Source organism: Bifidobacterium saimiriisciurei, from assembly GCF_010667655.1.
GTDB classification, from domain to species: domain Bacteria; phylum Actinomycetota; class Actinomycetes; order Actinomycetales; family Bifidobacteriaceae; genus Galliscardovia; species Galliscardovia saimiriisciurei.
Genome location: NZ_WHZU01000013.1, coordinates 1 through 57,671, shown reverse-complemented (window position 1 = coordinate 57,671; position 57,671 = coordinate 1). Strand labels below are relative to the sequence as shown.

General features: G+C 63.6%; 47 protein-coding genes and 1 tRNA gene (1 of these 48 running past the window's edge). 38 read left to right on the top strand and 10 right to left on the bottom strand.

What is annotated here, in order from left to right:
* Window positions 1-769, bottom strand: partial view of a septation protein SepH gene (gene sepH, locus GFD18_RS08330; protein ID WP_163199391.1) — the 5' portion only. It extends 269 nt beyond the left edge of the window; 769 of the gene's 1,038 nt are visible here — the first part of the coding sequence; the start codon lies at window positions 767-769; its stop codon lies beyond the left edge, outside the window.
* Between the two features lie 134 nt (window positions 770-903).
* Here sepH and GFD18_RS08325 point away from each other — a divergent pair, with 134 nt between their 5' ends.
* Genes GFD18_RS08325 through GFD18_RS08315 form a run of 3 tightly spaced genes read left to right on the top strand, consistent with a single transcriptional unit; the run spans window position 904 to window position 4,059 of the window.
* Window positions 904-1,200, top strand: a complete 297-nt coding sequence (locus GFD18_RS08325; RefSeq protein WP_100511352.1) for a DUF4193 domain-containing protein — start codon at window positions 904-906, stop codon at window positions 1,198-1,200.
* A 1-nt stretch (window position 1,201) separates the two neighbouring features.
* Window positions 1,202-1,675, top strand: coding sequence for a dUTP diphosphatase (gene dut, locus GFD18_RS08320; RefSeq protein ID WP_163199393.1), 474 nt, complete (start codon window positions 1,202-1,204; stop codon window positions 1,673-1,675).
* Between the two features lie 53 nt (window positions 1,676-1,728).
* The gene (locus GFD18_RS08315) at window positions 1,729-4,059 is read left to right on the top strand and encodes a RelA/SpoT family protein (protein ID WP_163199395.1); all 2,331 of its coding nucleotides are present in this window, start codon (window positions 1,729-1,731) and stop codon (window positions 4,057-4,059) included.
* Between the two features lie 208 nt (window positions 4,060-4,267).
* On the opposite strand, the gene GFD18_RS08310 is transcribed toward GFD18_RS08315, so the two are convergent.
* The gene (locus GFD18_RS08310) at window positions 4,268-5,665 is read right to left on the bottom strand and encodes a DUF349 domain-containing protein (RefSeq protein ID WP_163199397.1); all 1,398 of its coding nucleotides are present in this window, start codon (window positions 5,663-5,665) and stop codon (window positions 4,268-4,270) included.
* 88 nt (window positions 5,666-5,753) lie between these two features.
* Here GFD18_RS08310 and hisS point away from each other — a divergent pair, with 88 nt between their 5' ends.
* From hisS to GFD18_RS08295, 3 genes are all read left to right on the top strand, one after another.
* A complete protein-coding gene (gene hisS / locus GFD18_RS08305; protein WP_163199399.1) occupies window positions 5,754-7,139 on the top strand; it encodes a histidine--tRNA ligase in 1,386 nt (461 codons plus the stop codon).
* Window positions 7,140-7,221: 82 nt separating this feature from the next.
* The gene (aspS, locus tag GFD18_RS08300; protein ID WP_163199401.1) at window positions 7,222-9,021 is read left to right on the top strand and encodes an aspartate--tRNA ligase; all 1,800 of its coding nucleotides are present in this window, start codon (window positions 7,222-7,224) and stop codon (window positions 9,019-9,021) included.
* A 270-nt stretch (window positions 9,022-9,291) separates the two neighbouring features.
* On the top strand, window positions 9,292-9,843 hold the full coding sequence (locus GFD18_RS08295; RefSeq protein WP_191997365.1) for a YbaK/EbsC family protein: 552 nt from the start codon (window positions 9,292-9,294) through the stop codon (window positions 9,841-9,843).
* 139 nt (window positions 9,844-9,982) lie between these two features.
* On the opposite strand, the gene GFD18_RS08290 is transcribed toward GFD18_RS08295, so the two are convergent.
* From GFD18_RS08290 to GFD18_RS08280, 3 genes are read right to left on the bottom strand one after another with little or no spacing between them, the layout of a single operon-like run.
* On the bottom strand, window positions 9,983-10,771 hold the full coding sequence (locus tag GFD18_RS08290; protein ID WP_225432998.1) for an ABC transporter ATP-binding protein: 789 nt from the start codon (window positions 10,769-10,771) through the stop codon (window positions 9,983-9,985).
* A complete protein-coding gene (locus GFD18_RS08285; RefSeq protein WP_163199403.1) occupies window positions 10,768-11,574 on the bottom strand; it encodes an ABC transporter permease in 807 nt (268 codons plus the stop codon). The genes GFD18_RS08290 and GFD18_RS08285 overlap by 4 nt, the downstream gene beginning before the upstream one ends.
* A complete protein-coding gene (locus GFD18_RS08280; protein WP_163199405.1) occupies window positions 11,574-12,581 on the bottom strand; it encodes an ABC transporter substrate-binding protein in 1,008 nt (335 codons plus the stop codon). Before GFD18_RS08280 ends, GFD18_RS08285 begins: the two co-directional genes overlap by 1 nt.
* A 213-nt stretch (window positions 12,582-12,794) precedes the next feature.
* On the opposite strand from GFD18_RS08280, the gene GFD18_RS08275 reads away from it, so the two are divergent.
* The 18 genes from GFD18_RS08275 (at window position 12,795) to GFD18_RS08190 (ending at window position 36,705) form a co-directional block, all read left to right on the top strand.
* On the top strand, window positions 12,795-13,565 hold the full coding sequence (locus GFD18_RS08275) for an amino acid ABC transporter ATP-binding protein (protein ID WP_163199407.1): 771 nt from the start codon (window positions 12,795-12,797) through the stop codon (window positions 13,563-13,565).
* A gap of 70 nt (window positions 13,566-13,635) precedes the next feature.
* On the top strand, window positions 13,636-14,475 hold the full coding sequence (locus GFD18_RS08270; RefSeq protein WP_163199408.1) for a glutamate ABC transporter substrate-binding protein: 840 nt from the start codon (window positions 13,636-13,638) through the stop codon (window positions 14,473-14,475).
* 1 nt (window position 14,476) lies between these two features.
* Complete coding sequence (locus GFD18_RS08265) at window positions 14,477-15,154, top strand: amino acid ABC transporter permease (protein WP_163199410.1); 678 nt, start codon at window positions 14,477-14,479, stop codon at window positions 15,152-15,154.
* 7 nt (window positions 15,155-15,161) lie between these two features.
* Window positions 15,162-16,373, top strand: coding sequence for an amino acid ABC transporter permease (locus tag GFD18_RS08260; protein WP_163199412.1), 1,212 nt, complete (start codon window positions 15,162-15,164; stop codon window positions 16,371-16,373).
* 181 nt (window positions 16,374-16,554) lie between these two features.
* The gene (locus tag GFD18_RS08255) at window positions 16,555-17,295 is read left to right on the top strand and encodes a ubiquinone/menaquinone biosynthesis methyltransferase (protein ID WP_163199414.1); all 741 of its coding nucleotides are present in this window, start codon (window positions 16,555-16,557) and stop codon (window positions 17,293-17,295) included.
* A 12-nt stretch (window positions 17,296-17,307) separates the two neighbouring features.
* On the top strand, window positions 17,308-18,933 hold the full coding sequence (ptsP, locus tag GFD18_RS08250) for a phosphoenolpyruvate--protein phosphotransferase (RefSeq protein ID WP_163199416.1): 1,626 nt from the start codon (window positions 17,308-17,310) through the stop codon (window positions 18,931-18,933).
* A gap of 87 nt (window positions 18,934-19,020) precedes the next feature.
* Entirely contained in the window at window positions 19,021-20,646 is a 1,626-nt protein-coding gene (locus tag GFD18_RS08245) for a bifunctional metallophosphatase/5'-nucleotidase (protein WP_163199418.1), read from the top strand.
* A gap of 47 nt (window positions 20,647-20,693) precedes the next feature.
* A complete protein-coding gene (locus GFD18_RS08240; protein ID WP_163199420.1) occupies window positions 20,694-21,674 on the top strand; it encodes a PPK2 family polyphosphate kinase in 981 nt (326 codons plus the stop codon).
* A gap of 68 nt (window positions 21,675-21,742) precedes the next feature.
* Window positions 21,743-24,292, top strand: a complete 2,550-nt coding sequence (locus tag GFD18_RS08235) for a DEAD/DEAH box helicase (protein WP_318644527.1) — start codon at window positions 21,743-21,745, stop codon at window positions 24,290-24,292.
* A 76-nt stretch (window positions 24,293-24,368) separates the two neighbouring features.
* Window positions 24,369-25,736: a replication-associated recombination protein A gene (locus tag GFD18_RS08230; protein WP_163199424.1), complete on the top strand. Its 1,368-nt coding sequence runs from the start codon at window positions 24,369-24,371 to the stop codon at window positions 25,734-25,736.
* 113 nt (window positions 25,737-25,849) lie between these two features.
* Window positions 25,850-26,575: an MtrAB system response regulator MtrA gene (gene mtrA, locus GFD18_RS08225; RefSeq protein ID WP_191997364.1), complete on the top strand. Its 726-nt coding sequence runs from the start codon at window positions 25,850-25,852 to the stop codon at window positions 26,573-26,575.
* A gap of 27 nt (window positions 26,576-26,602) precedes the next feature.
* On the top strand, window positions 26,603-28,279 hold the full coding sequence (mtrB, locus tag GFD18_RS08220; protein ID WP_163199426.1) for an MtrAB system histidine kinase MtrB: 1,677 nt from the start codon (window positions 26,603-26,605) through the stop codon (window positions 28,277-28,279).
* Entirely contained in the window at window positions 28,276-30,030 is a 1,755-nt protein-coding gene (locus GFD18_RS08215) for an LpqB family beta-propeller domain-containing protein (RefSeq protein WP_163199428.1), read from the top strand. The genes mtrB and GFD18_RS08215 overlap by 4 nt, the downstream gene beginning before the upstream one ends.
* A 292-nt stretch (window positions 30,031-30,322) precedes the next feature.
* Entirely contained in the window at window positions 30,323-31,309 is a 987-nt protein-coding gene (locus GFD18_RS08210) for a substrate-binding domain-containing protein (RefSeq protein WP_163199430.1), read from the top strand.
* Between the two features lie 135 nt (window positions 31,310-31,444).
* Entirely contained in the window at window positions 31,445-32,974 is a 1,530-nt protein-coding gene (locus tag GFD18_RS08205; RefSeq protein WP_163199432.1) for a sugar ABC transporter ATP-binding protein, read from the top strand.
* A gap of 1 nt (window position 32,975) precedes the next feature.
* A complete protein-coding gene (locus GFD18_RS08200) occupies window positions 32,976-34,049 on the top strand; it encodes an ABC transporter permease (RefSeq protein WP_163199434.1) in 1,074 nt (357 codons plus the stop codon).
* Window positions 34,046-35,065, top strand: a complete 1,020-nt coding sequence (locus tag GFD18_RS08195; protein ID WP_163199436.1) for an ABC transporter permease — start codon at window positions 34,046-34,048, stop codon at window positions 35,063-35,065. The genes GFD18_RS08200 and GFD18_RS08195 overlap by 4 nt, the downstream gene beginning before the upstream one ends.
* A 326-nt stretch (window positions 35,066-35,391) precedes the next feature.
* Window positions 35,392-36,705, top strand: a complete 1,314-nt coding sequence (locus GFD18_RS08190; protein WP_191997363.1) for an MFS transporter — start codon at window positions 35,392-35,394, stop codon at window positions 36,703-36,705.
* A 145-nt stretch (window positions 36,706-36,850) separates the two neighbouring features.
* Here the strand turns inward: GFD18_RS08190 and GFD18_RS08185 are convergent, their stop codons facing one another.
* The gene (locus GFD18_RS08185) at window positions 36,851-37,876 is read right to left on the bottom strand and encodes a threonine aldolase family protein (RefSeq protein WP_163199438.1); all 1,026 of its coding nucleotides are present in this window, start codon (window positions 37,874-37,876) and stop codon (window positions 36,851-36,853) included.
* Window positions 37,877-38,137: 261 nt separating this feature from the next.
* Here GFD18_RS08185 and GFD18_RS08180 point away from each other — a divergent pair, with 261 nt between their 5' ends.
* The gene (locus GFD18_RS08180) at window positions 38,138-39,310 is read left to right on the top strand and encodes a pyridoxal phosphate-dependent aminotransferase (protein WP_404801621.1); all 1,173 of its coding nucleotides are present in this window, start codon (window positions 38,138-38,140) and stop codon (window positions 39,308-39,310) included.
* A gap of 104 nt (window positions 39,311-39,414) precedes the next feature.
* A complete protein-coding gene (locus GFD18_RS08175; RefSeq protein WP_163199440.1) occupies window positions 39,415-40,401 on the top strand; it encodes a D-2-hydroxyacid dehydrogenase in 987 nt (328 codons plus the stop codon).
* A gap of 86 nt (window positions 40,402-40,487) precedes the next feature.
* Here GFD18_RS08175 and GFD18_RS08170 read toward each other — a convergent pair whose 3' ends face one another.
* From GFD18_RS08170 to GFD18_RS08155, 4 genes are all read right to left on the bottom strand, one after another.
* Window positions 40,488-41,168 carry a methionine ABC transporter permease gene (locus GFD18_RS08170; RefSeq protein ID WP_163199442.1) on the bottom strand — a complete coding sequence of 227 codons (681 nt, stop codon included), beginning with the start codon at window positions 41,166-41,168 and terminating at the stop codon, window positions 40,488-40,490.
* A 1-nt stretch (window position 41,169) separates the two neighbouring features.
* Window positions 41,170-41,970, bottom strand: coding sequence for a methionine ABC transporter ATP-binding protein (locus GFD18_RS08165; protein WP_163199444.1), 801 nt, complete (start codon window positions 41,968-41,970; stop codon window positions 41,170-41,172).
* Between the two features lie 113 nt (window positions 41,971-42,083).
* A complete protein-coding gene (locus GFD18_RS08160; RefSeq protein ID WP_191997362.1) occupies window positions 42,084-42,926 on the bottom strand; it encodes a MetQ/NlpA family ABC transporter substrate-binding protein in 843 nt (280 codons plus the stop codon).
* 192 nt (window positions 42,927-43,118) lie between these two features.
* A complete protein-coding gene (locus GFD18_RS08155) occupies window positions 43,119-43,655 on the bottom strand; it encodes a peptidylprolyl isomerase (protein ID WP_163199446.1) in 537 nt (178 codons plus the stop codon).
* A gap of 136 nt (window positions 43,656-43,791) precedes the next feature.
* On the opposite strand from GFD18_RS08155, the gene GFD18_RS08150 reads away from it, so the two are divergent.
* The 12 genes from GFD18_RS08150 (at window position 43,792) to GFD18_RS08095 (ending at window position 57,209) form a co-directional block, all read left to right on the top strand.
* Window positions 43,792-45,489, top strand: coding sequence for an NAD+ synthase (locus tag GFD18_RS08150; protein WP_163199448.1), 1,698 nt, complete (start codon window positions 43,792-43,794; stop codon window positions 45,487-45,489).
* Window positions 45,490-45,553: 64 nt separating this feature from the next.
* Window positions 45,554-45,736, top strand: a complete 183-nt coding sequence (locus GFD18_RS08145; protein ID WP_100511323.1) for a hypothetical protein — start codon at window positions 45,554-45,556, stop codon at window positions 45,734-45,736.
* A gap of 259 nt (window positions 45,737-45,995) precedes the next feature.
* A complete protein-coding gene (pflB, locus tag GFD18_RS08140; protein ID WP_163199450.1) occupies window positions 45,996-48,371 on the top strand; it encodes a formate C-acetyltransferase in 2,376 nt (791 codons plus the stop codon).
* A 92-nt stretch (window positions 48,372-48,463) separates the two neighbouring features.
* Window positions 48,464-49,345 carry a pyruvate formate-lyase-activating protein gene (gene pflA, locus GFD18_RS08135; RefSeq protein ID WP_163199452.1) on the top strand — a complete coding sequence of 294 codons (882 nt, stop codon included), beginning with the start codon at window positions 48,464-48,466 and terminating at the stop codon, window positions 49,343-49,345.
* Between the two features lie 169 nt (window positions 49,346-49,514).
* Window positions 49,515-50,153, top strand: a complete 639-nt coding sequence (locus tag GFD18_RS08130; RefSeq protein ID WP_163199454.1) for a DUF3000 family protein — start codon at window positions 49,515-49,517, stop codon at window positions 50,151-50,153.
* Entirely contained in the window at window positions 50,125-51,435 is a 1,311-nt protein-coding gene (locus tag GFD18_RS08125) for an HRDC domain-containing protein (RefSeq protein ID WP_163199456.1), read from the top strand. Before GFD18_RS08130 ends, GFD18_RS08125 begins: the two co-directional genes overlap by 29 nt.
* A gap of 51 nt (window positions 51,436-51,486) precedes the next feature.
* Window positions 51,487-52,848, top strand: a complete 1,362-nt coding sequence (gene tig, locus GFD18_RS08120; RefSeq protein WP_163199458.1) for a trigger factor — start codon at window positions 51,487-51,489, stop codon at window positions 52,846-52,848.
* 311 nt (window positions 52,849-53,159) lie between these two features.
* On the top strand, window positions 53,160-53,774 hold the full coding sequence (locus GFD18_RS08115; protein ID WP_275575984.1) for an ATP-dependent Clp protease proteolytic subunit: 615 nt from the start codon (window positions 53,160-53,162) through the stop codon (window positions 53,772-53,774).
* A gap of 2 nt (window positions 53,775-53,776) precedes the next feature.
* On the top strand, window positions 53,777-54,430 hold the full coding sequence (locus GFD18_RS08110) for an ATP-dependent Clp protease proteolytic subunit (RefSeq protein WP_100511317.1): 654 nt from the start codon (window positions 53,777-53,779) through the stop codon (window positions 54,428-54,430).
* A 121-nt stretch (window positions 54,431-54,551) separates the two neighbouring features.
* Window positions 54,552-55,850 carry an ATP-dependent Clp protease ATP-binding subunit ClpX gene (gene clpX, locus GFD18_RS08105; protein WP_163199460.1) on the top strand — a complete coding sequence of 433 codons (1,299 nt, stop codon included), beginning with the start codon at window positions 54,552-54,554 and terminating at the stop codon, window positions 55,848-55,850.
* Between the two features lie 110 nt (window positions 55,851-55,960).
* Window positions 55,961-56,033: transfer RNA gene (locus GFD18_RS08100), tRNA-Asn, on the top strand.
* Between the two features lie 114 nt (window positions 56,034-56,147).
* The gene (locus GFD18_RS08095; protein ID WP_163199463.1) at window positions 56,148-57,209 is read left to right on the top strand and encodes a GmrSD restriction endonuclease domain-containing protein; all 1,062 of its coding nucleotides are present in this window, start codon (window positions 56,148-56,150) and stop codon (window positions 57,207-57,209) included.
* Window positions 57,210-57,671 lie beyond the last annotated feature (462 nt).

The following is a 57,671-nucleotide window of genomic DNA, read 5'->3' as shown; positions in this document are numbered from 1 at the left end:
TCCTGCGGTCATGCGCGGCGGTCTGTTCCTCGGACGGCAGGGGGACCGGAGCGGTCTTCGCGGCGGGGGGAACCGCCGAAGTGTCCACGATGCGGACGCCATCGCCATCAGTGGCGGAACCGGCGGAAACGGGAATCGGCCCGAACCCGTCGTCGAACAGGTCGTGGCTCGCCGCCGCCTCGAACTCCGCGGATTTCAGGAGCTTGCGCGCCGTGGGGTTCATGGGCGTGACGGAATTGTCGCGCATGTCCCACGACCATTCGGCCTTGATGGGCCGGCCGGCCGTCTCGAACGAGGCGTGGATGCGCCACGGCTCCCTGCCGTTGCGGGTGGCCTGCCATTGCACGGAGTCCATGGAGACGTGCGCGCCCCGCAGCGATGACGCGATCATGTCGGAGACGCTGCGGTTCTTCGCGATGCCCGGCACCGGAGCCGAGAAGAACTGGCTGATGGCGTACTTCTTCTCCGTCTCCACCGGCTGCGCGAACCGGCGCACCAGCGCCTCGCCCACCGAATAGTTGCGCGCCACATCCTCCGGGGGGTAGCCGGCGCGGATCATGGACTGGATGGTGGAGATCGGTATGGTGGCGCTGGCCTGCGGGTCGGGGGAGCCCTCCCGCTCCTGTCTGATCTGCTTGCTGGCGAGTATTCCCTGCTCCAGCCGGTCGTCGACACGCACCGCGAATGTGTTGCCGTCCACGGAGAACACCAGGTCGCCGTTTTCGCTGACACGTTCGAAATGCGCCACTTTGAGCGTTTCGTTCGACATAAAAGCACCCGACTTCCAGAAAAGTTTGCTGATTACTTCTATTGTGCCCCACGTGTCGTATTTTGCGGGTATTTGAAATCGTGTATCCTATGGCGCAGAACACGACACAAGTTCTATGGGAAAGGAGTTCACTCATGGCACAGGATTATGATTCCCCGCGCAGCAAGGACGAAGACGAGGAGTCCATCGAGGCATTGGGCAAGAGCTCGCGTCAGAGCCAGGCGAGCGACATCGACGACGACGAGAACGCCATCGCCGAGGACTACGAGCTGCCGGGCGCCGATCTGAGCAATGAGGATTCCTCGGTCACCGTCATTCCCATGCAGGGCGACGAGTTCGTCTGCTCCGAGTGCTTCCTCGTCAAGCACCGCAGCCAGCTCGCCTACACCACCGCCGATGGCGAGCCGGTGTGCGAGGAGTGCGCTGACTGACATGGCATTCGACGAATCGTACGACGGGCCGGAGAACATCGAGGTGCTGGTCCGATCGCTTGACGGCGGACCGGCCGCACTGCATTACGCGCATGCCGGGGACGCCGGCGCCGATCTGACCACCACCGTGGACGTCGAGCTCGCCCCGTTCCAGCGGGCGCTGGTGCCCACCGGAATCGCCATAGCGCTGCCCAGCGGGTACGTGGGGCTCGTGCATCCGCGCTCCGGGCTCGCCGTCAAGCAGGGCGTGACCGTGCTGAACGCGCCGGGAACCATCGATGCGGGGTATCGCGGCGAAATCAAGGTGCCGCTCATCAACCTCGATCCGGAGCACACGGTGACGTTCAAGGCCGGGGACCGCATCGCACAGCTGGTGATCCAGCGTTACGTGGAGGCCAGGTTCATTCCGGCGGAGAAGCTGCCCGGATCGGACCGCGCCGAGCGTGGTTTTGGCTCCACCGGCGTGAAATCGTGAACCGAACGGTTACAATAGTCAGCACCATTGGCGTGTAGGGAGAGGAGCGAAACATGGCTGAGCATGCCGTCGACAAGCCAAAGGACGTCTCCGCGCACGAATTGGGGTGTGAGATCAGCGACGATCCGCTGAACCCCCTGCTGCCCATCTGGCAGATGTGTGAGATGCATCATCCCGGCGAGGACCTTTCCATCCTGCAGCGCGCGTATGACCGCGCGGTGGTGCAGCATGCGCCTCAGCGGCGCAAGTCGGGCGAACCCTACATCATCCACCCCCTGGCCGTTGCGCAGATCCTGGCCGATCTCGGCATGGGGCCGCTGGTGGTGGCCGCGGGACTTCTGCACGACACCGTGGAGGACACCGACTACACGCTCGACGAATGCCGCAAGGAGTTCGGCGACACGGTCACCGGTCTCGTCGACGGCGTCACCAAGCTCTCGAAGATGGACTACGGCGACTCCGCACAGGCGGAGACCATCCGCAAGATGGTCGTGGCCATGAGCCGCGACGTACGCGTACTGGTCGTCAAGCTCGCCGACCGTGTGCACAACGCCCGCACCTGGCGTTACGTGAAGACCTCCAGCGCCCAGCGCAAGGCCCGCGAGACCCTTGACGTCTATGCGCCGCTCGCCAACCGACTGGGCATGAACGCCATCAAGACCGAACTCGAGGAACTGAGCTTCAAGGTGCTTTATCCGAAGATCTACAACGAGATCGTGGTGCTGGTGGCCCGTCGCGCCGGCCAGCGCGAAGTGTATCTCAAGCAGATTCTCGAAGAGGTCAACGCCGACCTGAAGAAGCAGAACGTCAAGGCCTATGTGACCGGACGCCCCAAGGACTACTTCAGCATCTACCAGAAGATGATCGTGCGAGGTCACGATTTCGAGAACATCTACGATCTGGTCGGTGTGCGCATCATCGTCGACTCGATACGTGACTGCTATGCCGCCCTCGGCGCCGTGCACGCACGATGGAACCCCGTCCCCGGACGGTTCAAGGACTACATCGCCATGCCGAAGCTCAACATGTACCAGTCACTGCATACCACGGTCGTGGGGCCCGGCGGCAAGCCCGTCGAAATCCAGATTCGCACCTGGGACATGCACCGACGTGCCGAATTCGGCATCGCCGCCCACTGGAAGTACAAGGAGAACGGTCAGGCCGGCCGTGCGCTGTCTTCCCCCGACAAGGCCGACCTCAAACGCGAGAACGGCGAGGAGTACCGCGAGCTTTCCGAGGCCGACAATCTCAAGTGGATTCAGCAGCTCGCGGACTGGACGAGCGAGACGCCGGATTCCGACGAGTTCCTCGGTTCGCTCAAGCAGGACCTCGGCTCGGCCGAGGTGTATGTGTTCACCCCGAAGGGCAAGATCGTCTCGCTGCCCGCCGAGGCCACGCCGGTCGACTTCGCCTATGCCGTGCACACCGAGGTCGGCCACCGCACCATGGGCGCGCGCGTGAACGGGCGTCTGGTGCCGCTCGACACCAAGCTCGACAACGGCGACACGGTCGAAATCCTCACCTCGAAGTCCGACACCGCCGGTCCATCGCGCGACTGGCTGAGCTTCGTGAAAAGCCCCAAGGCCCGTAACAAGATTCGTCAGTGGTTCAGCAAGGAGCGCCGCAGCGAAGCCATCGAAGAGGGCCGCGAGGAGCTGACGCGCGCCATGCGCAAGCGCAACATGCCCATCTCCACGCTGCTGACACCCGAGGCGCTGATCGGCGTGGCCGAGGAGCTGAACTACCCCGATCCGAACGCCGTCTTCGCCGCCATCGGCGAAGGGCAGGTCTCCACGCAGAACGTCATCTCCCGACTGGTCAAGGACGTCGGTCCCGCCGAGGTCGACGACGAGGTGGAGCAGGAGGCGCTTCCGTTGCAGCGCGTACGCAACGTGGACGCCGCCCCGGGCGTGTCGGTCAAGGGCGTGGACAACATCTGGGTCAAACTCGCCAAATGCTGCATGCCGGTTCCGGGCGACACCATCATCGGCTTCATCACCCGCACGCAGGGCGTGTCGGTGCATCGCGCCGACTGCCAGAACCTGCTCGATCTGAAGAAGCACCAGCCCGACCGCATCGTCGACGTCTCGTGGACCAGCGCCAACGGCACCTTCCTCGTGAAGATCCAGGTGGAGGCGCTTGACCGCCCGCATCTGCTGTCGGACGTCACCCGCATGCTGTCCGACCATGGAGTGAACATCATCTCCGGTTCCATCGCGACCGGCGACGACCGCGTGGCCACGAGCCAGTTCGTCTTCGAAATGGCCGACCCGCAGCATCTCAACACGCTGCTGGCGGCCGTGCGCAAGATAGACGGCGTATTCGACTGCTACCGCATCACCGGTGCCAAGGACAGCGCCGAGCCCAAGCTGCGTCACATGTGACGGCAGCAAAGGTTTTTTGTTTTTCGCGCGACAAAGCAAAAATTTCGAGATTCCGTTGAATGGAAAGGGGTCCGGACGGTTCATTCCGTCCGGACCCCTTTCCATCCACAATCGTTTCCTTTGGCGTTTTATGCGCCACGGTGACATCAAAAAAAAAGGGCAGGCGCGCCAATATGCGCGCCTGCCCTGGCGGAGCTTTCGGTGAAGACTACTTCACCGCGTTGAGCCACTGCTCCTTGGTGGCCTTCTCGGCCTCGAGCGCGGCCTTCTTCTTCGGATCGGTCGCGGCGGCGATCTTCTTGTCGAGCTCGGCGAGCTGGGCGGTGAGCTGCTCCTCGAAGCTGGACTTGCGGGCGTCGGTCTCCGGGTCGGACTGCGTCCACTCGGCGTCCTCGACGGCCTTGATCTGCTTCTCCACGTCGTCCAGACGGCTTTCGATGCGGTGCACGTCGCCACGCGGCACGTAGCCGATCTCATCCCACTCGTCCTGGATCTTGCTCAGCGCCTGACGCGCCTCCTTGGCGGCCTTCACGTCCTTGACGGGCAGCAGGGCCTCGGCCTTCTTGAGCAGCTCCTCCTTCTTGGCGAGATTCTCCTTCTCGCTGGAGCTGATCTGGTCGCGGTCGGCCTGACGGGCGTTGAAGAACGTGTCGGCGGCCTCGCGGAACTTGGCCCACAGGGCGTCATCGTCGTTGCGTCCGGCGCGGCCGGCCTTCTTCCAGCGATCCATCAGGTCGTTGAACTTGCGGGAGGTCTCGCCCCATTCGGTGGAGTCCTTGATGGCCTCGGCCTCCTGGATGATGGCCTCCTTGGCCTTCTTGGCCTGGGCGCGCTCGGCGTCGCGGTTCTGGGCCCACTTGCGGCGCGACTGGTTGAACGTGGTGCGGGCGGTGGAGAACCGCTTCCACAGCGCGTCGGCCTGCGGCTTGTCGATGCGCACGCTGTTGCGCTGATGGGCCTGCCATTCGTCGAACAGGGCACGGAACTTGTCGGCGGTGGAACGCCAGTTCGTCTTGTCGCCCAGCGAGGCGGCCAGAGCCTCGGCCTTCTCCACGATCGCGGTGCGCTCCTCCACGGCCTTCGCGACGGCGGCCTTGCGCGCGGCAGCCAGCTCGTCCTTCTTGGCCTTGCCGGCGGCCTTGAGCTCCTCCAGCTGGGTCTTCAGCGAGGCGATGTCGCCGACCACCGGCGGGTTGTCGACCTCCTGCTCGAGCAGCTTGAGGGATTCGTCGATCTCATGGGCCTTGATGTTCGAGGCGTTCAGGCGCGTGGCCAGGAAATCGAGCTTGGCCTTGAGGTCAAGGAAGCGGGTGGCGTACAGCTTCAGCGCGGCCGTCTTGTCGGCGTCGGCGAACTGGCCGACCTCGCGCTCGGAATCACCGTCCTTGACGAACACGGTGCCGTCGTCGGCGACGCGCCCGAACGCCTCGGCCTTGGCGATGTCCTCGTCGGAATACGTGCTCTTCACCACCGCGACCTTGGGGGCCTTCTTGGCGAATGCCGCCGGCGACGGCGCATGCGGTTTCGGCGCCGCCTTGGGGTGTGCGGCGGGCTTCGCCGCCGCTGCGGATACGTTCTCGGGTGTGGTTGCAGTCTCGTCCGACATGGCCAGCTCCTTGTGTTAATGCGTGAGAGAGATGGGAAGAACCATGAAAGCCACGGTTTTTCCACAACTAGACCTATTATATGGACTCGTGGCAAAAGGTGCATCATTATCAGGTTTCCCGGAGTGGCTCCCCGAAGAACGGGTCGTCGAGCAGCGCGCTATCGACACGCTCCGCAGGATTTTCGAACTCAATGGATTCCTCGGCATCGAGACGAGGGCTGTGGAACAGGGCTCAAGCCTTCTGAAGAAGGGCGAGACCAGCAAGGAGATCTACCTGCTGTCCCGTCTGCAGGAGGTCGGTCAGGAGAACGACACGCCCGTCGAGGACCGGCTCGGTCTTCACTTCGATCTGACGGTTCCGCTGAGCCGCTATGTCGTCGAGCATTCGGGCGACGTCGTGTTCCCGTTCAAGCGGTGGCAGATCCAGAAGGTCTGGCGCGGCGAGCGCCCGCAGGAGGGCCGCTTCCGCGAGTTCATCCAGGCCGACATCGACGTGGTGGGCAACGGCGACCTGCCGTCCCACTATGAGGTCGAGCTGCCGCTCGTCATGGTCTCGGCGCTCGAGGCCCTGCGCGAGTTCGGCCTGCCCAAGGCGACCGTCCACGCCAACAACCGCAAGCTTTCCGAAGGCTTCTACCGCGGCCTCGGCCTCACCGACATCGAAGGCGTCCTGCGTGAGATCGACAAGCTCGACAAGATCGGCGCCGACGAGGTGAGCAAGCTGCTCGTCTCCGAATGCGGCGCCAATGAGGCGCAGGCATCGGCGTGTCTTGAGCTCGCCGGCCTGAGCGCGGCCACCGGCGAGGAACTGGGGGAGCGCTTCCGCGAACTGTGCGCCAGGCACGGCATCGAGGAGTCTTCCGACGCCTACCAGCTGGCGAACGAGGGACTCGCCACGCTCGCGATGATCGTCGACGAGGCCGCCCGTATCCGTCCGGGCGCCGTCGTGGCCGACCTCAAGATCGCCCGCGGACTCGACTACTACACCGGCTCCGTCTACGAGACCTTCCTCGACGGCGCCGCATCTCTCGGCTCCATCTGCTCGGGCGGCCGCTACGACAACCTCGCCACCCAGGGCAAGAAGAAGTACCCCGGCGTCGGCCTGTCCATCGGCCTGTCCCGACTCGTCTCCTACATGCTGCACACCGCAGGGGCCAAGGCAAGCCGCCAGTCGCCGGCCGCCGTGCTCGTGGCCGTGTGGAACGAGGACGAACGCAGCCAGGCCAACCGCATCGCCGAGGCACTGCGCTCCCGCGGTATCGCCACCGACGTGGCCCCCACCGCGGCCAAGCTCGGCAAGCAGATCAAGTACGCCGACAAGCTGGGCATCCCCTACGTGTGGTTCCCCGGTCAGGACGGCGCCCACGACGAGGTGAAGAACATCGTCTCCGGCGACCAGGCCAAGGCCGACGCCGCGACGTGGACGCCGGACGAGCAGGTCGCCCTGCAGACCGTCGAATACAGGGAGAAGTGACGGCTCACAACCCGTTACCGTCCCACAGCGACGATTCGATATAATACGTGAGATTTCAACCCATAAAAGGAATAGAGGCACAATGAGCCAGACGGCTTACAGAACACAGCACGCCACCGAGGTGACCGAGGCCCTCGTCGGCCAGAAGGTCACCCTCGCCGGTTGGGTGGACCGTCGCCGCGACCACGGCGGCGTCGCGTTCATCGATCTGCGCGACAGCACCGGCCTGGTGCAGGTCGTCATCTACGACGAGGAGGTGGCCCGCCCCCTGAGGAGCGAGTTCGTCATCCAGGTCGTAGGCGAGGTCCGCCTGCGTCCGGAAGGCAACGAGAACGACCATCTCGCCACCGGCAAGATCGAGGTCGTCGCCGAGAACATCGAGATCCTCGCCAAGTCCGACGCCCTGCCCTTCCAGGTGTCCACCGCGCTCGAGAACGAGTCCGAGAACAAGCTGCCCGGCGAGGACGTGCGACTCAAGTACCGCTACCTCGACCTGCGCCGCCCCTCCATGCAGCACAACCTCAAGCTGCGCTCCGACATGGCCAAGGCCGCCCGCCACGCCCTCGAGGACATGGACTTCACCGAGGTCGAGACCCCGACCTTCATCAAGTCCACGCCGGAAGGCGCCCGCGACTTCCTCGTGCCCGCCCGCCTCGTGCCCGGCTCCTGGTACGCGCTGCCGCAGTCCCCGCAGCTCCTGAAGCAGCTGCTCATGGTCTCCGGCGTCGAGCGCTACTACCAGCTCGCCCGCTGCTACCGCGACGAGGACTTCCGCGCCGACCGCCAGCCCGAGTTCACCCAGCTCGACATGGAGATGGCCTACGTCGACCAGGAGGACGTCATGGCCATGGCGGAGAAGGTCATCGCCGCCATCTGGAAGTCCGCCGGCTACGAGGTCCAGCTGCCGCTGCCGCGCATCAGCTGGCAGGACGCCATGGACAAGTACGGCTCCGACAAGCCCGACCTGCGCTTCGGCAACCAGATCGTCGAACTGACCGAATACTTCAAGGACACCCCGTTCCGCGTGTTCCAGGCCGCATACGTCGGCGCCGTCGTCTACAAGGGCGCCGCCGACCTGCCGCGCCGCAAGTTCGACGCATGGCAGGACTGGGCCCGCCAGCGCGGCGCCAAGGGCCTCGCCTACGTGCAGTTCACCGCCGACGGCACCCTCAAGGGCCCCGTCGCCAAGAACCTCTCCGACGCCGAGCGTGAAGGCCTGCGCGAGGCCGTCGGCGCCGAGCCCGGCGACGCCGTGTTCTTCGCCGCCGGCTCCCGCGAGTCCTCGCAGCTGCTGCTCGGTGCCGTGCGCGTCGAGATCGCACGCCGCCAGGGCCTGCTCGACCCGAAGAAGTTCGCCTTCACCTGGGTCGTGGACTTCCCGCTGTTCAAGCCCACCGACGATCCCGATGACGACGACGTCGCCGTCGGCCACTCCAAGTGGACCTCCATGCACCACCCCTTCACCATGCCGAGCGCCGACTGGATCGACAAGTTCGACAAGGACCCGGAGCATGCCATGTCCGACTCCTACGACATCGTCTGCAACGGCGAGGAGATGGGCGGCGGCTCCGTGCGTATCCACCGCGACGACATCCAGAACCGTGTGCTCGACGTGCTCGGCATCACCAAGGAGGAGGCCGACGAGAAGTTCGGCTTCCTGCTCGAGGCCTTCAAGTACGGCGCCCCGCCGCACGCCGGCATCGCCCTCGGCTGGGACCGCACCGTGTCGATCCTCGCCGGCGCCGACTCCATCCGCGACGTCATCGCCTTCCCGAAGGCCGGCGGCGGCCGCGACCCGCTCACCGGCGCCCCCGCCCCGATTTCGGACGAGCAGCGCGCGGAGACCGGCGTCGATTACGACCCGGAGGAAGACGAGGACTGATGAAGACTGATTGATGGAGCGTTAGCGGCGTCATTGCGGACTTCGACGTACTGGTGTACGCCTTCGTCCGCATTCCTTGCTACCGCACGCATCAATCAGTCTTCATCGAGCGGCCGTTCTCAAATGAATCAGACGAGCACTCGATGGAACAACTAGGTCGTAATCGATAACGGTTCATAGGCAAAGCGAATAGCGCCACCGGCATGTGCCGGTGGCGCTTTCGTTATCCTCGCCGTAGACGCCGCCTGGCGTCGGAAACGGGGGAGACTCATGACGTTGGAGGTACTGGACTGGCACGACGGACGGCTGCTGGCGAAACCGGTGTTCGACGCATTGAACGCACTGGTTGCGGCCGGCGTGCCGGAGGAGAGGATTCTCGGCGTCACCGAGAACACCGACGAGGAATCCGACACCGACCTGTGGTGCCCGAAATACGGCATCCCCTTCGAGAACACCGGCAACGTCGTGGTCGTGCACACACACAAGACCCGCAAGGCCCCGCCGCAGTTCGCGGCCGCATTCGTCACCGCCGACACCCGCGCCGACCTCAACGGACTCGTCAAGCGCACGCTCGGCGTCAGCAAGGTGTCCTTCGCGCCCATCGCCGCGGCCGTCGAGGCCACGGGCATGGAATCCGGCGGCATGTCGCCGATAGGGCTTCCCTCCGGATGGCCGCTGCTCATCGATCGTCGCATCATCGGCATTCCGCGTCTCTACCTCGGTTCCGGCATCAGACCGTCCAAGCTCGTCGTCGACGGCTCGATCTTCGCCGACATCCCCGGCGCCGAACTCGTCGACGGACTCGGCAAACCACGTTCCTGACATCGCCGTGCCGCACGATGCGGCCATGTAACACGTAATACGATGGCCCCCGCCTCGAATGCTTTCCGAGGCGGGGGCCATCGTGGCCAATCGGCTTCATGACGACGGACGGCCGGCGTTTTCACGCGGCCCGATCCGTCTACCGTTCGTGGATGAGGTCCCATATGCGCTGCACATGGGATTGGAACCGGTCGGTGGCGATCATCTCCTGCGTGCGCGGACGAGGCAGGTCGATGGCGATGTCCTCGCGGATGCGGCCCGGACGAGGCGTGAGCACCACCACACGGTCCGCGGTGAACACGGCCTCCTCGATGTCGTGGGTCACCATCATCACGGTCATGCGGTTGGCCTCCCACACCTGGGTGAGCAGAATCTGCATCTCCTGGCGCGTCAGCGCGTCCAATGCGCCGAACGGCTCATCCATCAGCAATACCTGCGGACGATACGACAGCGACCTCGCCAGGGCGAGACGCTGCTTCATGCCGCCCGACAGTTCGTTCGGATACGCGTTCTCGAATCCGGCGAGCTTCACATCGGCCAGATGACGCCGCGCGATCTCCAGACGCTCGGCCTTCGACAGGCCCTTCTCCCCGCGCAGTGCGAACTCCACATTGCCCAGACAGCTCAGCCACGGCAGCAGTGCCGGCTGCTGGAACACGATGCCGCGGTCGCGCCCCGGTCCGTCCACCGGCCTCCCGCTTGCGGACACCGCACCGGCCGTGGGCTCCAGAAGGCCGCCGATGATCGACAGCAGCGTGCTCTTGCCACAGCCCGAGGCGCCCACGACGGCCACGAACTCGTTCTCATGGAAATCCAGGTCGATGTGCTCCAGCACGTTCAGATCGCCGAATGACATCGACACGTCCTGCACGCTGATGCGCGGCGCTGCCGGCATCGTTGCGTCTCGTGCGGTGTTCTCGTTCATCATCTTCCCTCCCAGCGCCTGAATGCGCGCTTGCCGATGGCCCGCATCACCTGATCGAAGAACAGGCCGAGGATTCCAAGCACCACCACGTATCCGATGATCACGTCCGTGGCGAAATACCGCTGCGACACGGTGATCCGGTATCCCAGACCCGACGTGGCGGCCACCAGCTCGGCCACCACGAGCCATGTCCACGCCCAGCCGAGGCTCACGCGGAGCGCATCCCAGATGCGCGGCAGCGACGCGGGGAACACGATGCGCATGATGATGTCGTGCTTCCGCATGCCCAGCGTCTCGCCGAAGTCGATGAGGTTCTGCGGCACCTGCATCACCGCGTCGCACACCAGCAGCACCAGCTGGAAGAACGTGCCCATCCATATGATGAGGAACTTCTGCAGGTCGTCGGTGCCGGCCCAGATGATCGTCAGCGGCACGAACGCCACCACGGGCATGTACCGGATGAAGTCCATCAGCGGTTCCACGGCGCTGAGCACCCATTCGTTCACGCCCATCATCACGCCCAGCGGAACCGCCATCACCACGGCGATGAGGTAGCCGACGGTGATGCGGTACACGCTGGTGCCGACGTCGGCCAGCAGCACGCCCTGGGCGGCCTGGTCGGCCAGGGCGTGCGCCACCGCGGAGGGGGAGGGGAGGAACAGCGGGTCCACTGCGCCGGTCTCGGTCACCGCGGCCCACAGCGCCAGCAGCACCGCGAAGGTGACCACGGGCGCGGCGATGCGCTGGCCGCGGGTCAGCGGCGTGCGAAGTCGCCTCGCGCGCCTGCGTTTTTCCGGGGCCGCCATCACCTGGCCGCCTTCTGCGCGAACTCGGCGTTCACATAGTCGTCCGGGTTCAGCGTGCCGTTGACGATCTTGGCCTTGATGGAGGCCTTGTTCACCGCCTCGAACGTGGACTTGAAGTCGCCGGTGAGCTTGCCGGCGTTGTCCTTGGCGGTGAAGTACCTCACGCCCGCGAACGCGGTCTTGAGGTCCTCCTTCTTCGAGCCGATCGCGGTCGCGATGATCTCCTGGCCCTCGTCGGTGTTCTTGTCATAGAAGGCGATGGACTGGTCCCAGGCCTTGAGCAGGCTGGTCAGCTGATCGGGGTGGTTCTTGATGAAGTCGTTGCGCACCACCAGCACGTCGGAGATCAGGCCCTCCTTGGCGCTCGGCGTGTACACCACCTTGATGTTCGGGTCCTTCTGCCTCGCCTCGGTGATGTACGGCTCATAGGTCACCGCGGCGGGGACCTTGCCGGCGATCACCGCGGTGCCGGCGGAGCTGGCGCTCATCGGCACCTTCTTGATGTCGTCCACGCCCAGTCCCTGCTCCTCGAGGGCGTAGTTGAGCAGCACGTCGGAGGTGCTGCCCTCCTCGTAGGCGACGGACTTGCCCTTGAGGTCGGCCACGCTTGCCATGCTGCCGTCGGAGATGATGGCGTCGGCGGTCTCGGAGGCGTCGAGCACCATCACCACGGAGACGTCCACCTTGTTCTCCAGCATCTGCAGCGCGCTCTGCGTGCCGACGTTGCCCGCCTGGATCTTGCCCGCGGCGATGGCGGCGTTCATGTCGGAGTCGGTGTCGAAGTTCGTGATCGTGGCGCTGACGTTCTGGTCCTTGAAGTAGCCGTTCTTCTCGGCGATGTACCAGGGGGCGTATCCCAGCCAGGGCTCCACGCCGATCGACACGGCGGCGTCGGCGTCCTTCGAGGACGCGGACGAGCCGCCGCAGCCGGCCAGAGTGGTGGCGGCGATCAGCACGGCGGCGGTGGCCGCCACGACGGAGCGGAACTTGCGGGTTGCTGCGTTCATGGATGTCCTTCTGTTCTCTCGTGGTCATGCGCTTTTGCGCGGACGGGCATCATGATAACGGCGTCCGCGTTAATTTGGTGGGTTTGTCCGCTAGATGGGCACCCAGCCAAAATCACGTCGGGGGCATCGGACGGAGCCGTCCCGGCACGGTCCCGATTCCACGAAGAGAGCGCGTAAAACGTTTGAAACCAAGGCATGGGCTATACTGCACCTATGTCAGAAGAGAAAATTTACCGTACGGACAGCTCACGTCCGCTTGTGGAACTCACCCACGTGGAGAAGCATTTCGGCGATCTGCACGTTCTGAAGGACATCAACCTCAAGGTCGCCAGGGGCGAGGTGCTGGTCGTCGTCGGCCCCTCCGGATCCGGCAAGTCCACGATGTGCCGCACCATCAACCGCCTGGAGACCATCGACTCCGGCGACATCCGCATCGACGGCAAGCCCCTGCCCCAGGAGGGCAAGGAGCTCGCCCGCCTGCGCGCCGAGGTCGGCATGGTGTTCCAGTCGTTCAACCTGTTCGCCAACAAGACCATTCTCGAGAACGTGGCCCTGGCCCCGATCCGCGTGCGCCACATGGCGAAGAAGGAGGCCGAGGACCAGGCCATGGAGCTGCTCGCCCGCGTCGGCGTCGACTCCCAGGCGTCCAAGATGCCGGCCCAGCTCTCCGGCGGCCAGCAGCAGCGCGTCGCCATCGCCCGCGCCCTCGCCATGCACCCCAAGGTCATGCTCTTCGACGAGCCGACCTCCGCGCTCGACCCCGAGATGGTCAACGAGGTGCTCGACGTCATGATCGAACTGGCCCACGAGGGCATGACCATGATCTGCGTAACCCACGAGATGGGCTTCGCGCGCCGAGCCGCCGACCGCATCGTGTTCATGGCCGACGGGCAGATCCTCGAGGAGGCCTCGCCCGACGAGTTCTTCGACCATCCGAAGAGCGAACGCGCCAAGGACTTCCTCTCCAAGATCCTCACGCACTGATTCCGCCGCACGACGGCATCCTGTCAGGACAAGACGAATCAAGAAGAACAGAGGAAACGGAAGATTATCTATGAACAGAGTGAAGACAGCCTTCGCACGGCTGTGGAAGAGACTGCTCGCCGCGGTCTGCGTCGTGGCGTGCATATGCTCGGTCGCCGCATGCGGCTCGGGCGACGAGGCGGGCAAGATCCGCATCGGCATCAAATTCGACCAGCCGGGCCTCGGCTTCAAGAAGTCCGGCACCTACGTCGGTTTCGACGTGGACGTGGCCAAGTACGTGGCCAAGCAGCTGGGGTACTCCGAGGACGAGATCGTCTGGAAGGAGGCGCCGTCCAAGCAGCGTGAGGCCATGCTGCAGAACGGCGACGTCGACATGATCCTCGCCACGTACTCCATCACCGACGCACGCAAGAACGCCGTGTCGTTCGCCGGCCCGTACTTCGTGGCCGGCCAGGACCTGCTCGTCCGACGCGACGACACCAGCATCAAGGGCCCCGAGGACCTCAACGGCAAGCGTCTGTGCTCGGTGACCGGCTCCACCTCCGCCACCACCGTCAAGGAGAAGTTCGCCAACGAGGTGCAGCTCATGGAGCAGCCCGGCTACGCCGAATGCGCCACCGCGCTGTTCTCCGGCATCGTCGACGCCGTGACCACCGACGACATCATCCTCGCCGGCCTCGCATCCGCCTCCCGCGGCAAGCTCAAGGTCGTGGGCAAGCCGTTCACGCAGGAATACTACGGCGTGGGCATCAAGAAAGGCGACAAGGCCTTCGCGAAGAAGATCAACGCCGCCATCGAATCCATGATCAAGGACGGCGCCTGGCAGCGCGCCGTCGAGGACAACACCAAGGGCACCGGATACAAGCCGAACGCGCAGTACAATCCGCCGAAGCCCACGGAGGGGGAGTGACATGGAAAGCTTCATCAGCCTGTTCTCCGAATACGACATCCCCGCCGCGTTCCTCGTCAACATCGAGCTGACCCTGTGGTCGGCGCTGTTCTCGCTCATCCTCGGCGTCATCCTCGTGATGATGCGCATCTCGCCCATCGGCTCCATGCGCGCCGTCGCCGGAGGCTACGTCGAGTTCTTCAAGAACATGCCGCTGACCATCATCATGGTGTTCATGGTGCTCGGCGCCTACGCCCAGCTCAAGCTCACCTTCTCCGACACGTTCGCCACGAACTTCTTCTGGCTCGCCGTCACCGGCCTGAGCCTGTACACGGCCGCGTTCGTGTGCGAGTCGCTGCGAAGCGGCATCAACACGGTGCCGCTCGGCCAGGCCGAGGCGGCGCGCGCCCTCGGACTGGGCTTCATGCAGTCGGCCACCGAGATCATCCTGCCGCAGGCCTTCCGCGGCTCCGTGGCGCCACTGGGCAACACGTTCATCGCATTGCTGAAGAACTCCACCGTCGCGGCCGCCGCATCCGTGGCAACGGAGACCTCGTCGCTGATGAGCCAGATGATCGAATACCACCCCGACGTGATCGTCTCGATCTTCCTGATCTTCGCGTTCGGCTACGTGGTCCTCATCATCCCCATCGGCATGCTGACCACATACCTGTCCAACAAGCTCGCGGTAAGAAGGTGACCCGGCAATGAACAACACATCCTCATCGGTCCTGTTCGACCAGCCCGGTCCCAAGGGCCGCCGCCGCATCGCCGTCATCAACTGGGTCGCGGCCGCATGCTTCATCGTCGTCCTCGCGCTCATCCTCATGCGCCTGCACAACCCGCCGGACGGCGAGAACCAGCTCAGCTGGGAGCTGTGGAAGCCCGCGCTCGAAAAGGAGGCGTGGACCGACTTCTACCTGCCCGGCCTGTGGATGACCATCAAGGCGTCCGTGCTCGCCGTCGTCGGCTCCGTGCTCTTCGGCCTGCTCTTCGGCATCGGACGACTGCTGCCCAGCATCATCGTGCGCGGCGTCTCGTCGGTCGTCGTCGAGTTCTGCCGAGCCGTGCCCGTGCTGCTGCTCATGATCTTCTTCTGGCGCTGGTTCGCCTTCGCCGGCATGGGCGAGCCCTCCTACTGGGCCGTCGTCCTGGCGCTCGTGCTCTACAACGGCTCCGTCGTCGCCGAGCTCGTGCGCTCCGGCGTGGGCAACCTGCCCGGCGGACAGCGCGAGGCCGCACTCGCACTGGGCCTGACCCGCACCGAGTCGCTCATGCAGATCGAGGTGCCGCAGGCCATCAACGCCATGCTGCCCGCCGCCGTCACCCAGCTGGTCGTCGTGCTCAAGGACACCGCCCTCGGATCCATCATCATGTACACCGACCTGCTGCAGGAGTCCCGCCGACTCGGATCGATGTACTTCAACATCCTCCAGACGCTCGTCGTGGCCGGCGTGGTCTACTTCTTCGCCTGCTGGCTGCTGTCCAGGCTCGCCGAATGGCTGCCCGAACACATGCAGCAGCGCACCGCCGCACCCGTCGACACCGAGCCCGTCGCGCCCATCGCCGTGATGGACCCGTCCAACGTCAACCAGATCGCCGTGGCCCAGGAGGTCAAGGAGCTGCCGCTCGGCGGCACCCCACGCAAATACCACGTGCACCACCGCGGCACGAACGCGTCCATCCACAACTGGCGACGCACCCGCTACGAGCAGGGCTACGACGAGACGCATCCCGACAACCGCGACCAGAAGCCCGACGAGAAGAAGGCCGGCAAAACCGAAAGGAAGACGGACGGCCATCCGGAATCCAAGAAGAGCTTCTCCGGCGACCACCACCGCTTCGGCGCCGCCTCCTTCAAGCACGGCAACGACATCGGCAAGGGGCACAACGACATCGGCGGCAAGACGAAGATCTGACCCCCGTCACCATCGATGACGGCCAGACGGTGAAGAACCGACGGCCGTGAAGGCCTCCGCGCGACGAACCGCGCGGAGGCCTTTCCCATATCCGACCGCGGCATCCGACCGAAGAACAGCCCTCCCGCGAGCGAATACGCCGCGCACCGGCCGCATCCGCGACACGCGGTATCGTGGGCACATGGACACGGACACCCGCAAGAGCACACGGCGGCAGAACGCCATGTTCTCCACAATCGCCGAACGCTACGACCTCGTCAACGATCTCGCCTCGATGGGACAGGACCGGCTATGGCGACGCGCCGCGGTCCGTGCGCTGGAAACCACCCGCGGCGGCTCCCTCGCCGGCCTGCACATCCTCGACGTCGCCTGCGGAACCGGAGCATCCTCCCGCGCGCTCGCGAACCGCGGCGCCGACGTCATCGGCTGCGACATCGCCGACGGCATGCTCGCCGTGGCTTGCCGACGTGAAACCGATGGGTCCCGTGTGAACCGGCATGGCATTCGACGCGGGGAAGTGCGTTACGTCGCCGCCGACGCCATGCGGCTGCCGTTCGCCGACGGGGAGTTCGACGCCGTGACCGTCTCCTACGGACTGAGAAACATGCCGTATCCTGAGGTCGCGCTCGCGCAGATGCGACGCGTATGCCGTCCCGGCGGCCGCATCGTCGTCCTTGACTTCGACATGCCGGACGATCTCCTGTGGCGTGCGGTCTACACGCGCTACTCGACCGTGATGCTGCCGCTTCTGGGGGGCCTGATCGGCGGCGGCGCCGACGCCTACCGGTATCTCAACGCATCCATCGCCCAATGGCCGGGCCGACATGGCGTCATGGCGATGCTGCGCGAGACGGGGTGGCATGACGTGGCGGCAAGGCCCCTGTCCGGCGGCATCGCATCGCTGTGCCGGGCCGTGGCATAGGGGAGGGGCATGATGGGAATGATACGAGGCGTCGGCGTGTCCGCCGGCATCGCCATCGGCGTGATTCACGTGCCCGATACCGCCGGCCATGCCGTGGAACGCCGTTCGCCCGACGACCCGCAGTCCGAGGTGGAGCGCTTCCGGTCGGCCCGTGACGCGGCCGTCGCCCAATTGAAGCAATTACGCGACAGAACCGCGGCCGAGTTCGGCGAGGGCAAGGCGGAATTGTTCGACACCCACCGGCTCATGCTCCAGGATCCGGACTACGTGGAGAGCATCGAGGACCTGATCACATCGAGCAAGGTGAACGCCGAGTTCGCGGTCAACAGCACCGCCGAACAGTTCGCCGCCATGTTCGCAGCAATGGACAACTCGTACATGCAGGCGCGCGCCGCCGACGTCAAGGATGTTTCCCGCCGCGTGATCAACGTGCTCGAAGGACGGCGCGGCGGCACCGCGGCAGACACAGGCGGCGATAGCCGCATCATCCTCGCCGAGGACTTGGCCCCCAGCGAGACCGTGCAGCTCGACCGGTCCAAGGTTTTGGGCTTCGTGACCGCCAGGGGTTCCGCGAACTCGCACACCGCGATCCTGGCCCGCACGATGGGCCTGCCCGCCATCATCGGCATCGGCGACGCCTTCGACCCGGCCGACGACGGCCGTACCGCCGTGATCGACGGCACCAGCGGCCTGGTGTTCGTGGACCCGGATGAGAAGACCCTCGCCGAATACCAGGGCAGGAAGGCCCAGTTCGAGGAGCACCTGCGCCTCCTGCAGGAGCTCAAGGGCAAGCCCACCGAGACCAAGAGCGGCCAGCAGGTGCGTCTGTACGCCAACATCGGTCGCCCCTCGGACGTGGCCGCCGTATTGGCCAACGACGCCGAGGGCATCGGCCTGTTCCGCAGCGAGTTCCTGTACCTGGAGAGCGAGGACTGGCCGACCGAGGAATTCCAGTTCGAGGCCTACAGGGAAGTCGCGCAGAAGATGGGCGACCGGCTCGTCGTGATCCGCACGCTCGACATCGGCGCGGACAAGCAGGTCGGCTACTTCAACCTCGAGCATGAGGACAATCCCGCCCTCGGCTACCGTGCCATTCGCATCTGCCTGACCCGGCCGGAGATCTTCAAGGTCCAGCTGCGCGCCCTGCTGCGCGCCTCCGCGTACGGCAACATCGCCATCATGCTGCCCATGATAACCTCCGTCCAGGAGGTGCGCGACGCCAAGAAGATCCTCGACGAGGTCAAGGACGAGCTGCGCGGCGGGCACGTCGACTTCGACGAGCGCATCCAGGTCGGCATCATGATCGAGACGCCCGCCTCGGTGATCATGGCCGACGAACTGGCCGCCGAGGTCGACTTCTTCTCCATCGGCACCAACGACCTGACCCAGTACACGCTGGCCTGCGACCGGCAGAACCCGAACCTCGCTCGCTTCGCCGACCCGCACTCGCCCGCCGTGCTGCGCATGATCCGCATGGCCGTCGAGGCCGCGCACCGCCACAACATCTGGTGCGGCATCTGCGGCGAACTCGGCGCGGACCTGAGCCTGACCGACACGTTCCTGCGCCTCGGTCTCGACGAACTGTCCGTCCCGCCCGCCAGCGTCCTGCCCCTGCGCAACGCCATCCGCAACCACTGAGACTGACTGCAAGAATTCACCATGCCGTAGCCTCGAATCCGATTGCGTAACCAAACTCGTCAACCTTGCCCCGATACCGTGGCAGGCGTGGGATTCGAGAGCAGCACCGAGAAAAGCATCCTGTCGAAAAGCACCCTGTCCTGGCTGGCGAGAGCCGTCACGGTTCTCGCCGCCGTATCCTTCCTCGCCGGTGCCGCGGCCTCACGGACCACGAGCGCGGCGGAGGACGAACGCAAGATCACCATCGCGGCCATCACCGACTTCCACGGCCACATCGAAAACGGACGATGGGTCGGCGAACGGTTCGAAAAGGCCGAGGAATACAACCCCGGCAACACCGTGTTGGTCTCCGCGGGCGACCTCGTGGGCGGATCGCCCTACGAATCCGGCTCGCAGAAGGACGAGCCCACCCTCGCCATGGCGCGGGCATGGGGACTGGGCGTATCCGCCATGGGCAACCATGAGCTCGACCGGGGCGTGAACGACTTCGGCGAGCGGATATCGGCGCCGAAGAACCATCTCGACTGGCTGGCGGCGAACATCCACAAGGCCGGCGAATTCTCCCGCCTGCATGACTACACGATACGCATCGTCAACGGCAAACGCATCGCCTTCGTCGGCGCCGTGACGGACGGCCTCGGCTCTGTGCTCTCGCGAAGCATAATGAACGACGTACGCATGGACGGCAAGGCCCTCGAGCAGGTCAACCGTGTGGCCGACCGGCTCTCCGACGGCGACGAGCGCAACGGCGAGGCCGACGCCGTCGTCGCGCTCATCCACGAGGACGCCGACGTCATCGCCCGCTCCCCGAAGAGCCTCGACGCCAACGTCGACCTGGTCTACGCCGGCCACACCCACGCGGTGAAGACCGGCCGGCACACCCGTTCGGGAGCCCCCATCGTCGAAGCCGGATCCTTCGGACGCCAGGTCGCCGTGCAGGACCTGCTCGTCGCGGGCGGCGGCAGGGACGCCAGGGTCACGGTCAACGACGCCTTCGGCACGCCGGTCGTCGGCATGTCCGCAGGGGATGGGGACCCGGCCCGGGTCATCAACGCCGCACGCACGACCAACACGTCGCTTGAACGCGTGGACGCCATCGTCAGACGGGCGGACGCGGCGGCGCGGCGCGGCGGCGACATCGTGGTCTCCTCCGTCGACGAACCCTACGACAAGACCACGCCCAAAGGACGGGACGGTCTGGAAACGCTGATCGCCGACGCCGCGCTCGACGGCGCGAGACGCACCGTCGCGGGAGCCGGGGCATCGGTGGGGTTCGTCAACCCCGGCAGTCTGCGCACCCGGGCGCTCGACCTCGACGGCGACGGATTCGTCACCGTGCGCGAGGCGAAGGACATGATGGCCCTGCAGTTCGACAACGCGGTGACGACACTCACCGGCAAGCAGATGAGACGCGTCATCGCCCAGCAATGGCATCGCAGGGACGGCGCATGGCGCAACGGGCATCTCGGCATATCCTCGAACGTGCGATACGATGTCCGATTCAACGGCGCCGACGCGCCGACGGTCGAACACCTCGTCGTGAACGGCCGGCCGGTCGCCGACGACGACCGGATCGTCGTGGCCGGCAACACGTTCCTGCTCACCGGGGGCGACGGCTATACGGCGTTCCTCGACGGCACCGGGTACGCCGACACCCACGTGCCATACGCGCAGACGCTCATCGACCACATGAAATCACGCGGCCGGGGCTGAAAGGGGACTACAGTGGTGTCCACCAACTCAACGCGGAGGAGGCAGCCATGGGCGACACCCGATACATCAGCAGCACACTGAAAAGCGCATCCGATTCCAGCCGAGGCCTCGACAAGGCCATCAAACGCCGCAAGTCCCTGCAAAGGCGATTGGAGCTGGCAAGCGAGACATCCGAACGGCTCAGCTCGGTATGGAGCAAGCATCCGTCGTCCAGGCTCCGTTTCGGACAGGGCGTCACCGACCTCGCCGACGTCAAGGGCCCATCCACCCCGGGATTCCACGCCACCCGCGACGAGGGCGAACGGTTCATCGCCCTGAGCGCCATCGAGATCGCACGCTACCAGGAACTGCTCTACGCCAACGGCGCGCACGGCAGCAACCGACGGCTGCTCATCGTGCTGCAGGGCATGGACGCCTCCGGCAAAGGCGGCATTGTACGGCACGTGTTCCGTCAGGTCAACCCCATGGGCATCCACTACCACGGCTTCGGACGGCCCACCGACGAGGAGGCCTCCCACGACTTTCTCTGGCGCATCCGCCGCGAACTGCCCGCCAACGGATGGATGTCCATCTTCGACCGCTCCCATTACGAGGACGTCGTCATGCCGAACGTATACCAGTCCATGGAGGAGGACGCCTGGAGACGCCGCTACGACGTCATCCGACGATTCGAGAAGGAGCTCGTCGCCGACGGATGCGCGGTCGTCAAGATCTTCCTCGTCGTCTCCCGCGAAGCCCAGCGCAAGCAGTTCCTCGAACGACTCGACGACCCGACGAAATACTGGAAGTTCGACGTCTCCGACCTCGAGGCGCGCGACCGATGGGACGACTACATGGCCGCATGGCAGGACGTGTTCGAGAACACGAGCACCGACTACGCCCCCTGGTACATCGTGCCCGCCGACAACCGCTGGTACTCCAGGGCCGTCGTCTCCGAACTCCTGCGCGTCACCCTGAAAAGCATGGAGCTCTCCTGGCCCGGGGCCGACTTCGACTTCGACGAGGCGCGCCGCCGCCTCGAATCCTGAACACGGCATCGGCGAACACCGGCGGGGCCGTCCGGCACGGCCCCCACCACACGCTACACTTGGAGCCCGTGGAACAAGGAACCTTGGAAGCGCTGATTCCGGGCTACGGCGACGACGACCGCAATCTGAGCGCAGATGACATCTACGACCGTTTCTTCGACTGGGTCGCCTCGCGCGGCATCGAACCATGGCCGCATCAGGAGGAGGCCATCCTCTCCCTGCTCGCCGGCGACCACGTGATCCTGTCCACCCCGACGGGCTCCGGAAAGTCGCTGGTCGCACTGGGCATGCACTACGCCGCCCTGTGCACCGGCCGACGCTCCTACTACACCGCCCCCATCAAGGCCCTCGTATCGGAGAAGTTCTTCGACCTCGTCGCCACGCTCGGCCGCGACAACGTCGGCATGATCACCGGCGACACCCACATCAACACCGATGCGCCGGTGATCTGCTGCACCGCCGAGATCCTCGCCAACCAGGCGCTGCGCGAAGGACCCCGCGCCGACATCGGCTGCGTCGCCATGGACGAATTCCACTACTACGGCGACCCCGAACGCGGCTGGGCATGGCAGGTGCCCCTGCTCACCCTGCCGCACACCCAGTTCCTGCTCATGAGCGCCACCCTCGGCGACGTCACCGGCATCGCCGACACGCTCGAAGAACACACCAACGGCGACGTCGCCATCGTAGACGACGCCAAACGCCCCATCCCGCTCAGCTACGAATACGTCGACACCCCGCTGGCCGCCACCGTCGAACGCACCATGAGCAAGGGCGAGTCCCCCGTATACGTCGTGCACTTCTCCCAGGACGCCGCGTTGGAGACCGCCCAGGCCCTCTCCAACGCCGGCGTCACCACCAAGGAACAGCGCGACCGCATCAAGGACGCCATCGCCGGCACCAAATTCACCACCGCCTTCGGCAAGATCCTCCAACGACTGCTGCGCACCGGCATCGGCGTCCACCACGCCGGCATGCTGCCCCGATACCGCCGCCTCGTCGAACAACTCGCCCAGCAGGGCCTCCTGCCCATCATCTGCGGCACCGACACCCTCGGCGTCGGCATCAACGTACCCATCCACACCGTCATCCTCACCCAACTCACCAAATTCGACGGCACCCGCATGCGACGCCTCAAGGCCCGCGAATTCCACCAGATCGCCGGCCGCGCCGGCCGCTCCGGATTCGACACCGAAGGCCTCGTCATCGCCGAAGCCCCCGAATACGAGATCGAAAACGCGCGCGCCCTCGCCAAAGCCGGCAACGACCCGAAGAAACTCAAGAAGATCAAACGCAAGAAACCCCAGGAAGGCTTCGTCACCTGGAACAACGCCACCCTCGACAAACTCATCGACCAGCCGCCCGAAACGCTCACGCCCCACATGCGCATCACCCACTCCATGGTGCTCGCCGAAGTCGAACAGGGAGGCGACGCCAGAACCCGCGTCAACAACCTCATCGACGACTCCGCGCAAAGCCCCAAGCAGAAGGAGAAACTGCACGAACGCGCCGACGAGATCTTCGGCACCCTCATCGACACCCAGGTCATCGAACACGAAACCGCACCCGACGGCACCGACGAATACCTCACCACCGTCGACCTGCCCGACGACTTCGCCCTCGACCAGCCCCTCAGCCCGTTCCTCCTCGCCGCACTCGAACTGCTCGACCCGGAATCCGACACCTACGCCCTCGACGTCATCTCCATGGTCGAATCCACCCTCGAGGACCCACGCCAGGTACTGCGCGCCCAGGAACGACAGGCCCGAGACCAGGCGCTCGCCGACATGAAGGCCGACGGCATCGACTACGACGAGCGCATGGACCGGCTGCAGGACATCACCTACCCCAAGCCGCTCGAAGACATGCTCGACGCCGCGTTCGACGAATACCGCAAGGACGTGCCCTGGGCCAACGACTACTGGCTCAGCCCCAAATCCGTGCTGCGCGACATGATCGAGACGGCATCCGACTTCACCGGATACATCGCCCGATACAACATCGCCCGCTCCGAAGGCACCCTGCTGCGCTACCTGTCCGACGCCTACCGCGTGCTCGAACGCACCGTCCCCGAGGAAAAATGCGACGAACGGCTCGACGACATCATCGCATGGCTGCGCGTCGTCGTACGCGGCATCGACTCCAGCCTCGTGGACGAATGGGAGAACGCCGGCGCCGATTCCACCGACGCCTCGGCCGTGGCCCCGCCTACCCAGGCCGACGAGGTCGTGCACGACAGGAGAGGCCTCACCGTGCTCGTACGCAACGCGCTCTTCCACCGCATCGAGCTCATGGACCGCGAGGACAGCAAGACCCTCGCCGACCTCGACGCCGACTGGGGCATGGGACTGCGCGACTGGGAGGACGCCCTCGACGACTACTACGACGACCACGAATACATCAACGTGGACGCCGAAGCGCGCTCCCTCGACTACTTCATCCTCGACACCGGCGCCGAACGCAGCGAACACCAATGGAAGGTCCGCCAGATCATCGACGACTCCGACGGCGACCACGACTGGGCCATCGCCGGCACCATCGACCTCGACGCTACCCAGGACAGCGCCGAAGTCGTCTTCGACGACTACCACGTCGGCCCCGTCGAAGAACTCGACTGATCCACCGCACGCAATCCCCATCCGAAAGCCCACTGGTTCGAACAGGTGTTCGAACCAGTGGGCTACACTATACGATATGCCAGAAGATCTCTTCAGCTCCGCCGACGCCCCCGAGGAAGTCACCCGCCCGCTCGCCGTCCGCATGCGCCCCGCCACACTCGACGACGTCGTCGGACAACGCCACATCCTCACCGAAGGCTCGCCCCTGCGCCGCCTCGCCTCACCCGCCAGCCGAGGATCGCTCACCGCCCCCAGCTCCATCATCCTCTTCGGACCACCCGGCGTAGGCAAAACCACCATCGCCACCATCGTCGCCCACCAATCAGGCCGCATCTTCGAAGAACTCTCCGCCGTCACATCCGGCGTCAAAGACGTACGCGACGTACTGCGCCGCGCCCACGAGAACCTCATCACCCAAGGCAGGGAAACCGTGCTCTTCATCGACGAGGTCCACCGCTTCTCCAAATCACAGCAGGACGCGCTCCTGCCCAGCGTCGAAAACCGCGACGTCACCTTCATCGGCGCCACCACCGAAAACCCCAGCTTCTCCGTCATCTCACCACTGCTGTCACGCTCCGTCGTCGTCAAACTCGAACCACTCGACCCCGACGACCTGAAAACCCTCATCACCCGAGCCCTGCACGACAAACGAGGACTCGCCGACGAAATCAAAGCCACCGACCCCGCCATCGACGAAATCATCCGCATGGCAGGCGGTGACGCACGCAAGACCCTCACCATCCTCGAAGCCGCAGCCGGCGCACTCACCGGCGACAAACAACGAAAAAAAGGCACACGCCGCCCCATCATCACCCCCGACGTCGTCTCCCAGGTCATGGACACCGCCACCGTCCGCTACGACAAAAACGGCGACGACCACTACGACGTCGCCAGCGCATTCATCAAATCCATGCGCGGATCCGACGTCGACGCCGCCCTCCACTACCTCGCCCGCATGCTCCGCGCCGGCGAAGACCCACGATTCATCGCCCGCCGCATCATGATCGCCTCCGCCGAAGAAGTCGGCATGGCCGCCCCCCAAATCCTGCAGACCACCGTCGCCGCAGCCCAGGCCGTCGCCATGATCGGCATGCCCGAAGCCCGCATCATCCTCTCCGAAGCCGTCATCGCCGTCGCCACCGCCCCCAAATCCAACGCCAGCTACAACGCCATCAACGCCGCGCTCGCCGACGTCGACTCCGGACTCATCGGCCAGGTGCCGCTGCACCTGCGCAACGCACCCACCAAACTCATGAAGCAGTGGGGCAACCACGAGGGATACCAGTACGCACATGACGCCCCCGGCGCCGTCGCGGCCCAGCAGTACATGCCCGACGAGCTGGTCGGCCGTGAATACTATCACCCCAACGACCGCGGATACGAGCATGAGATCGGCCCCCGCCTCGAACGCATCCGCCGCATCCTGCACGGCGACGACGAATAGGATGCGTACGAAGAGGTTCTTCGGCGCGAACGGGCCCGTCGTCCGCATCGAAGGGCCGGTGGTATCATCATTGATGATTTGCGAAGTGGCGGTACGTCCGAAGGAGGTTCGAATTGGAGTCGAAAACGACCATATTGATCGTGGATGACGATCAGGCACTGGGGGAGATGCTCTCCATCGTCCTCGAATCGGAAGGCTTCGCCACCGTGGTCTGCTACGACGGACTGCGCGCCGTCGAGATGTTCCCCACCATCGACCCCGACCTGATCCTGCTCGACGTCATGCTCCCCGGCCTCGACGGCGTGGAGGTGGCCAAGGAGATCCGCACCACCTCACAGGTACCCATCATCATGCTCACCGCGAAATCCGACACCCGCGACGTGGTATCCGGCCTCGAGGCCGGCGCCGACGACTACGTCGCCAAGCCGTTCAAGGTCGCTGAACTCGTGGCGCGCATCAAGGCCAGACTGCGCGTGGCGACGCCGGCGCGCCAGTCGCGCGACGAGACACACGAGCACGCGCAGGTCGTCAGCGAAGGCGGCATCGTCATCAACCGCGCGGAACACACCGCCACCAAGTCCGGCTCCGACCTGAACCTCACCCCCATGGAATTCGAACTGCTGTTCGTGCTCGCGGCCAACAGCGGCGACGTGCTCTCCCGCAGCGACCTGCTCGAAAAGGTCTGGGGATACCAGAACTCCGGCGACGCCCGCCTCGTCAACGTCCACGTCCAGCGACTGCGCCAGAAGGTCGAGGACAACCCGGAAAGCCCGGAGATCATCCAGACCGTCCGCGGCATCGGATACAAGTTCGTCCCTCCGACCCAACAGACGCACTAGCGAACGAGCCCCACGGTCGGAGCCCACATGAGATTCGGCATCAAGACATTGGTCGGGAAAGGCAATCCGTTCCTGTGGCTCTTCCGCAGGATGCGGTCGTCGGTCCGGCGCTCGCTGCAGCGCCGGGTCATCGTATCCACCGTGCTGCTGTCCCTCGTCGTCGCATGCGTGTTCTCCACGGTATCCATATTCTCCGTGCGTTCGTCGCTGCTCAACCAGGCGTCGGAGCAGGCCCAGCGGGATTTCACCGAATCGGTGCAGCGGGCCCAGACGAACCTCGACTCCTCCGACGTCTCCGCGCGCAGTGACTACCAGCATCTGATCACCGACCTGGCATCGACCCTGCAAAGCGAGGGCAGCTCGAATCTGCTGGGGGTGTACCTTGTCGGCGAAGCCGGCAACTCGGACTCCATCATCCCCGTCTCCACCGACCCGCAGTACCTGTCGCTGATCTCCGAATCCATGCGCAACCAGGTCAACCAGTCCAATGAGGGCAGCATCTTCTACCAACCCGTCGGCTATAGCCGTGACGATGACTCGGACCTTCCCGGGGCGATTCTCGGCTCATCGCTCACCATGCCCGACGGCAATCAGATAAGCCTGTTCGCCGCATACTCCTACGAGGCGCAACAGCGGTCGGTCATGAGCATCCAGATCACGCTGCTGAGCTCCGTGCTGGTGCTGAGCGTGGCGATCGGCATACTGATATGGCGCGTGCTGCGAGGCATCATCCGTCCCGTGGAATCGGTGGCGGTTGCCGCCGAATACCTGTCCGAGGGCAATCGCTCCGCCCGAGTCGATGTGAACCGCAACGACGAGATCGGGGTGCTGCAGCGGTCGTTCAACGAGATGGCCGACTCCCTGAACGACACCATCGAGGAGCTGGAGAACATCAGCTCCATGCAGCGTAGATTCGTATCCGACGTCAGCCATGAACTGCGTACGCCGGTCACCACGATTCGCATGGCGGCCGACCTGCTTGAATCACGCAAGGCGGATTTCGACCCGACCACCGCCCGTACGGTCGAGCTGCTCAGCGACCAGACGGGGCGATTCCAGTCCATGCTCGCCGACCTGTTGGAGATTTCGCGCTACGACGCCGGCTCCGCTTCGGCCGACCTGGTGTCGGCCGACCTCCGCATGCCGGTGCGCGAGGCCATCCGAGACGTGGAGGACATCGCCAAGGCCAAGGGCGTGGTCATCGAGGCCTGTATGCCGCAGAAGCCGATATTCGCCGACATCGATGCGCGGCGTATCGAGCGTATCCTACGCAACCTGCTCGGCAACGCCGTCGACTTCGCCGAGGACCTGCCCGTGGAAGTGCATATGGCAGCGAACGACAAGGCCGCGACGGTCAGCGTGCGCGACTTCGGCACCGGCATCGCGGCGATGGATCTCGAACACATCTTCGACAGGTTCTGGCGCGCCGACACCTCACGCTCCCGCATCACCGGCGGCACGGGCCTCGGCCTGTCCATCGCGCTTCAGGACGCCAGACTTCACCATGGCGATCTGTCGGTTCGCTCCATGCCGGGCAAGGGCACGTGGTTCCTGCTCAACATCCCGCTCGATTCCGGAGCGAGGGTGGATTCGGACGACTATCCGGTACGATTCGCCGACGCGGCCTCCCTGAATATCCTGGGACGATTCCTTCCCGGCGAAACCGTCAGGAACGGCGCGGAACGCGAGGAGGGTGAACAATGACGAGGCATGACGGATTCCACAGCCCCAAGGCCCTGTGCCTTGGACGACGTGCCATGGCCGTGGCATGCGCCGCCGGCATGACGCTTTCCCTGTCCGCATGCTCCCTGACGCTGGGCCTTCCCACCAGCGGCCCGGTGCAGCGCATGGCCCAGGTCTCCAAGGGGGAGCACCGTGTGTTCATCGATCCCCAGGGGCCCCAGGCCGACGCCACCGCCGAGGAGATAGTGAGGGGCTTCATATCATCCCTGCCGGCCGGCCCCCAGACCGATGGATTCAAGGTCGCCCGTCAGTTCCTGACCGCCGAGGCGGCGGCGAAGTGGAAGCCGGACGCCAAGGTCGGCATCTATACCGGCGAACCGAGTATCCAGACCGCAGGAGCGGCGGCGGAAGAGGCCGCCGGTTCGAAGGACACAATACAGGTCAACATGTCGTTCAGTAATGTCGGGCAGGTGAACTCCCACGGTATCTACTCCGTCGCCGGCAACAGCGGAACGGTCAGCGAGGCCTTCACCGTACGCAGCGTCGACGGTCAGTGGCGCATCGACAAGCTTCCCGACGGGATATTCATCGGGGAGTCGGACTTCCAGCAGGTCTTCCGCCAGGTGCAGCTCTACCAGCTGTCCAATTCCGGCAACACCTTGGTGCCCGACACCCGGTGGTTCGGCTGGCGGCAGTGGCGGACGCTCGCCGTGCGCGAACTGCTCGACGGCGCCGCCCCGTGGATGGGCAACGCCGTGCGATCGGTGTCCGCAGGCAAGGTGACGCTCTCCATGGACTCGGTCCCCTCCACCGGAGGCAGGATCGACGTGAAGCTTTCCAACGCCGCCGCCACGCTGCCGTCGGGGGACCGCTCCATGCTGGTGCGGCAGATCCGTCTCACCCTCGGCGACGGCAACGACGACTACGACCTGCACATCGTCGATGACTCCGGACTGGATCTCTCCGACGCCGATTCCCATGTCACCCTTGCGGTCGAACAGCCGAACCGGCACCTTTACACCCTGGCCAACAAGTCTCTGGTCTCCATAACCTCGCAGAACCTCGTCAAGGTCGGCGAGACCGACGGCGCGGTGAACGCCCGCGCGCTGGTCTTCTCGTCACGGGGCGGGGGAGCGGTGCTGCGCGCCGACGGGAACGTGGAATGCATTGACTCGTCGGTCAGGTCCTGCGGCATCATGTTCGCCGGCGTCGACGCCACGTGGATAACCACCGGGCTCGATCGAGAGGTATGGATGGTCCCGTCCGGTGGGCGGACCCTGTTCGTCGGCGACGCGGGCAATATCGAGCGCGTCGCCGAACTGCCCACGCCGTGGTCGGGGGAGCGGGTCCGCGCCATGGCAATATCGCCCGAAGGTTCGAGAATCGTGGCCGCCGTGGAGGACGGGGACTCGTCCGAACTGGTCATGACCGGCATACGAAGGGACTCGGATGGAACGGCCGTGGGAATCAGTCCCCATTACGTCGTGCTCTCGCATGTCGCGGGCATCAACGCGGTGACCTTCTACAACGACACGACCATCGTGTATTCCGTCGCCGATTCGCCCAGCGGCCACCAGCAGTCCGCGCCTGGACCCGAGGAAACGCAGACGTTGCCCAATGGCACCGTCGCGGTCACTTCCGCGCAAATCAACCAGACCCAGAGCCTCATCGCCCTGGACGACTCCGGCAACGTCCGCTATGCGCGAGGATCGCTGTCCTCCTCGTGGCGCGTGCTCGACCTGCAGACGTCGGCCATAGCGAGCGGCGAGTGAGATCCTGACGTGTGATTGATTGAGGGAATCGGGTGGTTTCGCCGTTTGGCGTGTCGTGCTCTCACATCATAAAACGCACAATAAGCGACAAAAAATACGGCAAAATCAAACAATCGCATGCGTTTGTCGAACAAAAAGACCTAAATGCCCGTTCATAACGGCACTGTTACCGTTTTGTTATCGGATGATGTTGAGTGAGCGCTCACTTCCACATATGGTTATAGACATCAACAGATGAACACCATCTGTTAGACGACAGAATGTGCTGTTGTCTTACTCAAGGAGGAGTTATATGAAGAAAGCAATCAAGTCGGGTCTGGCGGCAGTCGTCGCAGCTTCCACTCTCGTCGGCCTCGCCGCATGCGGTGGCAGCGCCGGTGACAGCAAGAGCGACAGCGGCCAGAAGACCGTCGGCTTCGTCGCCGTCGGCCCCGAGGGTGGCTTCCGTACCGCGAACGAGAACGACATCAAGCAGGCGTTCAAGGACGCCGGCTTCAACCTCGTCTACTCTCCGACGCAGAACAACGATCAGCAGAAGCAGATCCAGGCGTTCAACAAGTTCGTCAACGACGAAGTGGATGCCATCATCCTGTCCTCCACCGAGGATTCCGGCTGGGATGACTCCCTGAAGAAGGCCGCCGAGGCCGAGATTCCTGTCTTCACGGTCGATCGTAACGTCGAGGTCAAGGATGCCGAGGCCAAGAAGGCCATCGTCTCCCACATCGGACCTTCCAACGAGTGGGCCGGCGAACAGGCCGCCGAACGCATCGCCAAGGACTTCCCGAACGGCGCCAACGGCTTCATCCTCGAAGGCCCCGCCGGCCTGTCCGTGGTGAAGGACCGCGGCACTGGTTGGGACAACAAGGTCGCCTCCAACATCAAGGTCCTCGAGTCCCAGTCCGCCAACTGGTCCACCGATGAGGCCAAGACCGTGACCGCCGGTCTGCTCGACAAGTACAAGTCCCAGAACCCGCAGTTCATCTTCGCCCAGAACGACGAGATGGGCATCGGCGCCGCCCAGGCCGTCGACGCCGCGGGTCTGAAGGGCAAGGTCAAGATCGTGACCATCGACGGCACCGAGGCCGCTCTGAAGGCCGTCGTCTCCGGCGATCTCGACTACGTCATCGAGTACAACCCGATCTTCGGCAAGGAGACCGCCCAGGCCGTGAAGGACAAGCTGGACGGCAAGACCCCCAAGGCCGACATCCAGATCGAGTCCAAGACCTTCGACGCGGCAGCCGCCAAGAAGGCCCTCGACTCCGGCGAGCGCAAGTACTGATTGCGCACTCTGACGAGTACAACCAAGCAGTAACGCAGTGAACGGTGTATCAGCAGAATGGTCTGCGATACACCGTTCACCATGTTTGGGCAAAATGTCACAAAACGATAACATTCCCTTTCGTAAGGCAAAGACATGACAGATAAGCAACCAATCGTCGTGATGAAGGGCATCACGATCGAATTCCCTGGTGTCAAGGCTCTGGACGGTGTCAACCTTCGCCTCTTCCCGGGTGAGGTCCACGCTCTCATGGGTGAGAACGGCGCCGGCAAGTCCACGATGATCAAGGCGCTCACCGGTGTGTACAAGATCGACGCCGGCTCCATCACGGTCGATGGCAAGCCCACGCAGCTCAACGGCACCCTCGACGCCCAGAATGCCGGCATCGCCACCGTGTACCAGGAAGTCAACCTCTGCACCAACCTCTCCATCGGCGAGAACGTGATGCTCGGTCACGAGAAGCGCGGCCCCTTCGGCATCGACTGGAAGAAGACCCACGCCGAGGCGCGCAAGCACCTCGCCAAGATGGGTCTCGAGCACCTCGATCCCCGCGCCCCGCTGAGCTCCATCTCCATCGCCATGCAGCAGCTCGTCGCCATCGCCCGCGCCATGGTCATCGACGCCAAGGTGCTCATCCTCGACGAGCCGACCTCCTCCCTCGACGCCAACGAGGTCCAGGACCTGTTCGCCATCATGCGCAAGGTGCGCGACTCCGGCGTCGCCATCCTCTTCGTCTCCCACTTCCTCGACCAGATCTACGAGATCACCGACCGTCTGACCATCCTGCGCAACGGCCAGTTCATCAAGGAGGTCATGACCAAGGAGACCCCGCGCGACGAGCTCATCGGCATGATGATCGGCAAGTCCGCCGCCGAGCTGAGCCAGATCGGCGCCAAGAAGGCCCGTCGTGAGATCAAGCCCGGCGAGAAGCCCGTCGTCACCATCAAGCAGCTCGGCCGCAGGGGCCAGATCGAGCCCACCGACCAGGACGTGTACGCGGGCGAGGTCGTCGGCTTCGCCGGTCTGCTCGGCTCCGGCCGTACGGAACTCGGCCGCCTGATGTTCGGCGCCGACAAGCCCGACCACGGCGATTACCTGCTCGACGGCAAGAAGGTCACCATCGACAGCCCGTACGTCGCGCTGAAGAACGGCATCGCCTACTCCACCGAGAACCGTCGAGACGAAGGCATCGTCGCCGACCTGACCGTCCGCCAGAACATGCTCATCGCCCTGCAGGCCATCCGCGGCATGTTCAACCCGATTCCGAAGAAGGAAGCGGACGAGATCGTCGACAAGTACATGAAGGAGCTCAACGTCCGCCCGCCGGATCCGAACAAGCTCATCAAGAACCTCTCCGGCGGCAACCAGCAGAAGGTGCTGATCGCCCGATGGCTGGCCATCCATCCGAAGCTGCTCATCCTCGATGAACCGACCCGAGGCATCGACATCGGCGCCAAGGCCGAAATCCAGCAGAAGGTCCTCGAGCTCGCGGCCGAGGGCATGGGCGTGGTCTTCATCTCCTCCGAGCTCGAAGAGGTGGTCCGACTCTCCGACACCATCACCGTGCTCAAGGACCACAAGAAGATCGCAGACATCGTAAACGACGACACCGTCTCGCAGGCCACCATCGTCGAGACGATCGCAAATTCCGGAAAGGAGGCGTGAGATGGCAGCAGCAGAGAAGAAGGACGACAAGAACAACGTCGTCGCCAAGCTCCTCGGCAACAACCTGACCTGGTCGGTCGTCGCACTGATCGCGCTGATCATCATCTGCACCATCGTCGACCACCAGTTCCTCAGCCTCACGTGGAACAAGAACACCGGTGGTCTCGCGGGCCCGCTCATCACCATGCTGCAGGAATCCGCGCGATACCTGATGATCGCCACCGGCATGACGCTCGTCATCTCCACCGCCGGCATCGATCTGTCCGTCGGCTCCGTGATGGCAGTCGCCGGCGCCACCGCCATGCAGCTGCTGACCAACGGCGCCAACGTGTGGGTCGCCATCCTCGTGGCCCTGCTCATCGGTCTGGTCATCGGCTCCATCAACGGCGTGCTGGTCTCCATCCTCGGCCTCCAGCCGTTCATCACCACCCTGATCATGATGCTCGCCGGTCGAGGCGTCGCCAAGGTCATCACCTCCGGCGAGAACACCGACGCCTCCCAGGTCGCCGGCGGCGAGCCGCTGCGCTGGATGGCCAACGGCTTCATCCTCGGCATTCCTGCCAACTTCGTCATCGCCCTCGTCATCGTCCTTGCGGTCGGAGCCGTCGCCCGCAAGACCGCCATGGGCATGATGATCGAGTCCGTCGGCATCAACCAGGAAGCCAGCCGCATGACCGGCATCAACCCCCGCAAGATCCTCTTCCTCGTCTACGCGATCTCCGGCGTGCTCGCCGCCATCGCCGGCCTGTTCGCCACCGCATCCGTGATGCGAGTCGACGTGGTCAAGACCGGTCAGGATCTTGAAATGTACGCAATCCTCGCGGTCGTCATCGGTGGAACCTCGCTGCTCGGCGGCAAGTTCTCCCTCGCGGGCAGCGCCCTCGGCGCCGTCATCATCGCGATGATCCGCAAGACCATCATCACCCTCGGTGTCGATTCGGCCGCAACCCCGGCCTTCTTCGCCGCCGTGGTCATCATCATCTGTGTGATGCAGGCTCCGAAGGTTCACAACTTGAGCGCCGAATTGAAGCGCAAGCGCGCGCTCAAGGATTCTCAGAAGGCGGTGGCAGCATGAGTTCCGCAGCAGTGACTCCAAAGGCCAAGAAGGCCAAGGGCGGCAAGTTCGACGCCCAGATGATTCCGACGATCGCCGCCGTGGTGATCTTCATCCTGATGCTGATCATGGGTCAGGTGCTGTTCGGCACCTACTTCAGGCTCGGCTTCATCTCCTCGCTGTTCATCGACCACGCCTACCTGATCATCCTCGCGGTCGCCATGACCCTGCCGATCCTCACCGGCGGCATCGACCTTTCGGTCGGCGCCATCGTGGCCATCACCGCAGTCGTCGGCATGAAGATGCTCAACGGCGGCACCCCCGCCCCGCTGGTCCTCATCATCATGCTGCTCATCGGCGCGGCGTTCGGCCTGCTGGCCGGCGTGCTCATCGAGGAATTCAACATGCAGCCGTTCATCGCGACGCTGTCGACCATGTTCCTCGCCCGAGGCATCGCCTCCATCATCTCCACCGACTCCCTGACCATGCCGGAGAACAACAGCTTCGCATGGATCGGCGGCGAAGGCTGGAAGATCATCGACAACCCGAAGATCTCGAACGATCTGAGCATCAACCTCGGTGTGATCATCGCCCTGGTCGTGGTCGTGTTCGGCTACATCCTGCTGCACCACACCCGCACCGGCCGCACGATCTACGCCATCGGCGGCTCCCGCTCCTCCGCCGAGCTCATGGGTCTGCCCGTCAAGCGCACGCAGTACATCATCTACCTGACGTCCGCCACGCTTGCCGCCCTGGCCTCCATCGTCTACACCGCCAACATCGGTTCCGCCAAGAACACGGTGGGTGTGGGCTGGGAGCTCGACGCCGTCGCCTCCGTCGTCATCGGCGGCACGATCATCACCGGCGGCTTCGGCTACGTGCTCGGCTCCGTGCTCGGCGCCCTGGTCCGCTCCATCCTCGAGCCGCTTACCACCGACTTCGGCGTCCCCGCCGAGGCCGTGCAGATCGTGGTCGGCGTGATGATCCTCATCTTCGTTGTCCTCCAGCGTGCGGTCACCGCATTCAAGAAGGAATAGCAACGTATCATTTCCCTCCTTCGGAGAGGCCCGTCGGGTTCGCCCGGCGGGCCTCTTTGCGCATCCGGTCGCATGCGCTGTTTCCATGCCCGCAAGGATGACGTCGATGGAATGTGAACCATCACACATTTGCGGGCGAATGGGTCCACTATTCGAGAATAAAATCCGCCCGCGTGCCGGAGGGGACATGATGGTTGCAGCCTCCAAGAAGGGGAAACAAAGCTCCGCATCGTCGCCCGGCATTGTAGATGCGGAACGCCACCCGCCGAACGCATCCGCTGTCGGTCTCGATGCATGTATTGTGTAGAGAGAAAGACATACCAATCATGTCAACCACAACGGCAACACTGGCCGGAGCCAAGGCGGTAAAGAAGGATTCCGTCGCCGAGATTATCGCGGCGTCGATGGTCGGCACCGCCATCGAGTTCTACGACAACTACTGCTATTCCATCGCCGCGGCCAGCTACTTCGGTCTCATCTTCTTCACCGATGTCGCCAAGTCCAACCCCGCAATCGCCACGCTGATGGCGTTCGTCACCTTCGCCGTCTCGTTCCTCGCCCGTCCGTTCGGCTCCATGCTGTTCGGCCACTTCGGCGACAAGCTCGGCCGCAAGAAGACACTCGTCGTCGCCCTGATGACCATGGGCATCTCGACCTTCCTCGTCGGCGTGCTGCCCGGATACGAGCAGATCGGCGTGTGGTCCGTCGTCATCCTGTGCCTCTGCCGCGCCTGCCAGGGCGTCGGCCTCGCCGGTGAATGGTCCGGCGCCGCGCTCGTCGCCACGGAGAACGCCCCGGCCGACAAGCGCGCCCTCTACGGTTCCTTCCCGAACCTCGGCGCCCCTATCGGCTTCTTCTGCGCCTACGGCATCAACCTGCTGCTCACCACGCATCTGAGCAAGGCCCAGATGGTCGCCTTCGGCTGGCGCATCCCGTTCCTCATGTCCGCCATCCTCGTCATCATCGGCCTCTACGTCCGTGCCCGCATGAGCGAGACCCCGGTCTTCCAGAAGGCCTCCGAGGAGAAGCGCACCTCCAAGCACCCGCTCACCGACCTGCTGCCGTACTGGAGGCAGGTGCTTCTCGGCACCGTGGCCATGGGCATCACCTACACGCTGTTCTACATCCTCGGCACCTGGTCCCTGAGCTACGGCGTCTCCGGCCTCGGCTTCAGCCAGCCCGAATACCTCGCCATGCAGATGGTGTCGGTGTTCTTCTTCGCCGCGTTCATCGTCGTCGGCTGCCTGCAGGCTGACAAGCGCGGCCGCAAGAAGGTGCTGCTCGCCACCACGGCCGTCACCCTCGTGTTCAGCTTCTTCGCCCCGGCCCTGCTCCAGCACGACGCCACCCGCATCATGCTCTTCCTCTGCCTCGGCTTCGTGCTCATGGGCGGCCTGTTCGGCCCCTCCGGCGCCTACCTGCCCGAGCTCTTCCCAATGCACGTGCGCTACTCCGGCGCCGGTCTGAGCTACAACCTCGCCGCCATCTTCGGCGGTGCGTTCGCCCCGTCGCTGGCCACCTGGCTGGTGAGCACCTACGGCATCATGTCCGTCGGCTGGTACATGGCCGCCATGAGCGCCGTCGCCCTGATCGCGCTGCTGCTCATCAAGGAAAGCAAGAACATGGACTACACCAAGTGATCGGCTGAACGTCGCGTTCCACTGCGGAGGGCTTCCCGGAAGGGAAGCCCTTTTTTCGTTCCGCCCCGACGCAATCAGCGGCCGATGCAATACCCCATATCGACGTGCGGTGGCCGGCCAGTCGAATCGTCGCCGATCACGGATGCTACAGCAGTTGCAGCAATGCGTCGACGTCCTCCGGTTTCGTCGCCCAGCTGGTCGCGAACCGTACGACGGTGTGGTCGTCGTCATACTTCTCCCAGAAGCTGAACGAGACGTCCTTTCGCAGGCGATCCATTGTCTCATTGTCGAGGATGAGGAACTGCTGGTTGGTGGGGGAGCCGAACAGCTGGCGGTAGCCTTTTTCGGCGAACCCGCGTTTGATGCGCATGACCTGGACGATGGCGTTCCGCGCGATGCGCTCATACAATCCATCGGTGAACAACGTGTTGAACTGCAATCCCAGCAGCCATCCCTTCGCCAGCAGCGCGCCATTGAGCTTGATCTGCGGGAAGAATCCGTCGATGAGATGAGGCCGGGTGATCACCACGGCCTCGCCGAACAGCGCTCCCACCTTGGTGCCGCCGATATAGAACACGTCGCAGCATTCGGCCACGGTATGCAGCGTCACGTCGGTGCCGTCCGCCGCCAGCCCGTAGGCCAATCGGGCGCCGTCAAGATACAGGGGAATGCCGTGGTCATGGCAGACGCGGCTGATCTGCCGCAGTTCGTTGGCCGAATACAGCGTGCCGAATTCCGTGGGATGGGAGATGTACGTCATGCCGGGCCTGACCATATGATCGTGGTTCTCGTCATGCTCGAACGTCTCCAGATAGTCGCGCAACTCTGCCGCATCGATCTTGCCGTCATGCTGGGGGAGCGTGATCACCTTGTGACCGCTCGACTCTATAGCCCCGGCCTCATGGACGCTGATATGCCCGCTTTCCGCAGCGACCACACCCTCGTACGGACGGAGCGTGGAATCGATGACCGTACGGTTGGTCTGCGTGCCGCCGACGAGGAACCACACCTCGGCATCGGGCGCGCCGCAGGCCTTCCGTATGCGGTCCTTCGCCTCGTCGCAGATGCCGTCGAGGCCGTAGCCGACATGCTGGCTGCCGTTGTCCCGGCACAGTTCCTCGAGAATACGAGGGTGCGCCCCTTCCATATAGTCACTGTCGAAATGCAGCATGATTCTCCCGTCATGAAAAAACGCCGCTGCGCGCGCTCGCGCCGGCGATGATATCGTAGGTTGCGTATTCCAGAGGATATCAATATCGGAATAACATCCTACATAAAGGGAACCGGATACGGACAACGAGCGATAGGGGATTTTGGCGATTGGACGAACGCGGACGTATTCCGGCGTTAAGATGCTACGAGGGCAAGCACTACGCCCATGTTCAATATCACCCAGCAAGGAACGCATATCATGAGCCAACAGTCGCCGAAGATGTCGATTCGAGCCGAACAGTCGGAGCCGTTCAGGGCCATGGCGTTCGGCGCCCGGGCGGACGAGCGCATCGACCAGGGGCATGACGTGATCAAGCTGGGACTGGGCGAGCCTGATTTCGGTGCCCCGAAGGCCGTACGCCGCGCCATGGCCGAACTTATGGATGGCCGGTCTCTGCCATATACCGCGACGTTCGGCATCCCGCGACTGCGCGAGGCCATAAGCGGTTTCTACCGGGAACGTCACGGCCTTGATGTGGACCCGGCCCGCATATGCATCACCTGCGGCGGCTCCGAAGGACTGCTGCTTGCCGCGGCCCTCACCGTCGACCCCGGCGATCGCGTGATCGTGGCGGATCCGTCCTATCCGTGCAACCGCGAGCTCGTCAAGACGTTCGGCGGCACCGTGGTCAACGTGCCCACCAGCGCCGCGACGCAGTACCACCTCGATCTTGAGGGCGTGCGTACTGCCTGGGGCGACGGTGTAGCCGCCGTGATGATCACGTCGCCGTCCAACCCCACGGGAACCTGCATCCCCTTTGACGTGCTGTGTGAGGTGTGCGACTACGCAAAGGCGCATGGCGCGTGGCGCATCGTGGATGAGACCTATCTCGATCTGGCCGACGTCGACGCAGACGGCAACACCACCGTACGGTCTGTGCTGGCCTGCGACCCCGACGCTATCACCGTCAACAGCTTCTCGAAGTACTTCGGTATGACCGGCTGGAGACTCGGCTGGATGGTGCTGCCTGAGACATTGCTGCAGGCGGCCGACAACCTCGCCATGAACTACCTGCTATGCGCCCCGACGCCGGTGCAGTATGCGGCCGTGGAGTGCTTCACCCCGGAATCATATGCCGAATGCGACGCACGTCGTCGTGAGTTCCTCGCCCGGCGCAAGGTGGTCATCGAAGGTCTTGAGGCCATCGGTCTGCCGCTTGAGGCCCGTCCGACCGGCGCGTTCTATGTGTACTTCGATGTCAGCTCGACCGGTCTGGACTCGTGGACGTTCTGCGAGCGTCTGCTCGATGAGTATGATGTGGCGTTGACGCCGGGACGTGACTTCGCGGTCGCCACGGCGGACACCCACGTGCGGCTTTCCTATGCGGCTTCGCGTGATGCGCTTCGCGAGGGATTGCGACGGGTGAAGTTGTTCTGCGACGGTCTGCGCTGAACCCGTTCGGGTGCGAGTGCCGCACGTCGCGGAACGGAGTACGGTCATTCCCCGATGGGGGATGAGGATGGTCCGATAGTCGGAACGATAAAACAGGAGGGGTCATGGTGAATGGCACGAGGCCGTCGGAAAAGATGATTGTGAACTGCCTGCCGTTGGATTCGGGGGAGCGGCGTCGTTTCGCGCAGGCCGCCGACGGCATACGACAGGAATTCGTAGGCGACGATTCCATGCGCGACCAGATGGCGTGGCCCGCCGGCGTGCCCGAAGGCATGAGGGCGGCCGCCACGGCCGTCATCGGCAATGTGCCGCCGGCCGGTATGGGCGACTATAGGAATCTGGAATGGCTGCAGACTTGGAGTGCCGGTGTCGACAAGTATCTCGCCCCCGGCGTGCTTGACGCCGCCGTGCAGGTGACCAACGCCACCGGCGCCTATGGCCAAAGCGTCGCCGAACACCTGTTCGCCATGATGTGGGCGCTGATGAAGAACCTGCCGGGGTATCGGGACAACCAGCACGAAGCCAGGTGGCATGATTTGGGGGCTGCGATGTCTCCTCATGGCGCCGAGGTGCTGGTCATCGGCACGGGAGACATCGGCTCCACGTTCGCCGCAATGGTCAAGGGGGTGGGCGCCCACACCATCGGCGTGCGCCGCGACCCGAACAAACATGCCGACGGCATCGACGCCATGTTCGGGTTCGACGCACTTGACGTGCTGCTCACCAAGGCCGACGTGGTGGCCATCACCGTACCGTCGTCCCCGCAGACCCGTCATCTGCTCGATGCCCATCGGTTTGCCCTGCTCAAGCCCGGTGCCATCGTGCTCAATGCGGGCCGCGGCGACGTCATCGACCCATCGGCCCTGCATGAGGCGGCTTCCCGGCTCCGTGGCGTCGGCCTGGACGTCACCGAGCCCGAGCCGCTGCCCGCGGGCGATCCGCTGTGGGGCATGGAGAACGTGCTGATCACCCCGCATGTGGCCGGCGGCAACCATCTTGACGTCACCGTCGAGCGCATCATCGAGATCGCTTTGGAGAACGTCGCCAACTACGCGCAAGGCAGGCCCCTGCGCAATCTGGTGCGGCGCTGAACGGGTCAGGGCGAAAACGAAACGGCCTCTGCGGGATTTCCCTGCAGAGGCCGTTTCGTCTATCGAAGTCGACGAGGCACGAAGCGTCAGCGCGAATGATGGTCGATGTGACGTGCCAGCACGTTGCCGAGGCTCTGGAAGATCTGCACCAGGATCACGCAGAGCACCACCGAGACGATCATGACGTCGTACTGGTAGCGCTGGTAGCCGTAGCGGATGGCGATGTCGCCCAGACCGCCGGCGCCCACGGTGCCGGCCATGGCCGAATAGCCGAACAGGTTGATGAAGGTGATGGTGGCGCCACGCACCAGTGACGGCAGGCTTTCGAACAGCAGCACCTTCGTGACGATCTGCCAGGTGCCGGCGCCGAAGCTCTGCGCCGCCTCGACCAGACCATCATCCACCTCCGCCAGCGACTGCTCGACCATGCGGCCGACGAACGGCGCGGCGGAGACGATAAGCGGCGGAATCGCACCTGCCACGCCCAGCGACGTGCCCATGATGAGTCGCGTGAGCGGGATCATCGCGACCAGCAGAATGATGAAGGGGATGGAACGGCCGATATTGACGATCCATCCCAGCACGGTGTGCAGGACGCGGTTCGGTCTGAGGGCGCCGGGGCCGCTGATGGTCAGCAGCACGCCCACCGGAACGCCGATCACATAGGCGACCAGCGTGGAGACGATGGTCATGACCAATGTCTCCCATGTGCCGTCCAGCAGCAGTTCGCCGTATTCATTGATGAACTCCTGAATCACCGCGGTCATGTCACTTCACCTCGCTGTTCGTCGTATCGGCCTCGACCGCATCATCGGCGCGGCGCGTGTTCTGCGCGTTGGCGCTGGCGATGAGGGCCTTGAGAATGTCGCTTTGCGGGTTGGCGAACAGCGCCTCCGTCTCGCCCTCCTCCACGATGCGTCCGCCGTCGATCATGGCCACGCGGTCGCAGATGCTGCGCGCCACCGGCAACGAATGCGTGATGACGACCATGGTCACGTCCATCTCGCGGTTGATGCGGCGCAGCAGGTCGAGGATCTGCACGGTGGTCGTCGAATCGAGTGCGCTGGTCGCCTCGTCGCACAGCATGATGGAGGGGTTGTTCGCCAGGGCGCGGGCGATGGCCACGCGCTGCTGCTGGCCTCCGGAAAGCTGACTGGGATAGCGGTCGCCGTAGCCGGCAAGCCCCACCATATCGAGAAGCTGCTCCGCGCGGGCCTCGCGCTCCTTCTTGGGCACGTGGTTGAGCTCCAGCGGGAAGGTGATGTTGCGCAGCACGGTGCGCTGCTGGAACAGGCTGAAGTTCTGGAAGATCATGCCGATGGAGGAGCGCAGTCCGGCGAGCCGGGCGCCGGAGGCGCCGGTCACGTCCTGGCCGTCGATGACGACCCTGCCCTTCGTGGGACGCTCCAGCAGGTTGATGCAGCGTACGAGGGTCGATTTGCCGGCGCCGGACGATCCGAGGATGCCGAAGACCTCGCCCTTGCGGATGTCGAGGTTGATGTCGTGCAGCACCTCATGTGCCTCGCGGCCCTCGCCGTAGCTTTTATGAAGATGTTCGAATTGAATCATGGTGTTCCGATGCATCGAAAAATCAGTATGGATAAAGACGGCGATGCCGCCCTTCCCGGCGGGGAATGGGCGGCATCACCACATGCGTTGTGTATCGTATCGGACGGCGTCGATTAGAACACGGGGACGACGGCGCCCTTGTAGTTCTTGTTGATGTAGTCCTTGACCTCACTGGACGTCAGGGCCTTCTTGAGCTCCTTCGTCTTGGCGGTGTTCTCGTTGCCCTCCTTGACGACGAGGATGTTCGCGTACGTCTTGGCGGCCAGTCCGCCGACCTTCTCGGTCACCAGGGCGTCCTTCTCGGGATCGAACTTCGCCTGGATGGCGTAGTTGCCGTTGAGGGCCGCGATGTCGACATCCTGCAGCACGGTCGGCACCACGGCCGCCTCGAGCTCCTTGAACTGCAGGTTCTTCGGGTTGCTGGTGATGTCCTTCGGCGTGGCGTTGATGTCCTTCGGGTCCTTGAGCTTGATCAGGCCGGCGTCCTGCAGCAGCAGGAGGGCGCGGGCCTCATTCGTCGCGTCGTTCGGCACCGCCACCGTGGCGCCGTTGCCCAGCTTGTCAAGAGACTTCGTCTTGCCCGGATACAGGCCGAACGGTTCGAAATGCACCGCGGCCACCGACACCAGATGGGTGCCCTTCTCCTTGTTGAAGTCGTCGAGGTACGGCTTGTGCTGGAAGTAGTTGGCGTCGACCTCGCCCTCCTCGGTGGCGGTGTTCGGCTGCACGTAGTCGGTGAACTCCTTCACCTCGAGCTTGTAGCCGTCCTTCTCCACCAGCGGCTTGACCGCGTTGTTGAGAATCTCGGCGTGCGGGGTCGGGCTGGCGGCCACCACGATGGTCTTGTCGTCGGAGGATCCCGACGAGCCGGTGGAGCTGCCGCATCCGCTGAGCGCCAACGCCGCGATAGTCGTGACGGCCAGTGCGGCGCTGACGATGCCCTTGCGATTGATCATGATGTGTCCTCTCTTCAAAACGTCCCTTTGAACGGACCCCACTATAAGGGAAAAACGCGCGGAACACGGCACGGGCATAATCGAAATAATTTATAGGGGGCGTTCAACGACGGAATATGAAAAAGGGTCCGTGCATACGCGATATGTGCGCGTACACACGGACCCCGTCGAAAGCCGGCGTCCGTCGATGCCTTACAGAATCTCGATGGTCTCGATGAGCACGGGGTCAAGCGGCTTGTCGCCGCGGTCGGTCGGTACGGCGTCGAGCTTGTCGACCACGGCCTTCGACTCGTCGTCGGCGACCTCGCCGAAGATGGTGTGATGGCCGTCCAGCCACGGGGTGGGGACGGTGGTGATGAAGAACTGCGAGCCGTTGGTGCCGTGGGGCAGGCCATCGGCGCCGCGGCGCAGACCGGCGTTGGCCATGGCCAGCAGGTACGGTCGGTCGAACTTCAGGGACGGGTCGATCTCGTCGTCGAAGGTGTAGCCGGGGCCGCCGGTGCCGGTGCCGAGCGGGCAGCCGCCCTGGATCATGAAGTCCTTGATGATGCGGTGGAACGACAGGCCGTTGTAGAACTTCTCGTGGGAGGGCTGGCCGGTGAACGGGTCGAGCCACTCCTTGTCGCCCGTGGCGAGGCCGACGAAGTTCTCGACGGTCTTCGGGGTCTGGTCGTCGAACAGGTTCAGGCGGATGTCGCCTTCCGAGGTATGCATGATTGCTGTAGTCATACTGCATAGTCTCGCATGGATGCCAGACCGGCGTCCGGGGCGTTCCTCCCTTCCCGACACCACCGCGATGCTGCCGCCGTCGGGCGGAGATTCGACATAGTATGAACACATACCGATCGAAACAGGAGTCAAGAATATGAATACCGAGGAAATCCGCTTCGCGCTGGCCCAGATCGACACCTGCGTCGGAGACCTTGACGGCAACGCGCGCAAGGTCCTGGAATATGCGCGCAGGGCGGCGCACGACAACGCCGACGTGGTCGTGTTCCCCGAGATGACGCTGACCGGCTACCCCATCGAGGACCTTGCCTTCCGAGCCACCTTCCGCAGGGCCGCATGGAACACCGCCGACCGACTGGCGGCGGATCTCGCCGAGGAGGGTCTCGGCGACCTGTACGTCGTGGTGGGCACGGTGGGCACCGAACGCGATTCCTCGCTGCCGCAGAACCGTCTCGTGGCACTGCACGAAGGCGTGGTATGGGCCGGCTACGACAAGCACTTCCTGCCGAACTACGGGGTCTTCGACGAGTTCCGCATCTTCAGTCCCGGCTCGCACTCCATGGTGCTGGAGGTGAACGGCCGACGCATCGGCGTGGCCATCTGCGAGGACATCTGGCAGGACGGCGGCCCCGTCTCCGAACTCGCCGGGCGGGACATCGACGTGCTGCTCACCATCAACGGCTCGCCCTACGAGGAAGGCAAGGGCGACACCCGAGTCGACCTCGGCGCGCGCCGTGCGGCCGAGGTCAATGCCCCGCTCATCTACCTCAACCAGGTCGGCGGCCAGGACGATCTGGTGTTCGACGGCGGCAGCTTCGTCATCGCACCGGACGGAACGCTGCTGGAACGTTCTCCGAGGTTCATGGAGGACCTCAGCTACTGGACGCTGGGTGCGAGGGGGCAGGCCCCGAAGGCCTCCACGCTGGCCGCCGAGCTCGACCCCGACGAGGAGGTCTACACCGCCTGCGTGCTGGGACTCAAGGACTACATGGCCAAGAACGGATTCACCGGCGTGGTACTGGGCCTGTCCGGAGGCATCGACTCCGCGCTCGTCGCCGCCATGGCCGCCGACGCCTGCGGGGGAGAGCGCGTCTGGGGCGTCTCCATGCCCAGTATGTATTCGTCCGACGGTTCCAAGGATGATGCGGCCGACCTCGCCCGCAACCTCGGGGCCCATTACGACATCCAGCCCATCGAGCCGCTGTTCAACGCGTACCAGAGCCAGCTCGAGCTCGACGGCGTGGCCGCCGAGAACCTGCAGGCCCGCATCCGCGGCGTGATCGTCATGGCGTACTCCAACTCCAAGGGGCTGCTGGCCCTGGCCACCGGCAACAAGAGCGAGCTCGCCTGCGGCTACTCCACCATCTACGGCGACGCGGTCGGCGGGTACGCGCCCATCAAGGACCTGCTCAAGACCCGCGTCTGGCAGCTGGCCCGATGGCGCAACGAGGCGGCGAAGCGCGGCACCGGCATCGGGGGGCTCGCCGTGGTGGGCAACGAGTCCGGCTCCCATGGCGTGCCGTGCGAGGAGATCATCCCCGTCAACTCCATCGTCAAGCCGCCGAGCGCGGAGCTTCGCCCCGGGCAGAAGGACTCCGATTCCCTGCCCGAATACGATCTGCTTGACAAGGTGCTCGCCGCATATATCGAGCACGCGCACGGACGGGCCGACCTGCTGGCGGACGGCTTCGACGAACAGACCGTGGACACCGTCATGCGGCTCGTCGACCGCGCCGAGTGGAAGCGGCGACAGTATCCGCTGGGGCCGAAGGTCACCTCCCTGGCATTCGGCCGTGACCGTCGTCTTCCGATCACCAGCCGTTTCCGCGAATAGGCCTCGGACGGTTTCCGGACCTCGCACAGAACCGTCGTACACAACATGGAAAGGAGCGTCGTCGATGGTCGATGACAAGAAGAAGTGGTATTTCAACACGCGCACCGAGCAGGCGGAACTCGGGCCCAAGTCCCCGATAGGGGAGCGCATGGGGCCGTATGACTCCGAGGAGGACGCCCTCAACGCATGGAAGATCGTCGAGGAGCGCAACCGCAAATGGGAGGAACAGGACCGCGGATGGCGGTGACCGCCGAACGAGGCCCGCCGGACGACAATCCGGCGGGCCTCGTCGTCCTCCGCCCTGAGGCCTTCGCCACCGTGCGCGCGGTTAATGTGAGCTGGGTCATACAGGTTATGTGACGTGGGTCATAAAAGCCCCTGAGAGCGTGCTCCAAATGTGAGGAACGTCACGCGAAAACCGCTCTCACACCTAGAAAACCTTGGCTAGAATGGACATTGACATCGGGCGATGATGCAACCGATGCAGTCCTCAACAAGGAGCGAATATGACAGCAGTAGATGCCGCTAAGGTTTCCGCCGAAGACCTCCAGGCCAAGGCCTGGGACGGCTTCAACGGCGGCAACTGGCAGAACGAAATCGACGTGCGTGACTTCATCCAGAAGAACTTCACGCCGTACGAGGGTGACGAGTCCTTCCTGGCCGACGCCACGGACAAGACCAAGCACCTGTGGAAGTACCTCGATGACAACTACCTCGCTGTGGAGCGCAAGCAGCGCGTCTACGACGTTGACACCCACACCCCTGCAGGCATCGACGCTTTCCCGGCTGGCTACATCGACAGCCCCGAGGTCGATAACGTGATCGTCGGCCTCCAGACCGACGTCCCCTGCAAGCGCGCCATGATGCCGAACGGCGGTTGGCGTATGGTCGAGCAGGCCATCAAGGAAGCCGGCAAGGAGCCGGATCCGGAGATCAAGAAGATCTTCACCAAGTACCGCAAGACCCACAACGACGGCGTCTTCGGCGTGTACACCAAGCAGATCAAGGTCGCCCGCCACAACAAGATCCTCACCGGTCTTCCGGACGCCTACGGCCGTGGCCGCATCATCGGCGACTACCGTCGTGTCGCCCTGTACGGCGTGAACTACCTGATTGAGCAGAAGAAGAAGGATAAGGACTCCATTCCTTACCGCAACGACTTCACCGAGACCGAGATCGAGCACTGGATCCGCTTCCGTGAGGAGCACGACGAGCAGATCAAGGCCCTCAAGCAGCTGATCAACCTCGGCAACGAGTACGGTCTGGACCTGTCCCGCCCGGCTCAGAACGCTCACGAGGCCGTGCAGTGGACCTACATGGGCTACCTCGCCTCCATCAAGAGCCAGGACGGCGCCGCCATGTCCTTCGGCCGCAACTCCGCCTTCTTCGACTGCTACTTCGAGCGCGACCTCAAGGCCGGCCTCATCACCGAGACCGACGCCCAGGAGATCATCGACAACATCGTCATGAAGCTCCGCATCGTCCGCTTCCTGCGTACGAAGGACTACGACAACATCTTCTCCGGTGATCCGTACTGGGCCACCTGGTCCGACGCCGGCTTCGCCGACGACGGCCGCGCCATGGTCACCAAGACCTCGTTCCGTCTGCTCGCCACCCTGACCCTCGAGCACCTCGGACCTGGCCCCGAGCCGAACATCACCATCTTCTGGGATCCGAAGCTGCCGGAAGGCTACAAGCGTTTCTGCGCCAAGATCTCCATCGACACCTCCGCCATCCAGTACGAGTCCGATAAGGAGATTCGTGGCCACTGGGGCGACGACGCCGCCATCGCCTGCTGCGTCTCCCCGATGCGCGTCGGCAAGCAGATGCAGTTCTTCGCCGCTCGTGTGAACTCCGCCAAGGCCCTGCTGTACGCCATCAACGGCGGCCGCGACGAGATGACCGGCATGCAGGTCATCGACAAGGGCGTCATCGCCCCGATCGCTCCGGAAGCCGACGGCACCCTGGACTACGCCAAGGTCAAGGCCAACTACGAGAAGGCCCTGGAATGGCTGTCCGAGACCTACGTGCAGGCTCTGAACATCATCCACTACATGCACGATAAGTACGCCTACGAGTCCATCGAGATGGCCCTGCACGACAAGGAAGTGTACCGTACCCTTGGTTGCGGTATGTCCGGTCTGTCCATCGCCGCCGACTCCCTGTCCGCAGTGAAGTACGCCAAGGTGTACCCGATCTACAACAAGGACGCCAAGAACCTCGAAGGCCACGAGTACGAGTACGTCGAGGGCGCTGACGACGATCTGGTGGTCGGCTACCGCACCGAGGGCGAGTTCCCGATCTACGGTAACGACGACGATCGCGCCGACGACATCGCCAAGTGGGTTGTGTCCACCGTCATGGGCCAGGTCAAGCGCCTGCCCGTGTACCGTGGCGCCGTCCCGACCCAGTCCATCCTGACGATCACCTCCAACGTGGAGTACGGCAAGAACACCGGTTCCTTCCCGTCCGGCCACAAGAAGGGCACCCCGTACGCTCCGGGCGCCAACCCGGAGAACGGCATGGACTCCCACGGCATGCTGCCGTCCATGTTCTCCGTCGGCAAGATCGACTACAACGATGCCCTCGACGGCATCTCGCTGACCAACACCATCACCCCTGACGGTCTTGGTCGCGACGAGGACGAGCGCATCAACAACCTGGTCGGCATCCTCGACGCCGGCAACGGCCACGGCCTCTACCACGCGAACATCAACGTTCTGCGCAAGGAGACCATGGAAGACGCCGTTGAGCATCCGGAAAAGTACCCGCACCTGACCGTGCGTGTCTCCGGCTACGCTGTGAACTTCGTGAAGCTCACCAAGGAGCAGCAGCTCGACGTCATCTCCCGTACGTTCCACCAGGGAGCCGTCACCGACTGATTTCTGAACCAGTCACTGCCGCGTAAGCGGTAACATGATGGGGACGGGGCACATGTTGCTCCGCCCCCTTTTCTCTAGAAATGAGGACGCCGATGTCTGAGAGCATTCAGTTCAAAACCACGCAGCCGCATATGCTGAAAACCAACAAGGAATATGCGAGCCAAACCCTGATGGGAGGCCTTTCCGGCTTCGAATCGCCCATCGGTCTCGATCGTCGCGACCGCATTCGCGCGCTGAAGTCAGGTGACATCGGATTCGTCCACTCGTGGGACATCAACACCTCCGTCGACGGTCCGGGCACCCGCATGACCGTCTTCATGAGCGGTTGCCCGCTGCGCTGCCAGTACTGCCAGAATCCCGACACCTGGAAGATGCGCGACGGCAAGCCCGTCTACTTCGATGCCATGGTCAAGAAGATCGAACGCTACAAGGAGCTGTTCAAGGCCACTGGCGGCGGCATTACATTCTCCGGCGGCGAATCCATGATGCAGCCGGCGTTCGTCTCGCGTGTGTTCCGCGCCACCAAGGAGATGGGGGTGCACACGTGTCTCGACACCTCGGGATTCCTTGGCGCCAACTACACCGACGAGCAGCTCGACGACATCGACCTGTGCCTGCTCGACGTCAAATCCGGAGACGAGGCCACCTACAAGAAGGTCACCGGCGGCATCCTTCAGCCCACCATCGATTTCGGCCGCCGACTCGCGGAGCACAACGTGAAGATCTGGGTGCGTTTCGTCCTTGTTCCCGGACTCACCGACTCCGAAGAGAACGTCGAGAACGTCGCCAGGATCTGTGAATCGTTCGGCGACGCGGTCGAGCACGTCGACGTGCTCGGCTTCCATCAGCTCGGCCGTCCCAAGTGGCATGAGCTGCGCATCCCGTATCCGCTTGAGGATGCCAAGGGCCCGTCGGCCAAGTTGCGCCAGCGCGTCGTCAAGCAGTTCGAGGACCATGGCCTGACCGTGTACTAGACGAGGCATCGGATTCGTATCGCATGTCGTCCCGCCTCCCCCGCATGGGGGCGGGACGATTGTCGTTTTCGGCGCCCGATGCCGGACGCTTCCAGGGGAAGGGCGCACTTTGGGCGGACCCTGTTTGTAAATCCCCATGATTCCAGCGTCGTTGGGTTATTGTTGGACTATGGCCGAGATTTACGCTTTCCCTGCGGGCGTGTCGGCGATGACGCCCCATATGCAGCAATCAGCCTCGGACAATAGCGACCGTGGCGTTCCGGTCCCCGACGTGGTGTTGCGGGCCGTGGAATCGGTGCGTTCCATGACGCTTCGCGAAGGCGTGTCGTATCGGGAGATAGCGGTGCCATCCTCCATGGCCGATTACGGCATAGGCGTGCAACTGGACATCGAGGACGTTTCCCGTTGCACGATCGGCGGCTGGCTGCTGCTGCTATACCGGGAGCGCATGCAGGAGGAATGGGACTCGCATTGGCGCTGCGTCGCCTTCGCGTCGGTGACATCGGACGAGCGGCGCGTGGATGACCTTACGGCATCACTGACCTGGGACTGGCTGGAAAGGATGATGACCGGCGTCCAGGAGGAAACCCTTGGTGGTACGGTAAGTCTGAATCAGAACACTTCGTTCGGAACCCTGGCGCGATACTCCACGCAGGAACGGAGCCATGGCTGTGAGCTCCGTGTGTCATGGACCCCCGTGCTGGGTTCCGGCGGATGCCCGGATGCCGCGATGCAGATCGACGGCTGGGCGCGATTTCTGCAGACCCTTGACGACAACGATGAACTGGAAGAACCAAACATTGATTGATTCCGTAGAACCCCGCCTGTTGAAAGAGCCCCGTGGGGGAGTGCCCGACGTCATCGACACCAAGAAGGCGTTCGATGCGATGGTGGAGCGTTTCGCGCAGGCCGACGGACCCGTGGCGGCGGATGCCGAACGCGCGTCGGGATTCCGGTACGGGCAGGAGGACTGGCTCGTGCAGTTCAAAAGGAACGGGGCGGGCATAGCCCTGTTCGATCCCATTGCCCTCGAGGCCGAGGGCGTCAATTGGGAGGACTTCAACGATGCGGTGAAAGGCGCCGACTGGATCATCCATGACTCCCTGCAGGACCTGCCGGGCTTCTTCGCGCTGGGCATGAGACCGTCGTCGGTGTTCGACACCGAGGTCGCCGCGCGTCTGATAGGCAACACGCGTTTCGGGTTGGCCTCGGTGACGGCGAAGTACCTGGGGCTGGTGTTGTCGAAGGAGCATTCCGCGGCCGATTGGTCGTATCGTCCGTTGCCCAGGGACTGGCGGAACTATGCCGCGCTGGATGTCGAGGTGCTCATCGAGCTGCGCGCCAGGCTGCTTGACGAGCTGCGTGGCCAGGGCAAGCTGGAATGGGCGCGTGAGGAGTTCTCGTATCTGCTTGACAAGGGCGGCAAGCCCCGTGTGACGCATCCCGAACCATGGAGGCGGGTGTCGCATATCACGGCGTTGAACCATGATCCGCGTGGCCTTGCCGTGGTGCGCAGTCTCTGGACGGTTCGCGACAGATACGCCAGGGAGCTGGACATCGCTCCCACGCTGCTGCTGTCCGATGCCGCGATGATCGAGGCAGGAGAGCGGAAGCCCCACAATTCCAAGCAGTTCAAGGCCATCCGCTCCTTGAATGAACGGGTGCGCATGCATACCGACAGCGAACAGGACAAGATGTTCGAGCGGTATGCCCCGTTGCAGCGCCGTGTGAAGCCGGCCGTCTGGAGGCAGGCCGTTCTCGACGCCCTGGCGCTGTCAAGGGACGAGCTGCCGACCACCGCACCGAAACCGATGAACGAGGACGTCACGAACGCCCCCCGCTCCATGAAGTACTGGAGGGTGCATCATCCCGAGCGTTTCGCACGGCTGCAGGCGGTGCGGCAGGTCATCGCACAGATCGGAGAGGACACGCATACGCCCATAGAGGTGCTGCTCAAACCGCAGATCGTGCGTAATCTTTGCTGGAAAAATCCCCGTCCCGAGGACATTCGGGACTTCCTGAAGGCGCAGGGCGCCAGAAACTGGCAGATTTCGCTCATTGCAGAGTCCGTGAGTAGGGTTACAATATAACGGTTGCCTTGAATGGCTATAACCGAAGTTTTCTACGAATTGGAGCGCAGAGTGAAAATCACCGTGAGGAATCTGGAACCCACCAAGGTCCGTCTGACGGTCACCGTCAATCCTGAGGAGTTCGATCCGTACCTCGATGCGGCTCGCAAGGAGATCGCCAAGCAGGTGAACATCCCCGGCTTCCGCAAGGGACATGTCCCCGGCAAGATCATCGATCAGCGCGTCGGCTTCGGTGCCGTCGCCGGCGAAGCCGTCAACAATGCCGTTCCGGAGCTGTATTCCAAGGCCGCCGAGGAGAAGGAACTGCGTCCGATGGATCAGCCGAAGCTCGACATCAAGGAGCTTCCGGAGTCGGCCAAGGACGACACCAAGCTGAAGTTCACCGCCGAGGTCGAGGTCCGTCCGAAGTTCGACCTGCCCGAGCTCGACGGCCTGAGCATCGAGGTCGCCAAGCCGGCCGTGTCCGATGAGGACGTCGACGCCCGTCTCGAGAACCTGCGCCAGCGTTTCGGCACCCTGGTGGGCGTGGATCGCCCCGCCGGCAAGGGCGACTACGCCAACATCGACCTTGAGGCCCAGATCGACGGCGAGTCCGTCGACTCCCAGGAAGGCGTGAGCTACGAGCTCGGCTCCGGCACCATGCTCGAGGGCATGGACGAGGCCCTCGAAGGCCTGTCCGCCGGTGAGGAGACCACGTTCGAAAGCACTCTCGAGGGCGGCGACCACGCCGGCGAGAAGGCTCAGATCAAGGTGAAGGTCAACTCCGTCAAGGCGGAGGAGCTCCCCGAGCTCAATGACGACTTCGCTCAGGAGGCCTCCGAGTTCGATACGCTCGACGAGCTGAAGGCCGACGTGCGCAAGCAGTGCGAACGCGACGCCGAGGGCCGTCAGGCCAACGATGCGCGTGACGCCTTCATCGCCAAGCTGCAGGAATCCGTCGAGATTCCGGTGCCGAAGGGCATCAAGGCCAACCTTGTCGCCGAGCACATCAAGTCGATGACCCCGGATCCGGAGAGCGCCACCGACGAGCAGAAGAAGGAAGCCGAAGAGTCCGCCGAGAAGGAGCTTCGCGACCAGATCACGCTCGACGCCCTTGCCGAGAAGATGGACGTCAAGGTCTCCCAGAACGACGTCATGCAGTTCCTGTCCTCCATCGCCCAGCAGTACGGCATGGACCCGAACCGCTTCATCAGCTCCATCATCCAGAACGGTCAGATCGGCTCCGCCGTGCAGGAAGTCGGCCGCTCCAAGGGCCTGCTGGCCGGTATGCGTGCCGTCTCCTTCGTCGATCCGGAAGGCAACGCCCTCGACCTGAGCCAGTTCCTTGGTGAGGAAGAGGAAGCCCAGGAAAGCGTTGAGGCCGCTTCCGCCGCTGCCGCCGTCGCCGACCAGATCGCGAACGACGCCGAGTAGTCGTCTTCGCAGCCATCCAACGAAGGATTCCGTATCGGATGGCTGACGGTATGAAAACGGCGCAGACCAGTTTCGGTCTGCGCCGTTTTCATATTCGCAGGGGACACCGGTGCGGACGTCTTACGAACGATCATGAGAAACGCCTTCCGCCCCGTGTTCTTTGCGCATTCAGCGCAAAATACCACGGAAGACGACGTCAGGCGGTAGCCTACTACTAGTGCCGAATACGTTCTCGGCAACCAATCAATGACCGTGATGTGCCTGCGAAAGCGCATCACGCATACAAGGAGATAGGTGACAAGGTGACTACCATGCTTACCCCATCGCCGGTGATGGCCGCTGATGATGCCCCGGCAGGTCCCGTCGACCCGATTTTCAATCGTCTGCTGAAGGACCGCATCATCTGGCTCGGCGAAGAAGTCAAGGATGATATGGCCAATCGCATCAGCGCACAGATGCTGATGCTGGCCGCGGAGGATCCGAAGAAGGACATCTGGCTCTACATCAACTCGCCCGGCGGCTCCATCACCGCCGGCATGGCCATCTACGACACCATGCAGCTCATCGAGCCCGATGTGGCCACCGTTGGCCTGGGAATGTGCGCCTCCATGGGACAGTTCCTGCTCAGCTCCGGCACCCCCGGCAAGCGTTTCCTCACATCGCACGCCCGTGTGCTGATGCACCAGCCCTCCGGCGGCATCGGCGGCACCACCACCGACGTGCGTATCAGCGCGGAGCTCATCATGGACATGAAGCGCACCCTCGCCGAGCTCACCGCCCAGCAGACCGGACACACGCTCGAGGAAATCTACCGCGACAACGAGTACGACCACTGGTACACCGCCAAGGAAGCCTTGGAATACGGATTCGTCGATAAGATCGTGACGACCGCCGGTACCATGACCGCTGAAAAGAAGGGTGAGTGAACATGGCCTCCGAAGAAGCACAGTACGTGGCGCGCGCTCAGCGCCTGGCCGGCATGATGCCGCAGAACCGCTATATCCTTCCCCAGTTCGAGGAGAAGACCCCGTACGGATTCAAGCGTCAGGACCCCTACACCAAGCTGTTCGAGGACCGCATCATCTTCATGGGCGTGCAGGTCGACGACACCTCCGCCGACGACATCATGGCGCAGCTCCTGGTTCTGGAAAGCCAGGATCCGAATCGTGACGTCATGATGTACATCAATTCCCCCGGCGGCTCAATGACGGCCATGACCGCCATCTACGACACCATGCAGTACATCAAGCCCGATGTGCAGACCGTCTGCCTCGGACAGGCGGCCTCGGCCGCGGCCATCCTTCTTGCAGCCGGCACGAAAGGCAAGCGACTGATGCTGCCGAATGCACGAGTGCTCATCCACCAGCCCGCCATCGACCAGGGCTTTGGCAAGGCCACGGAGATCGAGATCCAGGCCAAGGAGATGCTGCGCATGCGTGAGTGGCTCGAGAACACCTTGGTCAAGCACACCGGCCAGGATGTGGAACGAATCCGCAAGGACATCGAAGTGGATACCTTCCTGACGGCCCAGCAGGCCAAGGAATACGGCATCGTCGACGAGGTGCTGGAACATCGTCAGTGATGTCAATGGCATCAGGAATAGGACCGGGCGTCCCGAAAGGGGCCCCGGTCTCATCTTTATCACACCGTCTACAATCGAATGCAGACGAATACGCAGCACCCGCATCGAAGGGAAATAGCTTATGGGAACGGTGATCAGCTACAACGAAGAGACGCCAACCTGTACGTTTTGCGGGAAAAACGAGCATCAGGTGCGCAAGCTCGTCACCGGTCCCGGAGCATCCATCTGTGACGAATGCATCGAACTGTGTGTGGATATCATTTCCGACGAACGGCGACGCGACGCCGAAACCGACGCCTTGAGACTGCCGGTTCCCCGCCGGATATTCGATTATCTCAACCGTTTCGTCGTCGGGCAGCCCGATGCGAAACGCACCCTCTCCGTTGCGGTGTACAACCACTACAAACGTGTGAACATGGAACTGCAGGAGAAGGCGGAGCGGCTGTCCATAAGGCAGGGGAGCCGGCACGGGCGATTCGACGACGTGGAGATCGCCAAGTCAAACATCATGCTGCTCGGCCCCACGGGAGTAGGCAAGACCTATCTCGCCCAGACCCTCGCACGGGTGATGAACGTTCCGTTTGTGATTACCGACGCCACCACGCTGACCGAGGCCGGATACGTGGGCGATGACGTCGAAACCGTGCTGCAACGGCTCATACAGGCGGCCGACGGCGACGTCGAACGCGCAGGAAGAGGCATCGTCTACATCGACGAGATCGACAAGATCGCGCGCAAGAGCGGAGAGAACGTCTCCATCACGCGCGACGTCTCCGGCGAAGGCGTCCAACAGGCGCTGCTGAAAATCATCGAGGGCACCGTCGCCACGGTCCCCATGGAGGGGACGAGAAAGCATCGCGACCAGGAGTCCGTGCAGATCGACACACGCAACATACTTTTCATCTGTGCCGGAGCGTTCGTCGGACTCAAGGACATCATCGAACAGCGTCTCGGTCGCCGTGAAAGCGGGTTCGGCTCCGCGCGACGGCAGAAGGAGCTCTCCGATTCCCAGATTCTCAAGCAGGTGATGCCGGACGATCTGGTCGAATACGGTCTGTTGCCGGAATTCATCGGACGTCTTCCCGTACTCAGCGTATTGGACGACCTGACGGTAACGGATCTTGAGAAGATCCTGACGGAACCGGCGAATGCGCTGATCAAGCAGTATCAGAAACTGTTCATCGCCGACGACGTCGATCTCGTATTCACCGATGAGGCCATAACCGCCATCGCGTCCAAGGCCATTGCCGGCGGAACCGGTGCCAGAGGGCTGCGTGCGATTATCGAGCGCACGCTCGAGGACATCATGTTCCGGCTTCCCGAAATGGGCGATGTCAGCAGGGTCGTGATCGACGACGCGACCGTGAACGACGGTGACGAGCCGAGGCTGGTGCGTCGCCGCAGACAGCGGGAGGCGTGATCGCATGCGTCGGCGGACGCATCCAGTTGGAGACACGCCGAAGTTGCGCGCAATCATGTTTACAGCTATTCTACATTTCTTGTGAGCCGCGAAAGCGACTTGCCTTATATTCCTGCGTAGCTCAGTTGGCAGAGCATCCGACTGTTAATCGGACGGTCGCTGGTTCAAGCCCAGCCGCAGGAGCGGATAAAGCCGAAGCATTGCTTCGGCTTTTTTCATATCCTCACTCGTACTCGCAATACCTGCCACGTTGATGGTTTGCGAGGACGAACACCCCAGCATGAAAGGAGAGTCGGCATGCCGGCCCTGCATGGACGTTTCTTCATGACGATGGCCCGGCGCATGACATGCGCCACCGGCTGCATGGCGTTGATCATCTCCCTGGCGGCCTGCGCTGATACAGGAGATTCCGCTTCCACACAGTCCCCGAGGACGTCCTCGTCATCGGGCGTGTCTGCCTCGTCGGGTTCGTCGGATACGGTCGGCGGCTCTTCCGCGAATACGGGGAATGGGGAACGGGCCATCACCGTGTTGGCGTCACTGCCAATCAAGGGCCGCGCGCCGAAAACCGGCTATGCGCGTACCCAATTCGGTGCCGCATGGGCGGACGTGGACGGCAACGGATGCGACACCCGCAACGATATCCTCAATCGCGACATGACGAATGTGACCTACAAGAGCGGTACTCACAACTGCGTGGTCGCGACCGGAACGCTTGCCGATCCGTATACTGGCAGGACCATTCATTTCCAGCGCGGACAGAACACCTCCACAGCCGTGCAGATCGACCATGTGGTCGCGCTGTCCGACGCCTGGCAGAAAGGAGCGCAGCAGCTCAGCGCCGATACGCGTAAGCATCTTGCCAACGATCCCTATAACCTTCTTGCCGTCGACGGTCCGTCGAACGAGCAGAAGAGTGATGGCGATGCGGCGACATGGCTGCCTGCGAACAAAAGCTACCGATGCGCATACGTGGCCAGGCAAATCGGTGTGAAGAGCAAATACTCGCTCTGGGTCACGCAGGCAGAGCATGATGCCATGGAGTCCGTGCTCGCATCGTGCCCGTCCCAGACCGTTCCTGCGGATAATGGCCTGTCGGCATCTGCCTCGTCAAAGGCCACGCCGAGTGTGACGGGCAGTGCGACGAGCACACCGACCGCTTCGGCTTCTCCCTCGCCGACCGTGGAATCGACGCCGACCGTGTCATCGTCGCCCACGGCATCCACTCAATCGTCCAGTGATGTCTATTACGCGAATTGTTCCGCGGTCCGTGCCGCCGGTAAAGCACCGTTGTACAAGGGGCAGCCCGGATATTCCACGAAACTGGACCGTGATGGAGATGGCGTAGCCTGCGAATAGAGGGGGCGAGTCGGATATGGCGAAACGGCAGGCGATGATGTCTGCCGTTTCGCCATATTGGGAAGAACGACGATGCACATGGCGTTGCTCGTTGAGTCGAGGGCTCCGTGTCTTCCGGATTTGTGTTGTCTTGGAGTTTCCTTTCCTGTGGTTTTCCGGTCGTGTTGTGGTTGCTTTTTGGGTTTTATGCTGGCGATGATGTTCGCAGGACCTGCTGCGGGACTCGTCCTGCTGTTTTGCGACACGCCGTGGGAGGCGTGTGTTTTCAGTGGTTTTGGGGTTGTTGGTTTTGTCTGGTTTGCGTGGGTTCGGGTTTTCGTGTAAGTTACTTACTCGCTGCCCGGCACGGCCGGCCTGCTTCCTTGGGTTGTGGGTGTGTTTGCTGGTGTGGTGGTGGTTTGAGAACTCAAGAGCGTGTTTTGTACTACTGAATTTTTGTTTTTGATTGCCAGTTGACGGCCC

Excerpts from the sequence above, each read along its gene's own strand:
- GFD18_RS08325 (WP_100511352.1), top strand. The coding sequence starts at position 904 with ATGGCACAGGATTATGATTCCCCGCGCAGCAAGGACGAAGACGAGGAG.
- dut (WP_163199393.1), top strand. The coding sequence starts at position 1,202 with ATGGCATTCGACGAATCGTACGACGGGCCGGAGAACATCGAGGTGCTG.
- GFD18_RS08315 (WP_163199395.1), top strand. The coding sequence starts at position 1,729 with ATGGCTGAGCATGCCGTCGACAAGCCAAAGGACGTCTCCGCGCACGAA.
- GFD18_RS08310 (WP_163199397.1), bottom strand. The coding sequence starts at position 5,665 with ATGTCGGACGAGACTGCAACCACACCCGAGAACGTATCCGCAGCGGCG.
- aspS (WP_163199401.1), top strand. The coding sequence starts at position 7,222 with ATGAGCCAGACGGCTTACAGAACACAGCACGCCACCGAGGTGACCGAG.
- GFD18_RS08295 (WP_191997365.1), top strand. The coding sequence starts at position 9,292 with ATGACGTTGGAGGTACTGGACTGGCACGACGGACGGCTGCTGGCGAAA.
- GFD18_RS08290 (WP_225432998.1), bottom strand. The coding sequence starts at position 10,771 with ATGATGAACGAGAACACCGCACGAGACGCAACGATGCCGGCAGCGCCG.
- GFD18_RS08285 (WP_163199403.1), bottom strand. The coding sequence starts at position 11,574 with ATGGCGGCCCCGGAAAAACGCAGGCGCGCGAGGCGACTTCGCACGCCG.
- GFD18_RS08280 (WP_163199405.1), bottom strand. The coding sequence starts at position 12,581 with ATGAACGCAGCAACCCGCAAGTTCCGCTCCGTCGTGGCGGCCACCGCC.
- GFD18_RS08275 (WP_163199407.1), top strand. The coding sequence starts at position 12,795 with ATGTCAGAAGAGAAAATTTACCGTACGGACAGCTCACGTCCGCTTGTG.
- GFD18_RS08270 (WP_163199408.1), top strand. The coding sequence starts at position 13,636 with ATGAACAGAGTGAAGACAGCCTTCGCACGGCTGTGGAAGAGACTGCTC.
- GFD18_RS08265 (WP_163199410.1), top strand. The coding sequence starts at position 14,477 with ATGGAAAGCTTCATCAGCCTGTTCTCCGAATACGACATCCCCGCCGCG.
- GFD18_RS08260 (WP_163199412.1), top strand. The coding sequence starts at position 15,162 with ATGAACAACACATCCTCATCGGTCCTGTTCGACCAGCCCGGTCCCAAG.
- GFD18_RS08255 (WP_163199414.1), top strand. The coding sequence starts at position 16,555 with ATGGACACGGACACCCGCAAGAGCACACGGCGGCAGAACGCCATGTTC.
- ptsP (WP_163199416.1), top strand. The coding sequence starts at position 17,308 with ATGGGAATGATACGAGGCGTCGGCGTGTCCGCCGGCATCGCCATCGGC.
- GFD18_RS08240 (WP_163199420.1), top strand. The coding sequence starts at position 20,694 with ATGGGCGACACCCGATACATCAGCAGCACACTGAAAAGCGCATCCGAT.
- GFD18_RS08230 (WP_163199424.1), top strand. The coding sequence starts at position 24,369 with ATGCCAGAAGATCTCTTCAGCTCCGCCGACGCCCCCGAGGAAGTCACC.
- mtrB (WP_163199426.1), top strand. The coding sequence starts at position 26,603 with ATGAGATTCGGCATCAAGACATTGGTCGGGAAAGGCAATCCGTTCCTG.
- GFD18_RS08215 (WP_163199428.1), top strand. The coding sequence starts at position 28,276 with ATGACGAGGCATGACGGATTCCACAGCCCCAAGGCCCTGTGCCTTGGA.
- GFD18_RS08210 (WP_163199430.1), top strand. The coding sequence starts at position 30,323 with ATGAAGAAAGCAATCAAGTCGGGTCTGGCGGCAGTCGTCGCAGCTTCC.
- GFD18_RS08205 (WP_163199432.1), top strand. The coding sequence starts at position 31,445 with ATGACAGATAAGCAACCAATCGTCGTGATGAAGGGCATCACGATCGAA.
- GFD18_RS08200 (WP_163199434.1), top strand. The coding sequence starts at position 32,976 with ATGGCAGCAGCAGAGAAGAAGGACGACAAGAACAACGTCGTCGCCAAG.
- GFD18_RS08195 (WP_163199436.1), top strand. The coding sequence starts at position 34,046 with ATGAGTTCCGCAGCAGTGACTCCAAAGGCCAAGAAGGCCAAGGGCGGC.
- GFD18_RS08190 (WP_191997363.1), top strand. The coding sequence starts at position 35,392 with ATGTCAACCACAACGGCAACACTGGCCGGAGCCAAGGCGGTAAAGAAG.
- GFD18_RS08185 (WP_163199438.1), bottom strand. The coding sequence starts at position 37,876 with ATGCTGCATTTCGACAGTGACTATATGGAAGGGGCGCACCCTCGTATT.
- GFD18_RS08180 (WP_404801621.1), top strand. The coding sequence starts at position 38,138 with ATGTCGATTCGAGCCGAACAGTCGGAGCCGTTCAGGGCCATGGCGTTC.
- GFD18_RS08175 (WP_163199440.1), top strand. The coding sequence starts at position 39,415 with ATGGTGAATGGCACGAGGCCGTCGGAAAAGATGATTGTGAACTGCCTG.
- GFD18_RS08170 (WP_163199442.1), bottom strand. The coding sequence starts at position 41,168 with ATGACCGCGGTGATTCAGGAGTTCATCAATGAATACGGCGAACTGCTG.
- GFD18_RS08165 (WP_163199444.1), bottom strand. The coding sequence starts at position 41,970 with ATGATTCAATTCGAACATCTTCATAAAAGCTACGGCGAGGGCCGCGAG.
- GFD18_RS08160 (WP_191997362.1), bottom strand. The coding sequence starts at position 42,926 with ATGATCAATCGCAAGGGCATCGTCAGCGCCGCACTGGCCGTCACGACT.
- GFD18_RS08155 (WP_163199446.1), bottom strand. The coding sequence starts at position 43,655 with ATGACTACAGCAATCATGCATACCTCGGAAGGCGACATCCGCCTGAAC.
- GFD18_RS08150 (WP_163199448.1), top strand. The coding sequence starts at position 43,792 with ATGAATACCGAGGAAATCCGCTTCGCGCTGGCCCAGATCGACACCTGC.
- GFD18_RS08145 (WP_100511323.1), top strand. The coding sequence starts at position 45,554 with ATGGTCGATGACAAGAAGAAGTGGTATTTCAACACGCGCACCGAGCAG.
- pflB (WP_163199450.1), top strand. The coding sequence starts at position 45,996 with ATGACAGCAGTAGATGCCGCTAAGGTTTCCGCCGAAGACCTCCAGGCC.
- pflA (WP_163199452.1), top strand. The coding sequence starts at position 48,464 with ATGTCTGAGAGCATTCAGTTCAAAACCACGCAGCCGCATATGCTGAAA.
- GFD18_RS08130 (WP_163199454.1), top strand. The coding sequence starts at position 49,515 with ATGGCCGAGATTTACGCTTTCCCTGCGGGCGTGTCGGCGATGACGCCC.
- GFD18_RS08125 (WP_163199456.1), top strand. The coding sequence starts at position 50,125 with ATGAACTGGAAGAACCAAACATTGATTGATTCCGTAGAACCCCGCCTG.
- GFD18_RS08115 (WP_275575984.1), top strand. The coding sequence starts at position 53,160 with ATGCTTACCCCATCGCCGGTGATGGCCGCTGATGATGCCCCGGCAGGT.
- GFD18_RS08110 (WP_100511317.1), top strand. The coding sequence starts at position 53,777 with ATGGCCTCCGAAGAAGCACAGTACGTGGCGCGCGCTCAGCGCCTGGCC.
- clpX (WP_163199460.1), top strand. The coding sequence starts at position 54,552 with ATGGGAACGGTGATCAGCTACAACGAAGAGACGCCAACCTGTACGTTT.
- GFD18_RS08095 (WP_163199463.1), top strand. The coding sequence starts at position 56,148 with ATGCCGGCCCTGCATGGACGTTTCTTCATGACGATGGCCCGGCGCATG.